This is a genomic window from Pseudomonas sp. EU05-FHT14B02 (assembly GCF_058791055.1).
In genome coordinates, this window is sequence record NZ_JBYTDD010000029.1 from 57,672 (window position 1) to 101,195 (window position 43,524).

Annotated in this window: 36 protein-coding genes; 16 read left to right on the top strand and 20 right to left on the bottom strand. The window is 61.0% G+C overall.

What is annotated here, in order from left to right; genetic code table 11:
* Positions 1-391 precede the first annotated feature (391 nt).
* Entirely contained in the window at positions 392-1,882 is a 1,491-nt protein-coding gene (locus tag AC3WTM_RS23295; RefSeq protein WP_102671069.1) for an aldehyde dehydrogenase family protein, read from the top strand.
* Positions 1,883-1,985: 103 nt separating this feature from the next.
* Here the strand turns inward: AC3WTM_RS23295 and AC3WTM_RS23300 are convergent, their stop codons facing one another.
* From AC3WTM_RS23300 to AC3WTM_RS23335, 8 genes are all read right to left on the bottom strand, one after another.
* Complete coding sequence (locus AC3WTM_RS23300; protein WP_102671068.1) at positions 1,986-2,984, bottom strand: acyltransferase family protein; 999 nt, start codon at positions 2,982-2,984, stop codon at positions 1,986-1,988.
* A gap of 94 nt (positions 2,985-3,078) precedes the next feature.
* The gene (gene qhpG, locus AC3WTM_RS23305) at positions 3,079-4,377 is read right to left on the bottom strand and encodes a flavin-dependent monooxygenase QhpG (protein WP_102671067.1); all 1,299 of its coding nucleotides are present in this window, start codon (positions 4,375-4,377) and stop codon (positions 3,079-3,081) included.
* The gene (qhpE, locus tag AC3WTM_RS23310) at positions 4,374-5,051 is read right to left on the bottom strand and encodes a subtilisin-like serine protease QhpE (protein ID WP_102671066.1); all 678 of its coding nucleotides are present in this window, start codon (positions 5,049-5,051) and stop codon (positions 4,374-4,376) included. Before qhpE ends, qhpG begins: the two co-directional genes overlap by 4 nt.
* Positions 5,041-6,759 (bottom strand): ABC transporter ATP-binding protein, encoded by a 1,719-nt coding sequence (locus AC3WTM_RS23315; RefSeq protein WP_102671065.1) that lies wholly within the window; start codon positions 6,757-6,759, stop codon positions 5,041-5,043. Before AC3WTM_RS23315 ends, qhpE begins: the two co-directional genes overlap by 11 nt.
* Complete coding sequence (locus tag AC3WTM_RS23320) at positions 6,759-8,663, bottom strand: sigma-54-dependent Fis family transcriptional regulator (protein ID WP_102671064.1); 1,905 nt, start codon at positions 8,661-8,663, stop codon at positions 6,759-6,761. The genes AC3WTM_RS23315 and AC3WTM_RS23320 overlap by 1 nt, the downstream gene beginning before the upstream one ends.
* 228 nt (positions 8,664-8,891) lie before the next feature.
* Positions 8,892-9,917 carry a histone deacetylase family protein gene (locus tag AC3WTM_RS23325; RefSeq protein ID WP_102671063.1) on the bottom strand — a complete coding sequence of 342 codons (1,026 nt, stop codon included), beginning with the start codon at positions 9,915-9,917 and terminating at the stop codon, positions 8,892-8,894.
* A 67-nt stretch (positions 9,918-9,984) separates the two neighbouring features.
* Complete coding sequence (locus tag AC3WTM_RS23330) at positions 9,985-11,214, bottom strand: Zn-dependent hydrolase (RefSeq protein ID WP_102671062.1); 1,230 nt, start codon at positions 11,212-11,214, stop codon at positions 9,985-9,987.
* A 23-nt stretch (positions 11,215-11,237) separates the two neighbouring features.
* Complete coding sequence (locus AC3WTM_RS23335) at positions 11,238-12,548, bottom strand: MFS transporter (RefSeq protein ID WP_102671061.1); 1,311 nt, start codon at positions 12,546-12,548, stop codon at positions 11,238-11,240.
* Between the two features lie 560 nt (positions 12,549-13,108).
* On the opposite strand from AC3WTM_RS23335, the gene AC3WTM_RS23340 reads away from it, so the two are divergent.
* The 5 genes from AC3WTM_RS23340 to AC3WTM_RS23360 all read left to right on the top strand — a co-directional run bounded on the left by AC3WTM_RS23340 (position 13,109) and on the right by AC3WTM_RS23360 (position 18,332).
* On the top strand, positions 13,109-13,960 hold the full coding sequence (locus tag AC3WTM_RS23340) for a sugar phosphate isomerase/epimerase family protein (protein ID WP_102671060.1): 852 nt from the start codon (positions 13,109-13,111) through the stop codon (positions 13,958-13,960).
* 14 nt (positions 13,961-13,974) lie between these two features.
* Positions 13,975-15,045, top strand: a complete 1,071-nt coding sequence (locus AC3WTM_RS23345; RefSeq protein WP_102671059.1) for an isopenicillin N synthase family dioxygenase — start codon at positions 13,975-13,977, stop codon at positions 15,043-15,045.
* Between the two features lie 45 nt (positions 15,046-15,090).
* Positions 15,091-15,885, top strand: coding sequence for an ABC transporter substrate-binding protein (locus AC3WTM_RS23350; protein ID WP_102671058.1), 795 nt, complete (start codon positions 15,091-15,093; stop codon positions 15,883-15,885).
* A 64-nt stretch (positions 15,886-15,949) separates the two neighbouring features.
* Positions 15,950-17,497 (top strand): amino acid ABC transporter permease/ATP-binding protein, encoded by a 1,548-nt coding sequence (locus AC3WTM_RS23355; RefSeq protein WP_102671057.1) that lies wholly within the window; start codon positions 15,950-15,952, stop codon positions 17,495-17,497.
* Between the two features lie 46 nt (positions 17,498-17,543).
* A complete protein-coding gene (locus AC3WTM_RS23360) occupies positions 17,544-18,332 on the top strand; it encodes an SDR family oxidoreductase (RefSeq protein WP_102671056.1) in 789 nt (262 codons plus the stop codon).
* A gap of 74 nt (positions 18,333-18,406) precedes the next feature.
* Here AC3WTM_RS23360 and AC3WTM_RS23365 read toward each other — a convergent pair whose 3' ends face one another.
* The 5 genes from AC3WTM_RS23365 to AC3WTM_RS23385 are packed head-to-tail and all read right to left on the bottom strand — an operon-like array spanning position 18,407 to position 24,207.
* Positions 18,407-19,240: a class I SAM-dependent methyltransferase gene (locus AC3WTM_RS23365; RefSeq protein ID WP_102671055.1), complete on the bottom strand. Its 834-nt coding sequence runs from the start codon at positions 19,238-19,240 to the stop codon at positions 18,407-18,409.
* Positions 19,234-20,391, bottom strand: coding sequence for an acyltransferase family protein (locus AC3WTM_RS23370; RefSeq protein ID WP_102671054.1), 1,158 nt, complete (start codon positions 20,389-20,391; stop codon positions 19,234-19,236). The genes AC3WTM_RS23365 and AC3WTM_RS23370 overlap by 7 nt, the downstream gene beginning before the upstream one ends.
* Positions 20,388-21,254, bottom strand: coding sequence for a class I SAM-dependent methyltransferase (locus AC3WTM_RS23375; RefSeq protein WP_102671053.1), 867 nt, complete (start codon positions 21,252-21,254; stop codon positions 20,388-20,390). The genes AC3WTM_RS23370 and AC3WTM_RS23375 overlap by 4 nt, the downstream gene beginning before the upstream one ends.
* Complete coding sequence (locus AC3WTM_RS23380; RefSeq protein WP_102671052.1) at positions 21,251-22,555, bottom strand: glycosyltransferase; 1,305 nt, start codon at positions 22,553-22,555, stop codon at positions 21,251-21,253. Before AC3WTM_RS23380 ends, AC3WTM_RS23375 begins: the two co-directional genes overlap by 4 nt.
* A complete protein-coding gene (locus tag AC3WTM_RS23385) occupies positions 22,549-24,207 on the bottom strand; it encodes a glycosyltransferase (RefSeq protein ID WP_102671051.1) in 1,659 nt (552 codons plus the stop codon). The genes AC3WTM_RS23380 and AC3WTM_RS23385 overlap by 7 nt, the downstream gene beginning before the upstream one ends.
* Positions 24,208-24,629: 422 nt before the next feature.
* Here AC3WTM_RS23385 and AC3WTM_RS23390 point away from each other — a divergent pair, with 422 nt between their 5' ends.
* The 9 genes from AC3WTM_RS23390 (at position 24,630) to AC3WTM_RS23430 (ending at position 34,697) form a co-directional block, all read left to right on the top strand.
* Positions 24,630-25,544, top strand: coding sequence for a GDP-mannose 4,6-dehydratase (locus AC3WTM_RS23390; RefSeq protein ID WP_102671098.1), 915 nt, complete (start codon positions 24,630-24,632; stop codon positions 25,542-25,544).
* A complete protein-coding gene (gene gmd / locus AC3WTM_RS23395; RefSeq protein ID WP_057713902.1) occupies positions 25,541-26,512 on the top strand; it encodes a GDP-mannose 4,6-dehydratase in 972 nt (323 codons plus the stop codon). Before AC3WTM_RS23390 ends, gmd begins: the two co-directional genes overlap by 4 nt.
* A 3-nt stretch (positions 26,513-26,515) precedes the next feature.
* The gene (locus AC3WTM_RS23400) at positions 26,516-27,958 is read left to right on the top strand and encodes a mannose-1-phosphate guanylyltransferase/mannose-6-phosphate isomerase (RefSeq protein WP_102671050.1); all 1,443 of its coding nucleotides are present in this window, start codon (positions 26,516-26,518) and stop codon (positions 27,956-27,958) included.
* On the top strand, positions 27,959-28,756 hold the full coding sequence (locus tag AC3WTM_RS23405; RefSeq protein WP_102671049.1) for an ABC transporter permease: 798 nt from the start codon (positions 27,959-27,961) through the stop codon (positions 28,754-28,756).
* Positions 28,756-30,015 (top strand): ABC transporter ATP-binding protein, encoded by a 1,260-nt coding sequence (locus AC3WTM_RS23410; protein WP_102671048.1) that lies wholly within the window; start codon positions 28,756-28,758, stop codon positions 30,013-30,015. The genes AC3WTM_RS23405 and AC3WTM_RS23410 overlap by 1 nt, the downstream gene beginning before the upstream one ends.
* On the top strand, positions 30,012-31,388 hold the full coding sequence (locus AC3WTM_RS23415; protein WP_102671047.1) for a glycosyltransferase family 4 protein: 1,377 nt from the start codon (positions 30,012-30,014) through the stop codon (positions 31,386-31,388). Before AC3WTM_RS23410 ends, AC3WTM_RS23415 begins: the two co-directional genes overlap by 4 nt.
* Positions 31,372-32,502 (top strand): glycosyltransferase family 4 protein, encoded by a 1,131-nt coding sequence (locus AC3WTM_RS23420; RefSeq protein WP_102671046.1) that lies wholly within the window; start codon positions 31,372-31,374, stop codon positions 32,500-32,502. The genes AC3WTM_RS23415 and AC3WTM_RS23420 overlap by 17 nt, the downstream gene beginning before the upstream one ends.
* Position 32,503: 1 nt before the next feature.
* Positions 32,504-33,634: a glycosyltransferase family 4 protein gene (locus tag AC3WTM_RS23425; RefSeq protein ID WP_102671045.1), complete on the top strand. Its 1,131-nt coding sequence runs from the start codon at positions 32,504-32,506 to the stop codon at positions 33,632-33,634.
* A 145-nt stretch (positions 33,635-33,779) separates the two neighbouring features.
* Positions 33,780-34,697 carry a LysR family transcriptional regulator gene (locus AC3WTM_RS23430; RefSeq protein WP_046043224.1) on the top strand — a complete coding sequence of 306 codons (918 nt, stop codon included), beginning with the start codon at positions 33,780-33,782 and terminating at the stop codon, positions 34,695-34,697.
* On the opposite strand, the gene AC3WTM_RS23435 is transcribed toward AC3WTM_RS23430, so the two are convergent.
* From AC3WTM_RS23435 to AC3WTM_RS23460, 6 genes are all read right to left on the bottom strand, one after another.
* On the bottom strand, positions 34,694-35,305 hold the full coding sequence (locus AC3WTM_RS23435) for an RraA family protein (RefSeq protein WP_102671044.1): 612 nt from the start codon (positions 35,303-35,305) through the stop codon (positions 34,694-34,696). The genes AC3WTM_RS23430 and AC3WTM_RS23435 overlap by 4 nt on opposite strands.
* Positions 35,298-35,690, bottom strand: coding sequence for a RidA family protein (locus tag AC3WTM_RS23440; RefSeq protein WP_090456976.1), 393 nt, complete (start codon positions 35,688-35,690; stop codon positions 35,298-35,300). Before AC3WTM_RS23440 ends, AC3WTM_RS23435 begins: the two co-directional genes overlap by 8 nt.
* Before the next feature lie 18 nt (positions 35,691-35,708).
* On the bottom strand, positions 35,709-37,088 hold the full coding sequence (locus AC3WTM_RS23445; RefSeq protein ID WP_102671043.1) for an MFS transporter: 1,380 nt from the start codon (positions 37,086-37,088) through the stop codon (positions 35,709-35,711).
* A 123-nt stretch (positions 37,089-37,211) separates the two neighbouring features.
* Positions 37,212-38,153 carry a 2-hydroxyacid dehydrogenase gene (locus tag AC3WTM_RS23450; RefSeq protein WP_173677940.1) on the bottom strand — a complete coding sequence of 314 codons (942 nt, stop codon included), beginning with the start codon at positions 38,151-38,153 and terminating at the stop codon, positions 37,212-37,214.
* On the bottom strand, positions 38,150-38,905 hold the full coding sequence (locus tag AC3WTM_RS23455) for a class II aldolase/adducin family protein (RefSeq protein WP_007988289.1): 756 nt from the start codon (positions 38,903-38,905) through the stop codon (positions 38,150-38,152). Before AC3WTM_RS23455 ends, AC3WTM_RS23450 begins: the two co-directional genes overlap by 4 nt.
* A complete protein-coding gene (locus AC3WTM_RS23460) occupies positions 38,902-40,203 on the bottom strand; it encodes an MFS transporter (RefSeq protein WP_102671042.1) in 1,302 nt (433 codons plus the stop codon). The genes AC3WTM_RS23455 and AC3WTM_RS23460 overlap by 4 nt, the downstream gene beginning before the upstream one ends.
* Before the next feature lie 155 nt (positions 40,204-40,358).
* Here AC3WTM_RS23460 and AC3WTM_RS23465 point away from each other — a divergent pair, with 155 nt between their 5' ends.
* The gene (locus tag AC3WTM_RS23465; protein WP_057713890.1) at positions 40,359-41,318 is read left to right on the top strand and encodes a LysR family transcriptional regulator; all 960 of its coding nucleotides are present in this window, start codon (positions 40,359-40,361) and stop codon (positions 41,316-41,318) included.
* Between the two features lie 12 nt (positions 41,319-41,330).
* Here the strand turns inward: AC3WTM_RS23465 and mrdA are convergent, their stop codons facing one another.
* On the bottom strand, positions 41,331-43,223 hold the full coding sequence (gene mrdA, locus AC3WTM_RS23470) for a penicillin-binding protein 2 (RefSeq protein ID WP_102671041.1): 1,893 nt from the start codon (positions 43,221-43,223) through the stop codon (positions 41,331-41,333).
* Positions 43,224-43,524: the final 301 nt, after the last annotated feature.

A 43,524-nucleotide genomic window follows, 5' to 3' on the forward strand; every position in this document is an offset into this window, starting at 1 on the left:
TGAATACCTCAATGAATCAATGATTTGCCGATAATGGCCGGCGTTTTGCCAATCGTGTCGTCGGCGTTCCACGTTTAATTTCGCGACAACTGTTTCAGCCTGAGACAAGCATAGCTTTCTGTAGGAACGAGCTTGCTCGCGATGGTCGTTAACGATATCGCGTGCTTACAGGCTAAACGTAGTGATCTTTCGTCCATCGCGAGCAAGCTCGCTCCTACAGGGTGTCGCGTTCGGGGCGTCTCACGTCGTCGCAATTTGCGACGTTTATCGATCTCACGGTGACCCGGAAAATATCTGTCACCCCACTAGATCGGGCCTTGCGGCCGAAAAAACACAACTGGCACAGGCATTGCGAAAGCCCGGTTCTCACGAACAACAAGAGGCCTCGCCAATGTCGCTCCCAAACCTGCTTCCCGCCACTTCGGCATTCATCCAGCGCGCCCCGCGCATGCTCATCGGCGGTGACTGGGTCGAGGCCGCCGACGGCCAGACCATGCCCCTGCACAACCCGGCCACCGGTGAGGTGCTGTGCGTGGTGCCACGGGCAACACCGGAAGATGTCGACCGTGCGGTGCTCGCCGCCCGCCAGGCGTTCGACGATTCGGCCTGGACCCGCACCCGTCCCCGGGAGCGGCAGAACCTGCTGTGGAAACTCGCCGACCTGATGCAGCGCGACGCCGAACTGCTGGCGCAACTGGAATGCCTGAACAACGGTAAAAGCGCGGCGGTGGCCCAGGTGATGGACGTGCAACTGGCCATCGACTTCCTGCGCTACATGGCCGGTTGGGCGACCAAAATCGAAGGCTCCACGGTTGACGTGTCGGCACCACTGATGCCCAACGACCAGTTCCACAGTTTCATCCGTCGCGAAGCGGTCGGCGTGGTCGGTGCCATCGTTGCCTGGAACTTCCCGCTGTTGCTGGCCTGCTGGAAACTCGGCCCGGCCCTGGCCACAGGCTGCACCGTGGTGCTAAAGCCGGCCGACGAAACCCCGCTGACCGCCCTGAAACTCGCTGAGCTGGTGCTGGAAGCCGGGTATCCCGAAGGCGTATTCAACGTGGTCACCGGCACCGGCATCACCGCAGGTTCTGCCTTGACCCACAACCCGCTGGTGGACAAGCTGACCTTCACCGGCTCCACCGCCGTCGGCAAGCAGATCGGCAAGATCGCCATGGATTCCATGACCCGGGTCACCCTGGAGCTAGGCGGTAAATCACCGACCATCGTCATGGCCGACGCCGATCTGAAAACCGCCGCGGCCGGGGCTGCCAGCGCGATTTTCTTCAACCAGGGCCAGGTCTGCTGCGCAGGCTCGCGGCTGTATGTGCAGCGCAAGCACTTCGACAATGTGGTGGCGGACATCAGCGACATTGCCAACGCCATGAAACTCGGCAACGGCCTGGACCCGAGCGTCGACATGGGGCCCTTGATCTCGGCGCGCCAGCAGGAGCGCGTCTACGGGTACATCGAAAAGGGCCGGGACAGCGGCGCGACCATCGCCTGCGGTGGCGAGCAGTTCGGGCCTGGGTTCTTCGTCAAGCCAACGGTAATTGTCGACGTCGATCAGAAGCACTCACTGGTGCAGGAAGAAATCTTCGGCCCGGTGCTGGTGGCCATCCCGTTCGATGACGAAGCCGATGCCCTGCGCATGGCCAATGACAGTCCGTATGGATTGGGCGCGAGCATCTGGTCCAATGATCTGGCGGCGGTGCACCGGATGATTCCGCGCATCAAGTCAGGCTCGGTGTGGGTCAACTGCCACAGCGCCCTGGACCCGGCGCTGCCGTTCGGCGGCTACAAGATGTCCGGGGTCGGGCGTGAGATGGGGTATGCGGCGATCGAGCATTACACCGAGTTGAAGTCGGTGTTGATCAAGTTGTGATTTGTAGCGTCCTTCAGGCCGCCTTCGCGAACAAGCCCGCTCCCACATTGGAATGCGTTCCCCTGTGGGAGCGGGCTTGCCCGCGAAGGCGCCCCCACAGCCACTACGCCACTGTTTCGCGGCCCTGTGGTTGACCCAACCCATATTTTGCGCCGGCCCGAAGCGCGTGACGAAGCTTCAGGGCCGGCCGTTCGACGCAGTAGTACGATACGCCGCTGAGCAGCAACGACAAGGCCAGCACTGTTGCAACAACGGCCCCATCGTAGGCGACCGACCAGACAGCGTGCAGGAAGTACATCACCACATAGTGATTCAGGAACACGCCGTAGCTGATATTGCCGAGGAATTCGTCAATCCGGTGAAACCGAAGCTTTGTCAGCAGGTACACGGCGGGCACGCCCAGCGCTATGCCGGCGGTCACTTCGGCATTGAACGGCCGGCGCTCTATCCATCCCGCCATGATGGCCGCAAACATCAAGGCCGCCACCACGGCGGTGCCGGCAGCGATCGCCAAATCCTTCGGCTGCGCTTTGTACAGGTAGCTGCCGCACAGGAACATGAACAGCACACCCGGCAATAGACGGTAGCCGTACAGGTCGGTGTTGATGAAACCCAGGCACGCGACCATGAAGACAACGACGGATAGTGCAAACGCAACGCCCCGCGCCCTATAGATGATCAGGAAAGGGATCATCAGGTAGAAGCACATCTCAAGCCCCAAAGACCAGGCCGGCGGCAAGATCCACGATCCCGCCGCGCCGAACATGTAGAAGCCGAGTGGCACGATAGCCAGGCTTGCGGCGATGTTGCGCAGCGTCAGCTCCGCGGCTTGAGGCGTGCCGGGCAGCAGGAAATAGATCACCGCACAGGAAACCACGAAGTAGAACAGGAATTGAGGATAGAGCCGCAGGGCGCGGTCCAGATAGAACAGGCCGACTTTCTCCGGCGTCTTGTAGTTGCGCTCGATCAGCGAGGTCATCACGAAACCGCTGATCATCAGGAAGGAAATCACGGCAATCACGCCGGGGTTTAGCCCCATGAACGTCTTGCCCATATGAGAAACGGCCACCAGAACGGCCAATAGCAGACGATAAGCTCCCACTTGAACCCCAAAATTCCTTTTCGTTATGGCGCGTAAATTACGATGCTTTGCGCTGGGAGAACAGGCTTTTTCGCCGTATCCGGATGTTCTTCATTCAAGGTTTGAAACCCTGGCCCAGCAACCAGCTGCGAACCATCCGCCCCTGCTCCACCGTCAGCCCGGCCAATACCTGATCCGCCGGCTCTCCCTGCTTTAACCTCCGCACCAACGCCGCCACCTCAACCCCATGCACATGCCATATACCCAGCGGTTGATCCACCGTGATCACCACCTCGGCTTCATCGACCAGCCCATCACGCAACACCGGCACCCGCTCAATCCTCAGCGCATTGAAATCCGCCTCGGCATGGGCCACTTCGGCATCCGGCCAGCTCCGTCGTGCCTGCCAGAACGGCTGGTCCGGCCAGCGTTGCTCATCGGCATAAAAATCCCGGCCGATCCGCGCAAACCGCAAAAACAACTGCTCCACCCGCTGCTGGTGGAAACGCTGGGCCAGAGCCGTTCGTTCGGGTTTGCACAGCAGCGTGTTGATCACCGCGGGCGCCTGCAACGCCGAAGACAAGGACTGAAAGATGCCATTGCCTGACAGAGGATCGACGGCCATTGCCGCATCGCCGACCCGAATCCAGTTATCGCCACACACCTGCGGGCTCAGAATCGCCGTGCTGCTGCGGGCGTGCAGTTGCAGATCAGATTCCGCTTCGCCCGCAAAAAATGCGGCGGCCAGCTTCGAACCCTGGCGCCGCTGTCGACAGTAATCGAGCAACATAGCCTTGCCCGGCAACCCGGCACTGGCCACATCCACCGTCCATTGCCAGTAACACTGGCCGTCGGCGCGCCGCGCCATCCACGCCCAACCGTCCTCAAGGCTTTCCACGGCGCTGGCAGTGCTGCCCGGCGAACCCTGCCAGCGATTGAGCAAGCTGACGGTCTCGGGCCCACGCAAGCCTTTGCCGATAGCGGGGGCCTGACGTCCTCGGGCCTCCACGAGAAACGGTGCGAGAAGTGGTTCGCGGCCGTCGATTTCAATTCGATGGCCATTGGCCGATGACTGAACCGTCAGCACCCGGCCTTCGATCAATTCGACCCCCGCCAGGCGCAAATCCTCACGCAGACCTTGGTCAAACACCGGACGGTCGAGCAAGTATTCGATGTTCTGCGCATGCTGCTGGCCATTCCAGTTCACCTGGCGTTGAGAAGGCCGCGCTGCTTGCGCCAACGCCTGATGCAGGCCCGCGCCGCGCAAGGCTTCCAGAACCCGCACGGACACGCCTTCGAGCGCCGCAAACCGGCGCCATTCGCTGATCAGCGTGACGCCATGGCCCAGCCGCTTCAAACCCAGCGCGACCGCGGCCCCCGCCGGGCCGGCGCCCAGAATGACGATGTCGGTCATGGCCCGAAGCGCCGTTCAGGGCCACGGTAACGGGCATGCTCGCGCAACCACTCGATGACTTGCTCATTGCTGGCACCAGGTTGTTCGACGAGGAACCCGGCAATGTGCCCGCTCAAGGCGGCACAACCGAGGCTCGCCCCGGATTGCCCCGGGTAGGTGCCATGCACACACGCGGCGAAATCCGCCTGGGCGCTGTTGAGCCACGACCATTCCTGCTCGGCGCACCGCGCATCGCCGGTCACCCGCAACACCTGCGGATAGTTCGCCGGAAACACCCCTTCCCCTTGGGCCGGGCTCGACGCACACAGCAGCACGCCCTGCGCCACCGCCGCCGCGCAGGCCGCGCGCAGCAGGCTGCGATCCTGGCGCAGGCCAAGGCTCAAATTGATCAATCGAACGTCCTGCGTCAGCAGCCAGTCAATCGCCGTGGCGATCTGCAAGGCGCTGGTGACACCGCGCTGGTCGAACACCTGAGCCACGCAAAACAGCGCCGAGGGTGCACGCCGGCCGATGGCCTCGATCACCGCACTGCCATGCCCCAGCGGGTCTTCGCGCAAGTCGCCCTCGGCCAGGCCGTCTTCGAGCAATGAAAAGCGCCGACCGGTGATCACTTGCACCCGTTGTGCCGCCGAGTGACCGCTGTCCACCACACCAATGCGCAACTCAGGTTTCATGCAGCACCGTTTTCGAGGTCAGTACGCCGTCGAGCAATTCGAAGCGCAGGTCGGCGTCGGCCAGGGTTGAAGGGCGATGGCTGATCAGGATGCGCGTACGCCCGGCAAACAGGCGGTCGATGGCGTCGATGACCTCGCGTTCGGTGGCTTCATCCACCGCGGAAGTGGCTTCATCGAGCACCAGGATCAGTGGGTCTTGCAACAGCGCCCGGGCAATCGCGATGCGTTGTTTCTGCCCGCCGGACAACTGCTGACCCCGCTCGCCCAAGGGACTGTCGAGACCTTCGGGCAAGGACTCGATCAGGCTGTCGAGTTGCGCCAGCCGTGCCACTTCGGCAATCGCCTCGCGGCTGGCGTCCGGTGCCGCGTAGGCCAGGTTGTCGGCGAGGCTGCCGCGAAACAGCACGATGTCCTGGCTGACGATGGCGATGCGCCGACGCAACTGGAACAGATCCAGCTCGCGCAGATCGACGTCGCCCAGCAGTACCCGGCCCGATTGCGGATCGTGATGACGCTGCAGCAGGTCGATCAGGGTGGATTTACCCACGCCCGAGCCGCCGCTGAGGGCCACTTTCATGCCGTAGGGAATCCGCGCCTCGATACCGCGCAGGGTCGATTGACGACCGGGGTGAGCGAAGTGCACGTTGTCGAACCAGAGATCGCCGCCAGTGGGCATTGCCCTTGGCGTGGCGGGCGTCAGCACGGTCGGTTGTTCGCCGCGCAATTCCATGACCCTGCCGAGGCTGACGGTCATCCGCTGGATCGCGACGTAAAGCCCGAGCAGGCTTTGCACCGGCCCCACGGCCATGCCCAGGTAAGTGGAAAAGGCAATCAGGGCGCCGAGTTGCCAAGTGCCCTGCACCACCCAGTAACCGCCAATCAGAAATGCGCAGGCCCGGGACAGCGAGGTCAGGGTACCGGGCACGGCCTGGGTGAAAAACTCGGTGACTTGCAGGCGCAGCAACTGGCTCATATAGCCCTGCCCCAGCGTCTCGAGGCGCCGCGCTTCGCGCTGCTGCTGGCTGGCGGACTGGATGAATTTCATCACCGGCAATGTCTCGACCATGAACGACGACATGTCCGCCGAACGCTCGCGCAACTGCCGCACATCACGCTCCACCTTGCGCCGCATCCAGCGCAGCCAGAGCACGTCGAGGGGAATCAGCACCAGCGCCAGCAGCGACAGTTTCCAGGACAAGGTCAGCAGCATCGCTACCGCGACCACCAGGCCGATCACGCTGGACACGGCCGAGAACAGCGAGTCCACGGCGAACCGCTGGATTTCCGCGACGTCGCCATCGAGGCGCGACATCAGGTCGCCGATGCGCCGCTGGCCGTAAAAGCTCGGTGACAGGGTTTGCAAATGCCGGTACAGGTCATCGCGCAGGGCAAACAGCATGCGCCCGGACAGTCGCGTGTGCAGGTAGCGGTTGATGCCCGAAAGCGCCGTGCCCAGCAACCCGGCAACGATCATCAGCCCGGCGATCATTACCAGCATCGGGAAGTTGCGCGCCAACAGGCCATCGTCGATCAGCAGTTTGGTCAGCCACGGCTGCACCAGCACCAGCGCCGAGGCGCAGACCGACAAACCCAGCAGCCCGGCAATCGCCAGGCGATGGGGGCGCACGAAGCTGTACAGCCAGCGCAGCGACGCTTGCAGCGCCTCGGGGTTCTGGCTGTCGATCAGCCGAACGATCAGGCGCTGCATCACGAACGCAACTGTTTGAGCTTGCGATAAAGCGTCGCGCGACTGATGCCCAGAGCGTCGGCGGCGGCCGAGACGTTGCCCTGGTGCGTGTCCAGGGACTGACGGATCAGCTCCAGTTCGTTTTCCCGGATGCTGCCGGCCTGGGGCCGTTCGCTGGTGGTCAACTCGTCGAGCATGCTGTCGGGCAAGTGGTCGAGGGTCAGCACGGTGTCACCCGGTTCGCGCATGGCCAGCGCGGTGCGCAGGACCATCTCCAGTTGGCGGATGTTGCCCGGCCAGTGATAGCCGCAGAGCAAGCGATTCAGATCATCGTGCAGGACCACGGCGGGTGCGCCCAGTGTCGTCAGCATGCGAGCGACCAACGCGCCGAAATCCTCGCGCTCGCGCAGGGCCGGGAGCATCACGCTGATGCCGTTGACCCGGTAGAACAGATCCTCGCGAAAGTGTTTTTCTTCCACCAGACGCTTGAGGTCGCGGTGGGTGGCGCAGATCAGAGCGACGTCGATGTCCTGCTCTTCGCCTGCACCCAGGGGCGCGACCTTGCGATCCTGCAGCACCCGCAACAACCGGGCCTGCAAGGCCAATGGCATGTCGCCGATTTCATCGAGAAACAAGGTGCCGCCATGGGCCTGCTGCAAGCGCCCGACCATGCCGCCCCGGCGTGAACCGGTGAACGCGCCTTCACGATAGCCGAACAGTTCGGACTCGATCAGGCCTTCGGGAATGGCCGCGCAGTTCACCGCCACGAAGGGTTTGTCGCAGCGCGCTCCAGCCATGTGCAGGGCGCGGGCGATCACCTCTTTACCGGTGCCGGTTTCGCCCAACAACAGAACCGGCAGTTCATTGGCCAGGCCTTGACGGGCCATGCGCAAGGCACGGGCGTAGCGGGTATTGCTGCCAGCGAGTGCTTCCAGGTCCGGTTGCGCCTTGGGCGGTTTTGCGACTGTGCGCGGCGGGCTGCTGACGTTGATCGAGCGTTGCGGCGCGCGCAGGGTTTTGTAGAAGAATTCACCCTTGGCGGTTTGCAGGCTGCCGGCGCCACCCTGATGCAGACGCGCCAACAATTGCAGGCCGTCGACTCCGAGAAACTCTTCGCAACGCCGACCGACCAAAGCCGAGCGCTCGGCGTGCAGCAATTGGCAGGCCTGGGCACTGACCGCCAGGATCTGCCCGCCGAGGCTCACGGCCAGCAAGCCTTGCCACGGGGATTCCAGATATTGCCGGCGGCTGTGGAAGGCCAGGACTATTTCGTCCGGATAGCTGGCGTTGAACACCCGGCTTTCGATCTGGCTGACCGCCATCGCCAGCAGCGCGGTGCTGTCGTGGGCACGGCCGAGCGGGCCTTCGCGGGTCAGGTCAAGGACGCCGAGAATGTCACCCTGGGGGCAATGGATCGGCACCGAAGTGCAGGAAAAATCACTGAGGCGATCCAGATAATGTTCGCCGCAATCGATCAGGGTCGGCCGGGATTCCACCAGTGCCGTGCCCAGGGCGTTGGTGCCGCGAACCGCTTCACTCCAGCAGGTGCCGAGGGTAATGTCCAGCAGGCCGCTGCCCTTTAGACGGTCGGCGCGGCCTTCGACGGCGATGATGGTGGCGTCGGAGTTGGCGAGGATGATCACCCCTTCCTTGCCCTGACGCTCGGCCAGATAATCGATGGCCGGCAGCGCGGCGTCGATCAACAGGCGGTTGCTGGAAAGCAACACGTCGAGGCTGGCGCTCGATTCCAGCGCCAGTTCATGCTTGGCATTGAAATGCACGCCATGGCTGAGGCTGCGTCGCCACGAGGCATCGATTTCCGCACGCAGGACGCCATCCGGCACTTCGCCTTCCAGGTGCAACTTTTCCCGAGCCAGCCGGGCTTCACGATGCAGTTTGGGGGAGTTTGTTTTTATTGGCGTCATCAAGCGCTCCGGGTCATCCACCCTGCGCCTTCATACGTCGGCGCCCTGCCGCAATCTTTACGTTAACGTCAGGGCTATGGCAAGTGCCGTAGGGCGCTTGTGTTCCGTCAGGTGGACCCCGTTATCGTTCATCGCGAGCAAGCTCGCTCCCACATTTGACCGAGGTGAACCGCATATTTGTGTTCAACACTGACCAGTGTGGGGGCGATCTACCAGGCAGCAAAGATCTCAGAGCTGCCAAACCTCAGGGTCCACAAAAAACGCCCGGGCATTATCCTCCAGGCTCTCCAGGTGATACCCGCCCTCCTGCACAATCAGGCACGGCAACCCCAGGCTGCGAATCCGCGCACCGAGCACGGCAAACCCCTCGCGGGTCACCGCTACTTTGCTTTGCGGGTCCAGTTCGAAAATATCGAAGCCCAGGGACAGCACCAGCGCCTCGGCACCGAAGTCCTTAACCGCCTTCAGCGCTACTTCCAATTGCCCAAGAAAAACCGCCTCGCTGGCGCCATGGGCCATCGGCAGGTTGAGGTTGAAACCCTCGCCCGCACCGACACCACGCTCTTCGGCAAAACCTGCGACCCCCGGATAGAAGTTGGTCGGATCGCCGTGCACCGACACGTAGAGCACGTCATCGCGGTCGTAGAAAATCTCCTGAATACCCTGACCATGGTGCATGTCGGTATCCAGCACCGCTACCCGCGAAAAACCGGCGCGCAATACCTGCGCCGCCACCGCCGCGTTGTTCACATAACAGAAACCACCCGCCGCTTCGGCCCGGGCGTGGTGACCCGGTGGCCGGCACAGGGCATAGGCTGCCGGCTCGCCATCGAGCAAAGCCCGGGCACCGGCGATGGCGCTTTGCGCCGACCAGTAGGCCGAACGCCAGGTCTGCTCGCCCACCGGGCAACTGCCATCGGCCAGATAGCGCGCCGCTTGCGCGAGAATTCCACGCAGGGCATTGGGTTCGCGCACAAAGATGTTCGACATCACCTCATCGCCCCAATCCTCGGGAATCTCTTTCCAGCGCTGATGGGCTTCCTGCAAAAACCTCAGGTACGGTGCGCCGTGCACCGCCAGCAGCGGGTCGAGCCCGGCATCGGTCGGTTGCTCAACGGCAAAACCCAAGGCGTGAGACGCCTGCACCAGGCGCTGCGCACGCTCCGGCACTTCCTGCGGCGTGCGCATCTGGCCACGGGAGTAGTAGCTGCGTGGGTGGTGAAGCAATTGTTCGGGGTGGAAAAAACTGCGCATGGAATGAATACCTGTCAGTTAACGTAGATTCTGGAATCGAGCACGCCCGCTCCCACATTGACTGCGTTTAGTCAGTTTTTACCGCGCGTGCCAACACGGCATTGAGCAACACATCGGTGCCCTGGCGCACATCCTCGGGCAGCACATCTTCCGCTTCGTTATGGCTCAGGCCACCCACGCACGGGATGAACACCATGGCCGTCGGGCAGTACCGCGCCAGGTGGATCGCATCATGTCCGGCGCCGCTGACAATCGATTGCTGAGCGTAGCCCAGGGCGTCCACGGCCTGTTGCACCGCCGCCACGCAGTCCACGTCGAACGGCGTCGCCGGGCTGATCCAGTGCGGGGTGATCGTCAGTTGCAAGCCGCGATCGTCGGCTATCGCCTGAAGCCGCGCACGGACCTGTTGTTCCATGGCCTCGATGGTTTCATCACGGTGATGTCGCAGGTCGACGGTGAAGTTCACCAGCCCCGGAATGGTGTTGCGCGACGATTTGTTGATGCTCAATTCACCGACCGTGGTCAAGCCTTCGGGAGCGAAGTCCGCCGCCAGGCCTTCGATGGCCTGGATCATCTGCGCCACGCCGTACAAGGCGTCCTTGCGCAGCGGCATAGGCGTGGTGCCGGCGTGGGCCGCCATGCCTTCGACCCGTACATCAAGCCAGCGAATCGCCTGGCCGCCGCTGACGACGCCGATGCTCTTGGCGTTGTCTTCGAGGATCGGCCCTTGCTCGATGTGGGCTTCAAAGTACGCATCCACCGCGCCGCCGAGCGGGCGCTCGCCAGCATAACCGGTACGTTGCAGCGCCTCGGCGACGCTGATCCCATCGATATCGCGCACTGCCAGCGCAGCGTCCAGATCCATGATTCCGGTGAACACCGCCGAGCCGAACATGGCCGGGGTGAAGCGTGCGCCTTCTTCGTTGGTCCACACCGCCACTTCCAGCGGCTTGCGAGTCTGAATGCCCAGATCGTTCAGGCAGCGCACTACTTCCAGGCCGGCGAGCACGCCGTACACGCCATCGAAACGCCCGCCTTCGGGCTGGGTGTCGAGGTGGCTGCCCATCATCACCGGCGCGGCATCAGGATCGGTGCCGGCGCGGCGGGCAAACAGGTTGCCGATGGCATCCACGCTCAGGGTCATGCCGGCTTCGCGGCACCAGTGGGCAAAGAGTTCCCGACCGGCCTTGTCCTCGTCGCTCAGGGCCAGGCGGCAGCTGCCGCCACGGGCGGTGGCGCCGATTTCGGCCATCGCCATCAGACTCGCCCAGAGGCGTTCGCCATTGATCTTCAACATGTGTTTCTCCAGGAAATTCGGGGTCAGGCCTTGGCCAGTTCCAGGCGTTCAGCGCTGGCATGGCGACGGGCAAGGGACAGGACACACAGCAGTGAAGTCGCGGCGATCAGGCTGTAGAACACCGCCATCGGCCACCACTGGCCGACGAACCTGTGTGCCAGCAGCGTACCGATCAGTGGCGTCAGGCCACCGGCCACAGCGCCGCAAATCTGGTACGCCAGAGAGATCGCGGTGTAGCGCACACGGGTCTCGAACATGCCGCTGACGTAGCCGGCGATCACCGCGTAGAACGACGCCATGCACACCACCGCCAACGCAATGCCGAGGATGATCAGCGGCGCCTTGGCCGAACTGACCAGCACGAACATCGGGTACGGCGAAGCCATCGCCAGCAGCGACACCAGGCACAGGAAGCGGGTGGCGCCAATCTTCTCGGCGACCCAGGCCGCCAGCGGTTGGACGCAGAACTGGATGATCGCGACGACAAACAGACACTCAAGGATCAGCGAGCGCGGCAGTTCCAGTTGCTGAGTGGTGTAGGCGATCATGAAGGTGTTGGTGAAATACACCCCGGCGATCCCCAGGGTGTTGGCGCCAATGCACAGCAACAATGGACGCCACGCGGTGCGCAGCACTTCCATGACCGGCGCCTGCTCCTTGCGTTTGTTTTTGCTCGCCAATTCGCGGCTGGCGAGAAACTCCGGCGACTCATTGACCCCCAGGCGAATCGCCAGGCCCACCAGTAGCAACAACGAACTGGCGAGGAACGGCAGGCGCCAGCCCCAGCTCATCAGGTCTTCTTCCGGCAGACGGGTGACGGCGCTGAAGGCCAGCAGCGAAAGGATCAAACCCGCCGGGCTGCCCAGTTGCGCAAACGAGGCGAAGAAATTGCGCCGGCCTTTCGGCGCATGCTCGCCTGCCATCAGCACCGCCCCGCCCCACTCGCCACCCACGGCAATGCCCTGGACGATGCGCAATAGAATCAGCAGCACTGGGGCAGCGGCGCCGATTTGCGCGTAAGTCGGCAGCAAGCCGATGCACACCGTGGCCACGCCCATCATCAACAATGTGATGATCAGCGACTTCTTGCGGCCGATACGGTCACCGATATGACCGAAGACAATCCCGCCCAACGGCCGCGCAAAGAAACCCACGGCGAAGGTGCCGAAAGCGGCCATGGTGCTGAACAGCTTGTCGTCCGAGGGGAAGAACAGCGCACCGAACACCAGCGCGGCGGCGGTGGCGTAGATGTAAAAGTCGTACCACTCGATCATGGTGCCAATGAAGGCAGCGGCGGCCGCACGGCGCGGCTGGGACGAAGCTTGAGGCTTCATGGGTCGGGCTCCTTTGGTTATTTTTCTGGCAGGAGAGAAACGGCAAATCCGCGGCGCTCTGGCGGCGCCGGTCTGGGGATGATTTTTCGTTCCCGGGCCATGATTAGTCAATTTTCTATTTATTATTCTAAGTATTACTTAAGCTTATAATTGAGGGCGACAGTCGAATGCGATGTGCAACGCACAGGCGTTGAGCAGAATGTAAACGGGGGTCTGCAATGTCAGTTACAGGTCGCGGCTCTTCTCGACAGGCAGCAATCGATCAAAAGCGAACCCTTATCGGCCCGGGGTCGCTTGGTACTCTTCAAAATGATGCCGCAACAATGGCATCTCTCGCTAATAGCCAACGTAGACAGGTTCTCGCCCATAAAACCCTTCCGGCCAGCACTATAAGTAGCAAGCTATTTGTTAACGAAAGTCTGAAGTATTCATTTGAACTTTCAGATTCTTTCAGTGCGCGGCCTGTGCCTAACATCGACTCCACAGCGAACCAGCCTCTTGGCAGCCTGGCGCCGTCGAAGTGCATTTGCAGTAAGCCTTGGGATTTTTGAGGATCACCGATGAAGCTGGAAATTTTCCGCACGCTGTGGGGTTACACCGCCAGCAAGGCTCAAGCGCTCGAGGAGTTGCTGCAAGCGGGCTTTGATGGCATGGAAGCGCGCCTGCCACTGGACGCCCGTGAACGGGGCGAGTTCGCCGCCTTTCTCCAGGCCAATCGCCTGGGCTATATCAGTACAGTCTTCACCGCGTATGACGTGCTGCCGGACCAGTCGGCGTCCCCCGCCATTCACCTCAATGACCTCGACCAGAAACTCGCCTGGGCCGCTGAACTCGGCCCACGCTTCGTCAACGTGCTGGCGGGCAATGACCGCTGGTCCTTGCCACAGCAAGTGGAGTTTTTCGGCCAGGCGCTGGATCTGGCGCGCAAACACGGCCAGGTCTGCAGTTTCGAAACCCACCGTTCGCGTTCGCTGTTCAACCCCTGGGTGACCCTGGAGTTGATCCGGCAATTGCCCGATCTGTTGTTCACCAGTGACATCAGCCACTGGGTCGTGACCTGCGAGCGCCTGTTGAATGACCCGGCCGATGACCTGAGCGCTTTCATCGAGCGGGTTCACCATATCCAGGCCCGGGTCGGTTACGACCAGGGCCCGCAGGTTCCGCACCCGGCGGCTCCCGAATATGCAAGGGAACTGGCCTTCCACCAGCAGCACTGGGAAAGCATCTGGCGCTCGCAGCAAGCCCGCCGTTACAAGGTCAGCACCCTGACCCCGGAATTCGGCGCCGACGGCTACCTGCATCATTTGCCCTTCACCAATGTCCCGGTCGCCGACCTGTGGTCGTTGAACGTGTGGATGGGCCAGACCGAGCGCGAACACTTCGACCGTTTCAGCCACTCAAGCCATCCTTAGGGAGCCGATGCGTCATGCCTGACAATAAAAACAACAGCGCCAGCACTGACACACAAAAAGCCAACTTCAACAGCATCCCGGTGGTAAACATCGCCGGTCTGTTCAGCTTTGAGCTGGAACACCGCCTGGCCGTTGCCGAACAATTGGGGCGCGCCGCCAGTGAGGTCGGTTTCCTCTACATCACCGATCACGGTATCGACCCGCAATTGATCGCCAACCTGCGCAAGGCGGCCAAGGACTTTTTCGACCAGCCCTTCGACACCAAGATGCAGCACTACATCGGCACCTCCCAAACCCACAAGGGATTTGTGCCCGAAGGCGAAGAGGTCTATTCCAAGGGCAAGCCGGACCACAAGGAAGCCTTTGACGTCGGCTTCGAAGTCCCGGCCGATGACCCGCTGGTGCTGACCAACACGCCATTGCTGGGACCCAATGACTGGCCGCAGTTGCAAGGTTTCAAGGCGTCGGTGCAGGCCTACTATGAAGCCATCTTCGCCTTGGGCCGGCGCCTGTTCAGCGGCTTCGCCCTGACCTTGGGCCTGGAAGAAAACTATTTCGACGGCCTGGTCACCCGTCCCCCGTCCAAGCTGCGCCTGATCCACTACCCCTTCGACGGCGCAGCCCATGACGCACCGGGTCTTGGAGCCCATACTGATTACGAGTGCTTCACCATCCTTTTGGCCGACAAGCCAGGCCTTGAGGTGATGAACAACCTTGGCCAATGGATCGATGCACCACCGATTGCCGATGCCTTTGTGGTCAACATCGGCGACATGCTGGAAGTGATGACCGCAGGCGCATTCGTAGCCACCGCGCACCGGGTTCGCAGCGTGAAGGAGGAACGTTATTCCTTTCCGCTGTTTTATGCCTGCGACTATCACACCCAGATCAAACCACTGCCCGGGTTCGCACAGGCAGGCAACGACTACGAAGAAATCACCATCGGCGAACACATGTATGGCCAAGCGCTGCAGACCTATCAGTATCTGCGCCAGAGGGTGGCCAACGGGGAAGTTCAACTGCCAGGCAAGGCACGCAAGCCCGCCAGTTTCGGACATTTGAAAAATCAGGCTCAACTGTCCTGATTGAAGTTTTCAGCTAACCCCTACCTACGCCGGAGTCAGTACATCATGAAAAACAATAAGAAAAACCTTTTGAGCCTGGCTGTGTTGGCAGCCGGGATGTTCGGTGCCTCGGTGAGCATGGCCGCGGCAGACACGTTCAAGGTCGGCATGGAGATCACCTACCCTCCCTTTGAGTCCTATGACAAGGACAAAAACGTGGTGGGTTCGGACCCCGAACTGGCAACGGCACTGGCCAAGCACATGAACGCCAAGGTGGAGTTCGTCGACACCAAGTTCCCGAGCCTGATCCTGGGCTTGAACTCCGGCAAGTACGACGCAGTCATTTCCGGCATGTACATCACGCCAGAGCGCCAGACTCAGGCCCAGACCATCGCCTACGCCAACACCGGTGCCGCGGTCATGGTGCCCAAGGGCAGCGAGATCAATGCGAAGAAGCCTGAAGACCTGTGCGGCCTGAAACTGGGCCTGGAACAGGGCACCACCTGGGTCAAGGAATTCAAGAAGCTCTCCGACGACTACTGCGTGCCGAACAACAAAGGCGCCATCACCGTCAGCGAGTACCCTTCGGCCCCCGAAGTGACCCAAGCCTTGTTGTCCAAGAACATTCAGGCCCAGGTTGAAATCGCCGGCGCGGCAAAAATGATCGCGGAAAAGACCAACGGCCGGGTAGTCATCACCACCGAGCATCCGATTTATCAGCAAACCCTGGGCATCTTCGTCAAGAAAGGTAACGACGAAACCTTCCAGGCCGTGCAAAAGGCCTTCGAGGAGAGCAAAAAGAGCGGTGAATACGCCGCAATTCTCCAGAAATATGGCTTGGAAGAACCGACTGCCAATTAAGAACCTGTCCTTGTAGTCTGGTCATCTGCCGCCCCTGCACCGGGGCGGCAGATCGAGGTGCCCCATGCAATTCGATTGGTCATATTTCCTGTCCCTGTTCTCCCTGCCGGACTTCTGGAAGGCCTGCGTAACGGTGGTCCAGCTCAGCGCCCTGGCCTGGTTCATCGGCATGCTGCTGGGTTTTGTCCTGGCCACGGCCAAGCTGTCCCACACGCCCTTGTTGCGCATTCCCGCAGCGATCTACATCTGGTTCTTCCGCAGCATTCCGTTGCTGGTGCTGGTGGTCTTCGTCTACAACTTGCCGCAATTGTTTCCCGGTAGCGGACCGATTCTGTCCAACCCCTTCTACTCAGGCCTGCTGGCCCTGGTGGTCACTGAAGCAGCGTACATGGCGGAAATCCATCGTGGTGGCCTGATCTCCGTGGCCAAAGGCCAGAAGGAAGCCGGGCGGGCGCTGGGTGTCGGCCTGTTCGGCATGCAACGCTTGATCGTGATCCCCCAGGCTTTCCGCATTTCGCTGCCCACGCTGATCAATGAATACATCACGGTGGTCAAGCTGACATCGCTGGTCTCGGTCATCTCCCTGACCGAAATCCTCACGGTCGGCCAACGCCTCTATGCCACCAACTTTCTGGTCATGGAAACCCTGGCGGCAGTAGGCGTCTATTACGTGTTGATCGTCACCGTGTTCGGTTTTTTCCTGCAGCGCCTTGAGCGCTACCTGGATCTGAACTTCCGCAAGCCTCACACACTCGACGCGGCCGCCATAGCCAACTTCAGGGCCAGCGCCGAAGCATTGCCCGACACTGCGCGCAAAGCGGCAGGCAACAATGCGACGCCCATCCTGCAACTGAAGAACATCCAGAAAAGCTATGGCACCCACAAGGTACTGATGGGCATCGACCTGAATGTCGAATACGGCCAGGTGGTCTCGATCATCGGGCCATCCGGCTCCGGCAAGACGTCGCTGATCCGCACCGTCAACGGCCTGGAAACCATCGATACCGGCGATATTCTGTTGTTCGGCGAAAAATTCATCGAAGCGTCGGACAAACCCAACAGCACCCGCCTGCGCAAAGGCGTGCGGCACATCGGCATGGTGTTCCAGAACTTCAACCTGTTCCCGCACCGCACCATTCTCGACAACGTCACCCTGGCGCCCCGTTACCATGGCCAGCCGGGCGAGCTGAGTGAACATCGTGCCTATGCGCTACTGGACAAGGTCGGCCTGCTGGCCCATGCCCACAAGTACCCGCACCAGCTCTCCGGTGGGCAGCAACAGCGTGTGGCGATCGCTCGAGCCCTGGCGATGGAACCGCAGATCATGCTGTTCGACGAGCCGACCTCGGCCCTCGACCCGGAACTGGTCAACGACGTGCTGAACGTGATCCGCGACCTGGCCAAAGAGGGCATGACCATGCTGATCGTGACCCACGAAATGGACTTTGCCATGTCGATATCCGACCGGGTCGTATTCATGGAGAACGGTAATATCCAACTGGATGCCGCACCTGAAACCATACGATGCGATGCCGAAGGAGAACGAGTGCGGCGCTTCATGGGCATCAGTGCTCGATCGCCAAGCCGGTCTGCAACGGTGGATCATGCATGAATAGGCAACCACTTTCTTTGAGCATTCTTATTTCAGGAAAACGCACATGAATCTGGGAATAGCAGGACGCTGGGCGCTGGTATGCGCCGCCAGCAAAGGTCTGGGCAAAGCCTGCGCACAGGCACTCGTCCATGAAGGCGTGAACGTGGTGATCACCGCACGCGGCGAGCACACGCTCAATGAAACAGCCCGTGAGCTCAGAGCGCTAAATCCTGAAGTAACGGTCATCGCCGTAGCCGGAGACATTTCGACGGCCGAGGGTCGGGCGGCAGCGCTCATGGCCCACGAGCATTTCGATATCTTGATCAACAACGCTGGAGGCCCTCCCCCCGGGGATTTTCGCGAATGGAATCGCGACGCCTGGCTCAAGGCGCTGGATGCCAACATGCTGACGCCTATCGAGTTGATCAAGGCCACGGTAGACGGTATGGCGACACGTGGATTTGGTCGAATCATCAACATCACGTCGAGTGCCGTGAAGTCCCCTATCGAAAGCCTGGGCCTGTCCAACGGCGCGCGCAGTGGCCTGACGGGCTTTATCGCAGGGCTTGCCCGGCAAGAAAACATCGCCAGTCGCAATGTGACGATCAACAACCTGCAACCAGGCTCATTCGACACCGATCGACTGCGTGACAACCTGGTCGCTGCTGCCCAGGAATCGGGGCAGGACAGCGAGGAATTCCTTGGCCAATGCCGTAGCGAAATTCCTGCCAAACGCTTCGGCTCACCCGAAGAGTTCGGTGCGCTGTGTGCCTTCGTTTGCAGCAACCATGCGGGCTACCTGACCGGGCAGAACCTGTTGATCGATGGAGGGGCCGTTCGCTCCAGCCAATAATGGGCAAGGGCTATGCAGGTGTACCCGGGCAATCAGGCTTGAGTTCGCGGCCTCGCCCGGGTGAGCGTTGCTAATCAGGGTTTACGCGCAATGATCACCTGACTTTTCGCCACCACGGCATCCAGCGCCTGCTTGATCTGTGCGCCCCGTGGCGAAGCCAGGATCGCCTGCCAGGTATCCGCCCAGTGGTTGAGCAACGGATGGTCCGGGTTGCTGAAATCGACCTTGGCTTCCCAGAACAACAGCATCCACATCGACCAGTAGAACCCGTACTGGCTGTGGCTGATCACTTCCAGGCCGGCATCGCTGACCATGGCCTTGAACTGCTCTTCGCTGATGATGCGAATGTGGTTGGGCTTCTGGAAATACTCGGCCGCCGCGATATCTTTCTGCAAGTCTTCGGAGCTGGGATGCGGGACGCTCAGCAGGTACAGCGCGCCCGGTTTGCCGACGCGCACCAGTTCAGCGAGGAACTGCGCCGGATCGTCCACGTGTTCGATGACCTCGGTCGACACCACCCGCGTGGCGGTCGCATCGGCAATCGGCAGCGGGTTGCAGTCGGTGACATGGCATTCGACGTCGCGGGCCGGTGTATCGCTCAGGCGCAGGCGGGTCGCTTCAACCTTGGCCGCGTCGATATCGGCGATGATGATCTTCGCCCCGCGCATCCCGCAGAAATGCACGTTGCCACCGTCGCCGCAACCAACATCCAGCAGCGTGTCCTCGGGGGTCACCGGGAATCCGGTGAACAGTTCGCCGGTCTGCTGATTGAACCAGCCACTGAGCATCGCATCGTGCAAGCCGAGCATGTAAGGGTCGACTTTCTCCGCCACTGGCGCCGCGGGCGGTGTCTCTGGCTGCACAGGCGCGGGCGTGCCCGCCGTGAGTTTCTTCAAAAGGCTCAGCATGAGGTGGCTCCAGAGGATGTGACGGCTGTTCGGGAAGTGCCCAGGCGTTTGACCAGCGAGGCGCCGCGGTTGCGCATGGGCATTTCGATGATGCGATAGTTGAGTTCGCTCAGCAGCACGATCAGGCCGCCAGCCATCAGCAACATCAAGATCGGATGGCCAGCCGGACTGGGCAGCCCGGCAGCCTGCAAACGGAAAATGAACTCACGAACCAGCAAGTAGGCCGGGATATGGATCAAGTAAATCCCATAGGAACGGCTGCCGACCCACGTCATCAGGTTTTTGAACACGCCGCGCGGCAACAGGTAATCGCGGTTGTAAGAAGCGATCCAGACCAGCAGCGCGCACAGCACCGCAATCACGCCGATCCGGTAAGAGGTGAAGGTGAAACGATCCGTTGCCATGAAGCTGAGCAGCAACGACAGCGCGATCAATGCGGCAACGCCCGCCCATGGACGACGCAAGAATTTTGGCTCCCAGCGCAGGTACGACGGTTGTGTACTCCAAATCGCCAACAGCACGCCAAGGGCCAGCGCATCGGTGCGCACTACCATCAGGATCGGCGTGCGCAAGGTGAACAATTGCACCGCAACCAGCGCCAGCAACGCCCACACCAGGTACTTGCGAAACAGCACGATCATCAGCGGAAACAGCAGGTAGAACTGCTCTTCCAGCGACAGGCTCCAGTACACGAAACTGGTGCCGTACTCGTAGTGATAAAAACTGTCGGCAAAGCGGAAATTGGCGTATTGGGCGATGCCGGCCAGGGTCGCTTGAATGTTCGCGTGCAGGGTGCCGAACGCGCCGGAGCGGTTCAGAAAAAGGCACGCCAGCAACATCAGCGCCAGCCATAACCAGGCTGAAGGGAGCAATCGAAAGGCCCGTCTCAACCAGAAATTACGCGTCTGTTGCCAATATTCCTGACGCGTTGTACAACGGCGCAAGGCCGGGATCAGGCTGCGGGCAATGACGAAGCCCGAGATCGCGAAAAACAGATCCACGCCCCACCACGGCTGACTGTACAACGTGATGGCTTGCAACAACGGCACGGCCGCCGCGAACAGGCTGTCCTGCAGGTGATGAAACAGCACCCCGAGCACCGCAATGCCACGCAACAACTCGATGTCCATGATTCGTTTTTCGTTGCTCATGCGCCCTCCTGGACTTGAGGTTTGCGAGCAATGATCACCTGGCTCTTGGGCATGAACTGATCCAGCATCTGCTTGATCGCCAACCCGTCTGGTTGGGCCAGCAAGTCCTGCCAGGTTTTCGCCCAGCTCTCCATCAGCGGCGGATACGGCGCCTGAATCCGGTCGCGAACCGCGCCACCCAATTCACGCCCGGCAGCCCGCTCGCTGGCCCAGAAAAAAATCATGCCCATGACCCAGAAAAAACCGGACGCCTGGCGATGCTCGATGACCAGGCCCGCGTCTTCCACCAGCGCGGCGAATCGCTCGGGGCTGAAAATCTGTACGTGATTGGGCGATTGGAAATAGCTGGCCGGAGCGATGCCCTTCTGCAAATGTTCGCCCACCGGGGACGGCACGCTCAGCAGATACAGCGCGCCGGGGCGGCCCATGCGCACCAGTTCGGCCATGAAGGGTTCTGGCTGATCGATGTGTTCCAGTACTTCCATGCACACGACTTTGCTGGCGCAGCCCTCGGCCAACGGCAGCGGCAAACTGTTGCTGACCAACCCCAGGCTCGGCTTGTCTGATTGCGCCGCCACTTGCCGGGCAAGTTCGCGGACCTTGTCGTGTTCACTGTCGGTGAAAATCACCGAAGCGCCCTGGCGGACCGCGAACAAAGTCGCCACGCCTTCACCGCAGCCGACATCCAGCAAGGTGTCGTCGGCGGTGATGGCAAACCCTTTGAGCAATTCACCGCTGTCACCGAGAAACCAGCCGTCGAGCAGGGCATCGTACAAACCGATGTCCCTGGGCGAGACCCGCGTTTCTGCTGGGGCGACCGCTACCGGTGCGGGCCGCAACTTCGCAAGCAGGCGCCGAATCATGTGCCCGACGCTTGTGCGCAGTTTGCTTCACGCCGTTGCCGCAACTGCTCGAACACGGCCTTCAGGCGCTGTTCGGCAACGGCCTGGCTGCAAAACCCCTGCAGGCTGCCCACGGCATGGGCCGACATTCGCTGATAGCGCTCGACGTCCTGCCTGGCGACGTCATGGCTGGCGGAAAATGCCGTACACAGTGAGTCCCAATCCGTGACGTAACGCAGGGTACGATACGCTGCGCGAGGATCGTGGGGCCAGGATGTCAGTTCGTCGGTGCCTTCGACGATAAACGCGTTGTCACGGTCGATGTAGTCGGCCATGGCGGTGTTCAGCGGCGCAATGGCCGGCTTGCCGCAGGACATGAACTCCATCAACGGCAGGCATTGCCCTTCGCCGTAGGAGCAGTTGACGACGTAACTGGTGGCCTCGACCAGGCGCTCGTAGTCGATGTCGGACAGAAAGCCGTCGATCAACACGATGCGGCACTGGTAGGACTGATTCTTGTAGACGTGGTGCAGCATGTCGTTCAAAGCGTTGGCGATGTCATGGTGCGTGAGCTTGAGCACCAAGGTCGCGTCGGGCATGTCGCGAAAGGCCGTGCAGAACGCACTGATCATGTCCTTCCAGTTCTTGCGTCCGTCATAGGGATTGAACACCGAGGTGTAGACCACGCCCTCGAGCACCAGCTCGCAATCGCGCGGCGGTTGGTCGAAGGCGACCGGCGTGCCTTCGCGCAAACGTTCGGGGCCGTAGGGGCGCAAGTCCGTGGTGCGACTGTCGATCAACAGCCCACGCAGGTTCAGACGTGTGGGCCCCACAACCGGACGCTTGTCCAGAAGCTCGCCACGGGCGGCAAAACGGTCCCAGACAGGTGCTGCGATAGCACTGATCGGGTAATTGGGGCCCATCACATCGCGTACGGCATTCACAGTAAAACTGGAGTGAGTGATCGCCGTCCCGCAGGAGCCCAACACCGTCCGCCAGTCATGCCGTGGTTCGCCCTGCCAGCTCTCGGTGGGAATGGTGCTGAACTCCCAGGCGAACACCGGAATCGTCGGGCACGCGTAGTGGACCGGTGTGCGATGCGGCGGGGAAAAGGACAGGAACACGCAGTCTTCGCCCCGGCTCAGGCAATCGAAATACAGCCGATCGACCAACTCGTCCGGGTTGCTGACCTCGATCACCTGCCCCAGCCGTTCGAGCACCGGGCGGAATTCCTTGAGGACGAAGTAATAGCTGTACTCGGGCCGCCCAAGATTCTGCTGGATGTTGCTCTTGTTGGTTTCCGAATGAATGATGATCAGCACGATGCAGCCCCCCTTTCGGCAACCACCGGCACGACGTCCCGGGCAGGTTCCTGTTTGAAGAACAGCGCCAGCCGCTGCTGCACCGGCGCGAAGCTGCAGTACTGGCGCATGCGTTCGCTGGCCGCGTCCGCCATGGCTTGCCAGGCGTCCGGCTGATTCTTTGCCATCGCGTAGCTGTTCTCATAAGCCGTTTTCAACGACCCCCAGTCCGGACGGTGGCGCAATGTGCGGTACAGGATGCGCGCGTCTTCCGGCCAGATCGTCGGCTCCTGGCTGGACTTGACGACGAAAGCCACACGCTCGTCGATATAGTCGCGCATCGCCGTGTGGTTCGGGGCGATGACAGGCCGGGCGCAGGACATGAACTCCATCAGCGGCAGGCACAAGCCTTCGCAACGTGAAGCGTTGACGTAGTAGCTCGCCGCGCCATAAAGACGGGCGAACTGCTCGTCCTGCAGATAACCGTGCATGACCACCACGCGACAGGCGAAGGGCGAGAGCTGGGACAGCAAGGTCATGAGCTCGACGTAATAGGTCGACAGGTCGTTCTGGGTCATCTTCAACACGAGCGTGGCGTCTTGCACATCACGCAGCGCCCAGCAGAACGCCGTGATCAGGTGATGCCAGTTCTTGCGCCCGTCATCGGGATTGAACACGCTCACGTAGATGACGCCATCGACCTCGATTTCCACCGTTTGACTGGTGTCGGGGAAAGCCGCTTGTGGATGCTCGTCCTGCGCGCAAGTCGCGCTGATGACGGGTTCATCCGGCGCGGGAGCTTCGCTGACCGCAGGTTCGATCGGCAACGGTTGAGGCGTGCGAAACCTGGCCAGCCACGGCCGAACGGCATCCGGCACCAGATCGCGAACAGCTTCGCGATACCACAACAGCAGGTAGTGTTTAAGCAGGAACAGCGACGAGTGCTCGCTGTCTGCCGACAGGGCTCGACAGGCTTCGCGCAGGTAATGTTTGGTGATGAAAAGGCGCCGCCGCAGGGTCAACGGTGGCGGTGGCGCTGATTCAGGTTCTGGTTCCGGCTCTGGTTCCTGCTCGACGATTTCCTCTGGTGCTTGCTCGATGATCGGCGCGATCAAACCATCGGCGGACAACCCCATCGATCGGCTGTCCAGGATGCAACCCTTGATCTGCAGCGTGGCACCCGCGTTCACCGGCGTACCGGGATATTGCTGGCGGATGCCGGCGAAGCGTTCCCACAAAGGCGTCGGCAGCACCAGCACCGGGAAGTCGTCGCCCAGGGTCCGGCGGATGGCTTCGGCGGTGTGGGTGGACAAGGTGATCACTCGCCCCAGGCGCGCCAGTGTCTGGCTCCAGTCTTGACGCGGATCGTTGTCCCAGTGCTCGGCGGGAATGCTGTCGAACTCCCAGGCAACCACGCACACCATAGGGCATTGCAAGTCGGTGGGGGTCTTGTGCGGTGGCGCGAACGAAATAAACAGGCAGTCCTGACCGGCCTGCTGCAACTGCCAATACAGCGGGTCGACCTCGGCGGCCGATGACACCACATGCACCGTCCCGAGGCTTTCGAACAACGGTCGGTACGCCTTGAGCACGAAGTAGTAACTGTATTCTGGACGGCCGAGACTCTGGCTGATGGAGCTGTCGTTGACGTCGGAGTAAAGAATAAAATTCATGGCATCCCACGGTGACGCCGCCATCCCGGCAGCCTCACGCTATGACGGGGAGGATACGGTTCGAGTCCGTGTTTACTGGCGCTCGTCCATCGTCTTCCTGCCCGTCTTCGTTCTTGTTTTAGTGGTCAGTTTCTCGCAGTTTCGAAGCGACGCTGCCGAACCCCGGGTAATCGTGACGAGGGGCATTCTAACCACATCCGTTGAGGATTCGTGAACCGCCCGACGAGAATAAATCGGGTTACTCTGACGAGAACTGACCAGTCACGGTTGGACCTGTTGAAATTGCCGAGCAAATGGCACAGATTGGCTACCAAACAACTACAACAAACATTTCACCTGTCTTTCGAACCATCCTGTTGGTTCGTTGATTTTTCCGTAAAGCCTGTGGGAATTGGGTGAAATGCATGACCGGGGGGTCGCTGTTGAAAAAACGTCTGTTTGTCACGGGTCTGACTGGATTCGTAGGACAACACATCCAATCGCGTTTGCAGGCTGACGCCTCGGAATGGGAGCTGTTGCCTGTTCCCGGCCGCTACGATCTTGCCGCGCCGGACAGCCTCGAAGGCTTGTGGCCGGTCATGCCCGATGCGGTGATCCACCTGGCCGGCCAGACGTTCGTGCCGGAGGCTTTTCGTGATCCGGCCGGTACCCTGAATATCAATCTGCTGGGCACCCTGAACCTGCTGCAAGCCCTGAAGGCGCGCGGCTTCAGCGGCACATTTCTGTACGTCAGCTCCGGCGATGTCTATGGCCAGGTCTCTGAAGAGCATCTGCCCATCACTGAATTGCAACTACCCTGCCCGCGCAATCCCTATGCCGTGAGCAAACTGTCGGCCGAGTTCCTGAGCTTGCAATGGGGCCTGAGCGAAGACTGGCCCGTACTGGTCGCCCGCCCGTTCAACCACATCGGTACCGGGCAGAAAGACAGCTTCGTCATCGCCAGCGCCGCCCGTCAGATCTGCCGGATCAAGCAAGGCCTGCAAGGGCCACAACTGGAGGTCGGGGACATCGACGTCACGCGCGATTTCCTCGATGTCGGGGACGTGGTTTCGGCCTACCTGGCCTTGCTGGAAAAAGGCACACCGGGGCAGGTCTACAACATTTGCTCGGGGCGCGAGCAGAGCATTCGCAGTTTGATCGAACAGCTGGCAGATCTTGCCCAGGTCGACCTGCAATTGGTCCAGGACCCTGCGCGACTTCGCCGCGCGGATCAGCGACGTGTGTGTGGCAGCCCTGCCAGGCTGACCCAAACCACCGAATGGAAGCCTGAAATCACAACACAACAATCCCTGCGGGCGATCCTGTCCGACTGGGAGAAGCGAGTACGACAAGAATGACTAAAAGTGCATTGATCACAGGTATCACCGGCCAGGATGGCGCTTATCTGGCGAAACTGTTGCTCGACAAGGGCTACAAAGTCCACGGCCTGGTGGCGCGTCGCAGCAGCGACTCGCGCTGGCGCCTGCGCGAGATGGGGGTCGAGGCGGACATCGTCTACCTGGACGGCGATATGGCCGATGCCTGTTCAGTGCAGCGCGCGGTGATCAAATCGGCGCCGGACGAGATCTACAACCTTGCCGCACAAAGCTTTGTCGCGGCTTCCTGGGATCAACCGGTGACCACCGGCATCGTCGACGGCCTGGGCGTTACCCACCTGCTCGAAGCGATCCGTCAGTTCAGCCCGCACACGCGTTTCTACCAGGCGTCCACCAGCGAAATGTTCGGCCTGATCCAGGCCGAGCAGCAGGACGAGAACACCCCTTTCTATCCGCGCAGCCCTTATGGCGTGGCCAAGCTATACGGCCACTGGATCACCGTGAACTACCGCGAAAGCTTCAACCTGCACGCCAGCAGCGGCATTCTGTTCAACCATGAATCACCGCTGCGCGGCATCGAGTTCGTGACGCGCAAAGTCACCGACGCCGCCGCCCGCATCAAGCAGGGCAAGCAGCAGGAACTGTGCCTGGGCAACATCGATGCCAAGCGCGACTGGGGCTTTGCCGGGGACTACGTCGAAGCCATGTGGCTGATGCTGCAACAGGACAAGCCCGATGACTTCGTAGTGGCCACCGGCGTCACCACCACCGTGCGCGAGATGTGCCGGATAGCCTTCGATCACGTTGGCCTGAACTACCGCGATTTCGTGAAGATCGACCCGGCGTTCTTCCGCCCGGCCGAAGTCGAAGTGCTGCTCGGCAACCCGGCCAAGGCCCAGCGTGTGCTGGGCTGGAAACCAAAAACCGACCTGGATACCTTGATCCGCATGATGATGGATGCGGACATGAAACGCGTCGCCAAGGAGTAGGCCATGCTGATTCCCGTGATTCTCTCCGGCGGTGCCGGGACAAGGTTGTGGCCGGTGTCGCGTGAAGGCCATCCCAAACCGTTCATGGCATTGCCCGACGGCCAGTCGCTGCTGGGCAAGACCTATCGGCGCGCCGCGGACCTGCTCGACGGCTGGGGCGATATCGTCACGGTGACCAACCGCGAATACTACTTCCAGAGCAAGGATCACTTTCGGGACGCGCACCTTGGCCGCCATCGCGGACACTTCCTGCTTGAGCCGACGGGACGTAACACGGCGCCGGCCATTGCCGCCGCCGCCCTCTCCCTCCAGGCCCTGCATGGTGACGACGCGATCATGCTGGTCATGCCCGCAGACCACCTGATCGTCAATGTCGACGCACTGAAGGACGCGGTCGAGCATGCCGTGATATTGGCCAGGCGCGGTCACCTGGTGACCTTCGGTGTCGTGCCGACCGCTCCGGAAACCGGCTTCGGCTACATTGAAGCCGGCACATCGCTGGACGATAAAGGCGCTGCCCGCGTGCGGCGCTTCGTCGAAAAACCCGACCTGCAAACCGCGACTCATTACGTGGAAAGCGGCAACTTCCTGTGGAACTCCGGGATGTTCTGCTTCTCGGTCGCCACCCTGCTGGCCGAACTGCAAACCCATGCGCCGGATTTGCTGGAGCAGACGCAAACCTGCATGGCCGCCAGCGCCCCCGTTGAAAACGCCGGGAGCGTGCAACAGGAACTGTCACCGGTCCTGTTTGGCGAAATCATGGACATTTCCATCGACTACGCATTGATGGAGCGCTCCGATAAAGTGGTCGTGGTGCCGGCCCGTTTCGACTGGAGCGATATCGGCTCCTGGGGGGCGGTGGCCGCGCTGGTTCCAGCGGATGCACAGAACAACCGCACCGTCGGCGAATCGATTTTCATCGACAGCCACAATAACTTCGTCCAGAGCGATAACCGCCTGGTCGCGACCGTGGGTGTGGATAACCTGATCATCGTCGACACCGCCGACGCGGTGTTGGTGGCCCACGCCGACCGTGCCCAGGATGTGCGCCGGGTGGCCAGGCAACTCAAGGATAAAGAGCACGAAGCCTATCGCCTGCACCGTACGGTCAGCCGGCCATGGGGCACCTACACCGTGCTTGAGGAAGGTCCGCGCTTCAAGATCAAGCGCATCGTGGTCAAGCCCGGCGCCAAGTTGTCGTTGCAGATGCACCACCATCGCAATGAACACTGGGTGGTGGTCGAAGGTATGGCCAAGGTCACCAACAATGGCACCGGCACGCACCTGGTAGCCAAGAACGAATCGACCTTCATTGCCGCCGGTCACAAGCATCGCCTGGAAAATCCCGGCGTGATCGACCTTGTGATCATCGAAGTGCAAAGCGGCGAATACCTGGGAGAGGACGACATCGTCCGCTTCGAAGATCAATACGGCAGGACGGTTTGAATGCTGCGTAATCTTTACCAATCGCTGTGGAGTTACCGGGGTTTCATCCTCGGCAGCGTCAAACGGGAGTTTCAGGCGCGTTATCGCAACTCGCTGTTCGGTGCCTTGTGGACCGTGCTCAATCCGCTGTCGATGATCCTGGTCTACACGGTGATCTTCTCCACCATCATGCGCGCCCGCTTGCCGGGCGTGGATGACGGGTTGGCCTATAGCGTCTACCTGTGCGCCGGCCTGCTGACCTGGGGCCTGTTCGCCGAGATCACGACACGCAGCCAGAGCATGTTCCTGGAAAACGCCAACCTGCTGAAGAAAATCAGCTTCCCGCGCATCTGCCTGCCGGTCATCGTGCTGCTCAATGCCGGGATCAATTTCGCGATCATCCTGGGGTTGTTCCTCGGGTTCCTGCTGATCAGCGGACGGCTGCCCGGCATGGCGCTGCTGGCGCTGGTACCGTTGCTGGTGCTGCAAGTGATCTTCGCTGCGGGGCTGGGGATGATTCTGGGCGTGCTCAACGTGTTCTTTCGCGACGTCGGGCAGCTTTTCGGCATCTGCCTGCAATTCTGGTTTTGGCTGACGCCCATCGTTTATCCGTTGTCGATCCTGCCGCCGGGCATTCAGCGCTTTATCGAGCTGAACCCGATGACGGCACTGATGAACAGCTACCAGAACCTGTTTCTCTACAACCAATGGCCAGACTGGAGCTCGCTGGTCCCGATGCTGGTGATCGGCCTGTTGTTCTGTGGGATGGCGCTGCGGCTGTTCCGTCAGCGTGTCGGTGAAATGGTGGACGAGCTCTGATGGGACATATACGTGTCAGTGGCCTGGGCAAGGCCTATAAGCAGTACCCGAATCGCTGGAGCCGGCTGTTCGAATGGCTGGTGCCGTTTTCCCGCACCCGACATCATCTGCACTGGGTGCTGCAAGGGGTCGATTTCGAGATTCAGCCGGGTGAAGCCGTGGGCATCGTCGGGGTCAACGGTGCCGGCAAAAGCACGCTGCTGAAGATGATCACCGGCACTACCCAGCCCACCTGCGGCGACATCCAGCTGCAAGGTCGCGTAGCGGCGCTGCTGGAGCTGGGCATGGGCTTCCACCCGGACTTCACCGGTCGGCAGAACACCTTCATGGCCGGCCAGTTGCTTGGCATGCAGGTCGAAGAAATCGAATCGCTGATGCCAGAGATCGAGAGCTTCGCCGAAATCGGCGATGCCATCGACCATCCGGTGCGAACCTATTCCAGCGGCATGCAGATGCGCCTGGCGTTCAGCGTGGCCACCGCGCGGCGGCCGGACATCCTGATCGTCGATGAAGCGCTGTCCGTGGGTGACGCCTACTTCCAGCACAAAAGCTTTGATCGCATCCGCAACTTCCGCAAGGCAGGTACCACGCTGCTGATCGTGTCCCATGACCGTTCGGCGATCCAGTCGATCTGCGACACCGCCATCCTCCTGGAGAACGGGCGCATGGCCATGCGCGGCAAGCCTGAAGAAGTGATGGACTACTACAACGCCATGCTCGCCCAGCGCGAGGGCCAGACGGTGCGTCAGGAAATGCTCGCCAACGGGCAGGTGCAAACCATCTCCGGGACAGGCGAAGCGGGCATTCTCAGCGTCCGCCTGCTTGACCCCAAGGGGCGCTCGGTGGAGGTGGCTGAAGTCGGCCAGGCGATGGTCCTGGAAGTGCAGGTCGAGGTGCGCCAGGACATCGAGCGACTGATTCTCGGCTTCATGATCAAGGATCGCCTTGGCCAACCCATGTACGGTATCAATACCCACCGGGTCGACAAGGCCCTCACTGACCTGAGTGCCGGCGAACGCATCACCTACCGTTTTGCCTTCGACATGCGCCTGGGCAAGGGCAATTATTCGGTGGCCTTGAGCCTGTCGCGACTGGATTCGCACCTGGATCGCAATTTCGAATGGCGTGACTACGGGCTGGTCTTCCACGTGATCAACAATCGCCAGGAAGACTTCGTGGGTTGCTCCTGGCTCGAAGCGCAGACCAGCGTGACGCGCTCCAGCGAAAACCGGGTGGAATCCGTTGGAGTGACGCGATGACCAGACTGTTGGTGGAATGTACCTATGTCTTCGAACACCCGGATGCCAACTCGGGCATCCAGCGGGTCGTTCGTAATGTCATTCAGCAATTGCCGGCCGCGAACGCCCGGCGCGAATGCGTTCCGGTGGTGATGATCAATGGCGCGTTGTTCGAGGTGAAAAGCCTGGCACCCTTGCCGACCGTCAAAGTGGATCTGGTGAGCCTGCGGGTGAAGCTCGAACAGTTCGCCAATCAGTTCTGGCTACGCCACCGCGCGCTGGAACGTCGCCGTCCTTTCAGCCAATCGAAGTTCGCCCGCCGGGTGCTTTACGTCGGCTGTCGTCTGACCGCGTTCGCCTGCCTGAGCCTGCCGATGCGCCTGCTTGATCGGGCACTCAAGGGCCAGAAGGTTCCCGAGCGTTGCGTGCCATTGCAGCATCGCGCCGGCGACCAATTGGTGCTGCTGGACTCGTCCTGGCACGCCAACTTCTTCCCCCTGGCCGAACAACTCAAGCGTGACGGTGTCGGCATCGTTTCGGTGATCTACGACCTGATTCCCCTGACCCACCCGCAGTTTTGCGACGCAGGATTGGTGAAGGTCTTCAACGAATGGTTCGACTGGATCGCCCGCACCGCTGATGGCTACGTGGCGATCTCGACCACCATCCGCGACCAGGTCCGCCAGGAGATGACCCGCCGGATCGGCACCGCGCAGGTTCAGCAACGCTGGTTCGACTATTTTCATCTCGGCTCCGAACTCGACCTGACCGATGCCCGGTCTACCGTCGACCCGGGGCTGCTACAGATGTTCAAGACGCCGGACCCTGTGTTCCTGATGGTCAGCACCATCGAGCCGCGCAAGAACCATGCGTATCTGCTGGACGCGTTCGAGCGCGCCTGGGCGGCCGGCTCCAAAGCCCGGTTATGCATCGTCGGCAAGATCGGCTGGAAATGCGAGTCGCTGATCGAGCGTATACGCCAGCATCCGCAATTGAACCTGCGTTTGTTCATGTTCAACAACCTTTCGGACAAGAGCCTGGAACACGCCTATTCCCACGCGACATCGCTGGTGTTCCCGTCCTACGTCGAAGGGTTCGGTTTGCCGCTGGTGGAAGCCATGCAGCGAGGCCTGCCGGCCATGGCCAGCGACATCCCGGTGTTCCGCGAAATCGGTGGCGAGTACATGGCGTATTTCGACCTCTCCGACCCGCAGAACCTGGCCGATCTGGTCAGCGACATGGAAAGCGGCGGCGCATTTCCCGCGCCCCTCAACCTGGATAACTGGCGTTGGCTGAGCTGGCGCGAGGCGAGTGCGCAACTGGTCGAACGCATCCAGCGCAATCTGCACAGCGATGCGAAGGTGCCTGAGAGTCAGCATGCGAATTGCCCTTAACGCCCGCATCCTTCAGGCCCCGCGCACGGGCATCGGCCACTATGTCGCCGAACTGGCGACAGCCCTGGCCCGCGAATCGGACGTCGAGTTGTCGTTGTTCCACGGCTGGGGCTGGAGTTCGACTTTGCCTGAGGCGGCGATGCCCGGTTACTCGCGTCTGACACCGTTACTGCGACAGATTCCGGGAGCCTATCAGGCGCGGCGCTGGCTGGAGCAGAAGCGTTTTGACCAGCGCCCCGCCCAGGCCATCGATCTGTATCACGAGCCAAGCCTGTGGCCGCTGTCGTTCAACGGCCCGACCATCATCACACTGCATGACCTCACGCACCTGCACTATCCCGACACCCAACCACCGGCACGCCTGCGCGAAATCGAGCGGCGACTGGCCGACGGCGTACAGCGGGCGCGGCTGATTCTGACGGACTCGCAGTACATCGCCGAGCAAGCGCAGGCCTGGTTCGCACTGCCGGCCGAGCGCTTCGTGGTGGCACCGCTAGGTGTGGCCGCGCGCTTCCACCCCCGTGAACCCGAGGCCATCGATCAGGTCCTCAAAGCCCATGGCGTCGAGGCGCGGGAGTATTTCCTTTGCGTCGGTACCCTGGAGCCACGCAAGAATCTGACCCTGGCCTTGCGCGCCCATGCCCGGCTGCCGGAAACCGTGCGCCAGCGTTTTCCGTTGCTGATCGCCGGCATGGCCGGCTGGCAGCGTCAGCAGTTCAACGACGAATTACGTTCGGCCCTCGCGTCAGGTCATGTGTGCCTTCTGGGTTACTTGTCGGACGACGATCTGGCGCAGCTACTGGCCGGAGCCCGGGTGCTGGTCTTCCCTTCGTTGTACGAGGGGTTCGGTCTGCCGGTGCTGGAAGCCATGGCCAGTGGCACTCCGGTAATTCTGACGGGTGAGTCGGCGATGCCGGAGGTCGCTGGCGATGCCGGCAACTACATCGAGGCGCACGACCCAGACTCCTTGCGCGATGCCTTGCTGCGGTTGATCGACGACCCGGCGCATTGGCAGGTCTGTCGTGAGGCAGGCTTGCAGCGAGCGAAGCTTTTTTCCTGGGAGCGTTGCGCGACGGTGACCGCCCGCGCCTACCGCCAGGCAATGGAGAACTGATATGCGCGTCCTGCACTTTTATAAAACCTACTTGCCCGACTCCATGGGTGGCATCGAACAAGTCATTTTCCAGATGAGCGAAAGTGGCGCGCGCCATGGTGTCGACAGCACTGTGCTGACCCTGAGCAATAATCCGGCACCGGGCGTATTGCAGATCCGCGAGCACCAGGTGCATCAGGCCAGGATGGATTTTCAACTCGCCTCCACCGGTTTTTCCTACAGCGTGTTCAAGCAGTTTCGAGAGCTCGCGGCTGAAGCCGACGTGGTCAACTACCACTTCCCCTGGCCCTTCATGGACCTGGTGCATTTTGTCAGCGGCATCAAAAAGCCCAGCGTAGTGAGTTACCACTCCGACATCATTCGCCAACGCCATCTACTCAAACTGTACCGTCCGTTGATGCGTCGGTTCCTGGACTGCGCGGATCGAATCGCCGTGGCGTCCCCCAACTACTTTCACACCAGCGATGTGCTCAAGGACTACCACGATAAGACCCGTGTCATCACCTATGGCCTGGACAAGTCGGGTTATCCGACACAAGACGCGGCGCGGACCGAGCGCTGGCGCCAGAAGCTGGGGGACAAGTTCTTCCTGTTCGTCGGTGTGATGCGCTACTACAAAGGGCTGCACATCCTGCTTGAAGCGATGCAGGGGCTGAACTATCCCGTGGTGATCGTGGGCGCCGGCCCGCTGGAAGCGGAGCTACATGCCCAAGCCAGGGCGCTGGGCCTGCGGAACCTGCACTTTCTCGGGTTCCTGGGCGACGAAGACAAGGTTGCCTTGCTCGAGTTGAGTTATGCGGTGGTGTTCCCGTCGCACCTGCGCTCCGAAGCCTTTGGCATTTCGCTGCTGGAAGGCGCGATGTATGGCAAACCGATGATCTCCAGTGAAATTGGCACTGGCACCAGTTACATCAACATCCATAACGAAACCGGGCTGGTGGTGCCACCGAGCAATCCATCGGCGTTTCGCGAGGCGATGCGCACGCTTTGGGAAAACCCGGTGCTGGCGGCGCAAATGGGCGAGAAGGCGCAGGCCCGTTATCAAAATCTGTTTACCGCGGACGAAATGGGTCGCAAATGGGCAGCGCTGTATGAGGAACTGCTGGAAGAAAAAGCCCTCGCCTACGCGTGAGTTTTTTTGCAGATACGAGTTGTCTCTGCTGCTGCGCTCTAACAGTGTTACGATCCTGCGACTGTAGATTTTCCATAGCTTGCGCAGGATGTGTGCAAGCCGTCGACTCTCCCTATTGGCCCCCCCGACTTTCTGCTGACCGCCTATGCAACGCCTGCTCAACGACCGCCTGGACTGGAACCTGCTGCGCACCTTTCGGGTGATTGGCCAGGAGCAGAGCATCAGCCGCGCTGCCGCCCGCCTACACCTGACGCAACCGGCAGTGAGTCAGGCGCTCAAGCGCCTGGAGGAACAACTGGGCCGCCAATTGATTGCCCGTCGCGGGCCACGTTTTGCCCTGACTGAAGTCGGCGAGCAGATCTTCGCCCTGGCCGGGGAAATCTACGGGCAAATGTCCCAGGTCAGTAGCGTGCTGGAACAACCGGCCGACGAAGTGATCGGCAAAGTGCGGTTGCTGATCATCAGCCGGATCTTCTCCGAGCGCTTTGATGACTTTCTCGCCGACTTCCATCGTCAATACCCACGAGTGGATCTGGAAGTCGACGTGATGCGCAGTTCCGACATCGTCAGCGCCCTCCAGGAAAAAACCGCGACCCTCGGCCTGAGCCTCAATCGGCGCCCGCAGCCACGCCTGGAGCAGCGCTTGTTCCTGCGTCAACGCTATGCTTTTTTCTGCGGTAAGCACCATGGGATGTTCGGCCAGCAGGACGTCGCCGAAGGGGACTTGCAACGGGAGAACTTCGTCAGTTTCACCAGCGACCAGATCGGCGGCATGCTCTCGCCGCTGACTATTTTCCGCGATCAACAGGGTTTCAGTGGTCGCATCGTCGCGTCCTCACCGAGCCTGGAAGAAGTCCGGCGACTGGTGATCGCCGGCTTCGGTATCGGCTGTCTGCCCGAACACGTGGTGGCGGCCGACGTCGACGCCGGATTGCTCTGGCGCCTGCCGCCCCACGAGGGGATTGCCGATGTGGACATTCATTTGCTGTGGAACCGCGAACAGCGCATGAGCCGTGCCGAGACGATCTTTCTCGAAAGCCTGCAACAACGGCTGACGGACTAAACGCGCAAGACTTGCGTCACCGGTTCACCGGCCTGCAAGCGTTCGAGCACGCGCGGCTCGCTGCGATCCGAAGCCAACGCCTGATCGATGACTGCCGCCGCCGATGCCGTGTCGAGAAACAACACGCCGTTGTCGTCCGCCAGCACCCAATCCCCCGGTTGCACCGTCACGCCGGCGCAGTGGATGGGCTGATTGAGGACGCTGTCGCCACGACCGTGCAGCTTGGTGGTCAACAGGCTGGTGCCTCGGGCGAACACCGGCAACCCGGCTTCACGCAGTTCCAGCAGATCGGTCACTGCGCCGTCCACCACAATACCCACAGCCCCGGCACAGCGTGCCGCGCAACTGGTCACCGCACCGACCGGCGCGTGCCGATGATCGCCACCGGTGTCGATCACCAGCACGTCGCCCGGCCTGATTTGCGCCAGGGCACGGTTGACGGCAATGGCATCGGCGCCCACCAGTTTCAGGGTCAATGCACGGCCAACGACTTTCACATTGGGCACCATGGCCCGCAGTTGCGGATCGGCAAAACCCTCTTCGAGAAAGTGCCCGAGGGTCGGAAAGCTCACGGCCTTGAGCTGTTCGATCAGTTGCGACTCATCCATGCTGCGGCTCCCCGGCAATCAGTTCGGCAACACAGTCGATCTCCAGCGATACGCCCCACAATGCCACGCACACCGTAGTGCGCGCCGGTGGCGCATGACCCAGGAACTCGCGGTACACGGCGTTGAACGGCTCCAGTTGCGCGGGGTCGGTCAGGTAGGCATTGACCTTGATCACATGGCTGAAACCGGAGCCCGCCTCGATCAGGATCGCTTCGAGGTTGCGCAAGGTTTGCCGTACCTGCTCGGGGAAATCTGCAGGCTGTTCGTCGAGGCTGCCGTGGGCCGGAATCTGCCCGGCGGTGAACACCAGGTGACCGCTGACCACGGCCTGGGAGTATGGCCCGACCGGGCCGATGTAGCCCGGGGCCGATTGAATTCTGCGCATGTTGTAGAACTCCAGATGTCAGGCCGTAGCCGATTTTAAGGGTTTACCGGGGGCCGGACCGTCTGTGGGGACGACGCTGGGGATCTCGCTGATGTCCTTCTTGAAGGTCTCGGTCAACAGCAACAGGGCCACCAGGGAAATCAATGCCGCACCGATCATGTACCAGGCCACCGACGAACCTTTGCCCGTCGCGGCCAGCAATGCCGTGGTGACGATGGGCGTCGCCGCGCTGCCGAGCAGGCCGGACAGCATGTAGCTGATGGACAAACCTGAGTAACGCACCCGGGTGCCGAACAGCTCGGCGAGGAAGGTCGCGATCGGCCCGTAGTTGGCGGCGAACGCGGTCATCAACAACAGATAACCGAACACCACCATCGACAGCTCCTTGGTGTCCATCAGCCAGAACATCGGGAACGCCACCAGCGCTTCGGCGATGATGCCGCCGACAATGATCGGTTTGCGCCCGAAGCGGTCCGAAAGCGCACCGAACACCGGCAACATGACAATGCACCAGGCACAGGACAGCAGCACCACACCGAGCATCACGCTGCGGCTGAATCCGAGGTTCTGCGTGCCATAGGTCAAGCCGAACGCCACGATAATGTTGAACGAAGCGCCCGTGGACATGGTGGCAATCCCCCCCAGCAGCACTTGCTTCCAGTATTTGCGGAATACTTCCGCCAACGGCATTTTCACTTGCACTTCGGCTTCCTTGACCTTGTTGAAAGCCGGGGTTTCCGAGATGTTCAGGCGGATATACAAACCGACGGCGATCAGCAACACGCTGGCCAGGAACGGAATACGCCACCCCCAGGCCAACAGATCCTCCGGAGACAGCCACGCCGCGATCAACAGGAATGCCAGGTTGGCAATCATGGTCCCGGCCGGTACACCGATCTGCACCCAGGAGCCGTACAAGCCGCGCTTGTTGGCCGGCGCATGCTCCACCGCCATCAGCACCGCCCCGCCCCATTCGCCCCCCAATGCCAGGCCTTGCACGACCCGCAGCAGCAACAACAGGATCGGCGCCCAGATACCGATGGTTGCAAAGTCAGGCAACAAGCCGATGGCGAAGGTGGCCGCGCCCATGGTCAGCAGCGAGATCAACAGCATCGACTTGCGCCCAAGGCGATCACCGAAATGCCCGAACAATGCTGCGCCGACAATCCGTGCCAGATACGCCGAAGCGAAGGTGCCGAACGCCAGTAGCGTTCCGATCAGCGGCACGAAATCCGGGAAGAACACTTTGTTGAACACCAGCGCTGAAGCTGTGGCAAACACGAACAAGTCGTACCACTCCACGGTGGTGCCGATCACACTGGCCACCGCGACTTTTTTCATGCTGATTGCAACTTCCGGTGGTGCGCCGGACTTTTCTGCGGACGAAAGATCGCTCATCACTGTCTCCAGGAATTCATCAAGAACTCGTTATTTAATTGTTTTGACTGGCAGTAAAACGGTTGAGGCGAAGGTTGTTGTTATGGCTTACGGGAAGCTCGCTCCTACAGGGGGTGTGTTAGTTCAATATCCCAATACTCGGTCGGCACAGTTGAGTAACGGCTCGCCAGCATTCAGGCGACGAAAGTTCTCTGCCACTTGCTCGGCAATACAGTCATGGGAAGCCGCCGAAGCCATGTGCGGGGTGATGGTGACACCGGGCATTGTCCAGAGCCGGTGATCGACCGGCAGCGGTTCCTGCTCGAACACATCCAGCAAGGCGCCGCGCAAATGCCCGCTCGCCAGGGCCTGTTCGAGATCGTCTATGTTCAAATGACCGCCCCGGCCACAGTTGATCAGTGCCGCGCCGCTGGCGAGCTGTTCGAAAGTGGCTCGCCCGAGAATCCCGCGGGTTTCGCTGGTGAGTGGCAACAGGTTGATCAGCAACTCGACGCCGTCGAGAAAAGGATGCAACGCATCCCCCCCGGCGAACGTGCGCACACCGGGCAAATCCTTGCTGCGCCGCGCCCAGCCGCGCACGTCGTAACCGGCTGCGACCAGATCCAGAGCAATCGCGCTGCCCAGCGATCCGAGCCCCATCACACCGATCTTGAACTGCCCCGCCGCCCGTTGCAGCGGCCGCTCCCAGCGTTGCTCCCACTGGTGCGACAACACCTGATCGAAACCGCGGTGATAGTGGATCACCGCCCAGCGCACGTACTCGGTCATCCCCTGACGATGGCCCGGGTCGACCACACGGCAAACCGGCAGGTCCGGGCACGACGGATCGTGATCGAGGTGATCGATACCGGCGGCCACCGAGTGAATCACCTGCAGGTTCGGCAATGCGCCGAGACTGCCCGGCAAGGGAAACCAGCACGCCGCCATCTGCGCATTGGCGGCCCGGGAATCGTCGGCCAGCACGGCGGTAAGCTGCGGCGCACTGCGGGCAAACGCCGCCTGCAATTGCTTGAGCAGCAAGGTGTCGCGGGACAGTAGAACCACTGTGTTGATGACGGCGCTCATGACAAATATGACTCGCGCTGGGATTCGATCAACGTCAGGGCGGCCTCCCAGGCCAGGTCGATGATGTTGTCCTGCTCATCACGGTCGAACTGCTCGGCGGTGTGCGCGCAGACTTCCGGCGACGGGTAATGCAGTGCCGAACCACCGGCCAGCGCCTGCACCTGAGCCTGACAGGCCCGTTCCAGGAAGTGGATTTCCTGGAATGCCTGGGCCACGCCCGATCCACCCACCAGCAAACCGTGGTTGCGCAGGATCATCGCCCGGTGCGGACCGAGATCGGCAATCAAGCGCTCGCGCTCATCCAGCGACAGCGCGATGCCCTCATAGGTGTGATAGGCCAGCTTGCCGTAGAACTTCAGCGCATGCTGACTGATCGGCAGTAGGCCCTGCTTCTGCGCCGCGACCGCCATGCCGGCAGCCGTGTGGGTATGGATCACACAGTTCAGGTCCGGTCGCGCCATGTGGATCGCCGAGTGAATCACGAAGCCGGCAGCGTTGACCCGATGGCCCGCGTACTCCGGGTCGACCACCCGCCCTTCCTGATCGATGCGCACCAGGTCCGAGGCGCGCATGCGGTCGAAGATCACCCCGTAGCGGTTGATCAGGAAGTGATGCTCAGGCCCCGGAATCCGCAGGGTGATATGGGTGTCGATCAGGTCGGTCATGCGAAAGTGCGCAACCAGCCGATACAGCGCAGCCAGTTCGCAACGGGCTTGCCATTCAACCGGGTCGATGTGTGCAGGTTTACTCACGAATACACCTCTTTAGCAGCGTGGGTGACGACCGGGTTGGCGCGCAGGCGGGCCAGGCCGCAAACACCGATCAGGGACAGGGTCGAGAGCAAGGTGAAGAACACCGCCAGCGGCAACCATTGTCCGGAAAACTTGCTGGCCAGCAGGGTGCCGATCAGCGGCGTGGTGCCGCCGGCCACGGCGCAAGCCAATTGGTACGCGATGGAAATGCCCGAGTAGCGCAGGTGTACCGGGAAGGCCTGGGTCATGTAGCCGGCGATCACCGCGTACAGCGCCGAGAGAATCACCACTGCCAGGGCAATACCGGCAGTCATGAACACAATGTTCTGCGTGCCTACCAGCAGGAACATCGGGTATGGCGTGACCATGCAAAGCAACGCGACCCATTTGAGAAAGCGACCTTCGCCGATACGTTCGGCGATCAGCGCCGAGAGCGGTTGTGAGAGCAACTGGATGACGGTCACCAGAAACAGGCAATCGAGAATCGTCGATCGGGCAATGCCCTGATATTGGGTGACATAGGTGATCATGAAGGTGTTGGTGAAGAAGAACCCGGCCGAGCCGATGGTCACGGCAGCGGCGGCGAACAGGATCTGCCGCCAGCAGGTACGGATCACGTCCATCACCGGGTATCTGGCGGTCTCGTTGTTGTCCTTGGCCTTGGCGAATTCCGGCGACTCGTGAACGCCGGAACGGATCAACAGCCCGACCATCATCAAGACGCCGCTGGCGAGGAACGGCAAGCGCCAACCCCAGGCGAGGAAATCCTCTGGCTCAAGGGACGTCACCAGACGGAAAGCGATCAGTGCCAGCAACAAACCGGCGGGACTGCCGAGCTGGGCGAACGATGCGTAGAACGTCTTGCGCTTGGCCGGCGCGTGTTCGCTCGCCATCAACACCGCCCCACCCCACTCACCACCGACCGAAATGCCCTGAATGACACGCAGCACGATCAGACCAATGGGTGCCCAGATGCCGGCACTGGCGTAGCTCGGCAACAGGCCAATACCCGCCGTGGCGACGCCCATCAAGGTCATGGTCACCAACAGCATTTTCTTGCGCCCCAGACGATCGCCCAGATGACCGAATACCATCCCGGCCATGGGACGGGCAATGAAGCCGACAGCGAAACTGCCGAACGCCGCCAGGGTACTCATGACCGGGTCGCTGCTGGGGAAGAACACTTGCCCAAGGACCAGCGCCGCCGCGGTGGCGTAGATGTAAAAGTCGTAGAACTCGATGGTCGTGCCAATGAAGGCAGCGGCCGCGGCTCGGCGCGGTTGGGGAGTAGTGTGCATGCAAGGACCCTGTGTACTTATAGTTTTTGGGCAGGTGTTAAGGCTGATGACGGTTGCGCTCTGTGGCACTTGTGGGCTTTATCGCTTCCATGCCAGGATTAGTCAATTTTCAATTCCTTATCTTTACTATTAGCCATGCTACTGCATGAGGTTTTATGCCTTCCAATTCCAACCCGTGGGTCGGCCGCCGCTTTCTCAATGACCGCCTCGACTGGAACCTGCTGCGCACCTATCTGGTCATCGGCCAGGAAGGCAGCATGAGCCGCGCCGCCGCGCGACTGCACATCACCCAGTCGGCCGTCAGCCAGGCGCTGAAACGACTGGAAGAACAACTGGAATGCGTGTTGATTGCCCGCAGCGGACGACGCTTTGATCTGACGGAAACCGGGGAAGAAGTCCTGCGCATAGCGGCGGATATCTACGGAGATATTTCACGCCTGGGGACGGTGGTGGAGAGTCGCCACGACGACGTGGTGGGCAAGATCCGCATCCTCACCGTCAGCGGTGTGCAGGCTCGGCATTACGATGACTTCCTCGCTGATTTCCATGAAACCCATCCGAAAATCGAGCTGGAAGTCGAGGTGATGGGCAGTTCGAACATCATCAGTTCGCTGCTGCAAAAAACTGCGACAGTCGGCGTTGGCCTGTGCCGCTTGCCACAGCCACGACTGGAACAACGGGTACTGTTTCGCGAGACCTATGCTTACTTTTGTGGCCAACGTCACCGGCTGTTCGGGCAACAGAATCTGACCCTGGAACAACTGGCGGCGGAAAACTTCGTCAGCTTCACCAGCGATCAACTCGGCGGCAATCTTTCACCCCTCACGCTGTTCCGCGACCAGCAAGGCTTCACCGGCAAGATCGTCGCCTCCTCCACCAGTTTCGAAGAAATTTACCGCTTGATCTGCGCGGGTTACGGCATAGGCGCCTTGCCCACCCATCTGGTGCGCAGGGATGTCGAGCAAGGCCTGCTCTGGCGCTTGCCGCCGGAAGACGGGGTGGTGGATTTCGATATCCAGCTGTTGTGGAATCGCGAACAGAAGATGAGCCAGGCCGAAACGGTGTTTCTCGAGAGCTTCCAGCACATGCTCAGCATCCGTGAGCCTGTGCTGTGAAGCCATGAAGGTTCAGACGTGAGGATCGCCCGGTGCCTTGCTCGGCGCTGCGTACTGCGGCTTGAGGTGCCCGTCCTGATCAAGTAGCCAGGCGTCCATGATCTCCCGCACGACCGGTCCGGCGACGCGACCACCGGCCTCGCCGTTTTCGATCATCACCGAAATCACGATTTTCGGGTGCTCGGCCGGGGCAAAACCGACGAACAAGGCGTTGTCGCGGTTACGCTCGCGGGTTTTCTCCCGGTTGTAACGCTCACCCTGCTTGATCGCCACCACTTGCGCGGTACCACTCTTGCCGGCGATACGGTACTGCGCACCCGCGGCTGCGGCCCGGGCAATCCCGCGGGCATCGTGCATCACCATCTGCATGCCATGGTTGACCTGCTCCCAGTCGCGAGGATCCTTGAGCAGAATGTTCGGCATCGGATGCTCATCAACCGGCGCGACACCGTCCACGGTTTTGGCCAGGTGCGGGCGATTCCACACGCCTTTGTTGGCAATCAGCGCCGTCGCCTGAGCCAACTGCAGTGGCGTGACCTGCATGTAGCCCTGGCCGATACCGAGAATCACCGTCTCGCCCGGATACCAGGCCTGACGACGGGTGGCGCGTTTCCAGGCTTGGGATGGCATCAGGCCGGGGGACTCTTCATTCATGTCCAGGGAGACTTTCTCACCCAGTCCGAACATGGCCATGTAGTCGTGCAGACGATCGATACCGAGCTTGTGTGCCAGGTCATAGAAGTAGGTGTCGTTGGAACGCATGATCGCCGTATCCATATCCACCCAGCCATCGCCGCTGTGGTTCCAGTTGCGGTATTTGTGATCAAAATCCGGCAGCTGGTAATAACCGGGGTCGAACACACGGGTCTGTGGCGTGACGACACCGGCATCGAGGCCAGCGATTGCCATTTCCGGCTTGATGGTCGAGCCCGGCGCATAGAGACCACGCAGCACACGGTTGAACAGCGGTCGGTCGATGGAGTCCCGTAGCGTGGAGTACTCCTTGGAACTGATACCGGTGACGAACAGATTCGGATCGAAACTTGGGTTGCTGACCATGGCCAACACTTCACCGGTCGAGGGATCCAGTGCGACCACCGAACCACGGCGATCGCCCAAGGCTTGCTCGGCGGCTTCCTGAAGCTTGACGTCGAGGCTCAGGACAATGTTTTCGCCTGGCACCGGGTCAGTGTGCTTGAGCACTCGCAGGACGCGGCCCTGGGCATTGGTTTCGACTTCCTCATAACCGACATGGCCGTGCAGTTGCTTCTCGTAGAATTTTTCAATCCCGGTCTTGCCGATGGATTGGGTGCCTCGATACTCCACGGTATCCAGAGCCTTTGACTCTTTCTCGTTGATGCGTCCGACGTAGCCGACCGAATGGGCGAAGTGCTCGCCCAATGGATAATGCCGAACGAACTGCGGCTCGACATCGAGGCCCGGCAAGCGAAACTCGTTGACGGCGAGTACGGCAATTTGCTCTTCGCTCAGTTCATAGAACAACGTCACAGGTACGAAGGGGTGACCTGCCTGCTTCATCGTCTTGTCGAACTGCGAGCGGTCTTCAGCGGGCAAATGCAGGAGATTGACTACCTCGTCCAGCTCTTCGTTTACATCGGTAGCACGTTCGCGGGTGATGGTCAGGTTGTAGCTGGGACGGTTATCCGCGAGAAGTACGCCGTTGCGGTCGTAGATCAACCCGCGAGTCGGTGTAATTGGCAGGACATGTACGCGATTGTTTTCGGAGATGGTCGAGTGATAGTCGAACTCGACTACCTGCAGGACATACAGGCGCACTACCAGCGCACAGGTGACAGCGGCGACGAACAAGCCGCAGGCCATCAGCCTTTTATTGACCAGGCGTGTCTCTTTCTCGTGGTCCTTGATGGGTATCGGTTCGGGCATTTCTACAGCAACTCTTTGAAAAGAATGCCGATCCGTGGGCGCAAACTCAGTCCATTAAAAATGAGCTGCACCTTAGCAAAAGCGCGAAGTCAGATTTATGTGATTTTTTTCACAATGACCTTGTAGGGGCTCGCTCGCGATGGACGCCAATGATGACGCGGGAAACCTGACGCCCCGCAGCGCTCTCGGTTTTTTCGCGAGCGGGCTCGCGCCTGCAGGGACGCCAAAAACAAAACCCCTACCTGCATACGCAGATAGGGGTTTCGGAATTTAATCTTGACGATGACCTACTCTCACATGG

Excerpts from the sequence above, each read along its gene's own strand:
- AC3WTM_RS23295 (WP_102671069.1), top strand. The coding sequence starts at position 392 with ATGTCGCTCCCAAACCTGCTTCCCGCCACTTCGGCATTCATCCAGCGC.
- qhpG (WP_102671067.1), bottom strand. The coding sequence starts at position 4,377 with ATGACCGACATCGTCATTCTGGGCGCCGGCCCGGCGGGGGCCGCGGTC.
- qhpE (WP_102671066.1), bottom strand. The coding sequence starts at position 5,051 with ATGAAACCTGAGTTGCGCATTGGTGTGGTGGACAGCGGTCACTCGGCG.
- AC3WTM_RS23315 (WP_102671065.1), bottom strand. The coding sequence starts at position 6,759 with ATGCAGCGCCTGATCGTTCGGCTGATCGACAGCCAGAACCCCGAGGCG.
- AC3WTM_RS23320 (WP_102671064.1), bottom strand. The coding sequence starts at position 8,663 with ATGACGCCAATAAAAACAAACTCCCCCAAACTGCATCGTGAAGCCCGG.
- AC3WTM_RS23325 (WP_102671063.1), bottom strand. The coding sequence starts at position 9,917 with ATGCGCAGTTTTTTCCACCCCGAACAATTGCTTCACCACCCACGCAGC.
- AC3WTM_RS23330 (WP_102671062.1), bottom strand. The coding sequence starts at position 11,214 with ATGTTGAAGATCAATGGCGAACGCCTCTGGGCGAGTCTGATGGCGATG.
- AC3WTM_RS23335 (WP_102671061.1), bottom strand. The coding sequence starts at position 12,548 with ATGAAGCCTCAAGCTTCGTCCCAGCCGCGCCGTGCGGCCGCCGCTGCC.
- AC3WTM_RS23340 (WP_102671060.1), top strand. The coding sequence starts at position 13,109 with ATGAAGCTGGAAATTTTCCGCACGCTGTGGGGTTACACCGCCAGCAAG.
- AC3WTM_RS23345 (WP_102671059.1), top strand. The coding sequence starts at position 13,975 with ATGCCTGACAATAAAAACAACAGCGCCAGCACTGACACACAAAAAGCC.
- AC3WTM_RS23350 (WP_102671058.1), top strand. The coding sequence starts at position 15,091 with ATGAAAAACAATAAGAAAAACCTTTTGAGCCTGGCTGTGTTGGCAGCC.
- AC3WTM_RS23355 (WP_102671057.1), top strand. The coding sequence starts at position 15,950 with ATGCAATTCGATTGGTCATATTTCCTGTCCCTGTTCTCCCTGCCGGAC.
- AC3WTM_RS23360 (WP_102671056.1), top strand. The coding sequence starts at position 17,544 with ATGAATCTGGGAATAGCAGGACGCTGGGCGCTGGTATGCGCCGCCAGC.
- AC3WTM_RS23365 (WP_102671055.1), bottom strand. The coding sequence starts at position 19,240 with ATGCTGAGCCTTTTGAAGAAACTCACGGCGGGCACGCCCGCGCCTGTG.
- AC3WTM_RS23370 (WP_102671054.1), bottom strand. The coding sequence starts at position 20,391 with ATGAGCAACGAAAAACGAATCATGGACATCGAGTTGTTGCGTGGCATT.
- AC3WTM_RS23375 (WP_102671053.1), bottom strand. The coding sequence starts at position 21,254 with ATGATTCGGCGCCTGCTTGCGAAGTTGCGGCCCGCACCGGTAGCGGTC.
- AC3WTM_RS23385 (WP_102671051.1), bottom strand. The coding sequence starts at position 24,207 with ATGAATTTTATTCTTTACTCCGACGTCAACGACAGCTCCATCAGCCAG.
- gmd (WP_057713902.1), top strand. The coding sequence starts at position 25,541 with ATGACTAAAAGTGCATTGATCACAGGTATCACCGGCCAGGATGGCGCT.
- AC3WTM_RS23400 (WP_102671050.1), top strand. The coding sequence starts at position 26,516 with ATGCTGATTCCCGTGATTCTCTCCGGCGGTGCCGGGACAAGGTTGTGG.
- AC3WTM_RS23405 (WP_102671049.1), top strand. The coding sequence starts at position 27,959 with ATGCTGCGTAATCTTTACCAATCGCTGTGGAGTTACCGGGGTTTCATC.
- AC3WTM_RS23410 (WP_102671048.1), top strand. The coding sequence starts at position 28,756 with ATGGGACATATACGTGTCAGTGGCCTGGGCAAGGCCTATAAGCAGTAC.
- AC3WTM_RS23415 (WP_102671047.1), top strand. The coding sequence starts at position 30,012 with ATGACCAGACTGTTGGTGGAATGTACCTATGTCTTCGAACACCCGGAT.
- AC3WTM_RS23420 (WP_102671046.1), top strand. The coding sequence starts at position 31,372 with ATGCGAATTGCCCTTAACGCCCGCATCCTTCAGGCCCCGCGCACGGGC.
- AC3WTM_RS23425 (WP_102671045.1), top strand. The coding sequence starts at position 32,504 with ATGCGCGTCCTGCACTTTTATAAAACCTACTTGCCCGACTCCATGGGT.
- AC3WTM_RS23430 (WP_046043224.1), top strand. The coding sequence starts at position 33,780 with ATGCAACGCCTGCTCAACGACCGCCTGGACTGGAACCTGCTGCGCACC.
- AC3WTM_RS23435 (WP_102671044.1), bottom strand. The coding sequence starts at position 35,305 with ATGGATGAGTCGCAACTGATCGAACAGCTCAAGGCCGTGAGCTTTCCG.
- AC3WTM_RS23440 (WP_090456976.1), bottom strand. The coding sequence starts at position 35,690 with ATGCGCAGAATTCAATCGGCCCCGGGCTACATCGGCCCGGTCGGGCCA.
- AC3WTM_RS23445 (WP_102671043.1), bottom strand. The coding sequence starts at position 37,088 with ATGAGCGATCTTTCGTCCGCAGAAAAGTCCGGCGCACCACCGGAAGTT.
- AC3WTM_RS23450 (WP_173677940.1), bottom strand. The coding sequence starts at position 38,153 with ATGAGCGCCGTCATCAACACAGTGGTTCTACTGTCCCGCGACACCTTG.
- AC3WTM_RS23460 (WP_102671042.1), bottom strand. The coding sequence starts at position 40,203 with ATGCACACTACTCCCCAACCGCGCCGAGCCGCGGCCGCTGCCTTCATT.
- AC3WTM_RS23465 (WP_057713890.1), top strand. The coding sequence starts at position 40,359 with ATGCCTTCCAATTCCAACCCGTGGGTCGGCCGCCGCTTTCTCAATGAC.
- mrdA (WP_102671041.1), bottom strand. The coding sequence starts at position 43,223 with ATGCCCGAACCGATACCCATCAAGGACCACGAGAAAGAGACACGCCTG.